Source organism: Serratia nematodiphila DZ0503SBS1, assembly GCF_000738675.1.
GTDB classification, from domain to species: Bacteria; Pseudomonadota; Gammaproteobacteria; order Enterobacterales; family Enterobacteriaceae; genus Serratia; species Serratia nematodiphila.
Map to the genome: position 1 here is coordinate 4,227,300 of NZ_JPUX01000001.1, position 57,231 is coordinate 4,284,530.

Below are 57,231 nucleotides of genomic sequence, written 5' to 3' on the forward strand. Positions count from 1 at the left end.
GCGGCGATTGGCTTCGGCGAATACCGCGACGCTGTGATCGATAAATGCCCGCACCGGCGGCAACAGGCCTTTGCCGCTGGTGAACACCAGGTGAACAATGCTGTTCGGCGCACGCCACTGCGGCAGCAGGCGCAGCAGTTGACCCGTCCGCAATTCGTTGGCACACAAATGGATCGGCAAAAACGCTACGCCGATCCCGGCAATCGCCGCACTATGCAACGTACTGTAATCCCCGCAACACATCCGGGGTACATGTACGAACGTACGTTGATTGCCTGCATTGTCCTCGAATTCCCAGCGATCGCGATCCAGCCATTCTCCCATCGACAACGTCGGCAAACTGGCCAGCTGTTCGAACGACTGCGGCAAGCCGCCGGCTTTCTCCACCAGCTGCGCGCCGGCGACCAAAATGCGTTGCCGCACGCCAAGATCGCGTTTAATCAATGATTGATCCTGGTCGAAATGGCTCGTAATGCGAAACGCCACATCGATCTTTTCATTGATCAGATCCACATGGCGCTCATGGATCAACAGTTGCACGCGCACGTCCGGATAACGCGCCATAAAATCCAACAGCAGATGGGAATTATAATACTGCATCAAACCGGGCGGTGAACTGATGCGCAGGCAGCCGCTCACTTCGGCACGCGCACGGGCGACAATGGCATCGGCCGCCTCCAATCGCTCGATAATCGCCTCACACTGCCGATACACATCGCGGCCAATATCCGTGACGCGGAAACTGCGCGTCGAACGCTCGATTAACCGCGCACCGTAACTCGCCTCCAGACGAGCCACGCGTTTGCTGAGTTTGGATTTGGCCTCGCCGCTCGCCCGCTCCGCGGCGGCGAAACCGCCATGTCTCACCACCAAAGCAAACAGTTGAAGATCGTTCAAATCCTGCATGCCCCCTCCTTATCGTTTCCAGTTTGGAAACGATGCATTACGCTTTCAGGCACTACCGCGCCGGCACCCCGCTGCTTATCCTTTAGCATAACGAAACAAAAAGATTCAACCATAGCAAAGAACAAGCATATTGCGATTGAGGAGAACATCATGAAGAACGTCATGTTTAAAACGATGCTGCTGGGCGCTTTTGTCTTTTCAGGCGCAACAATCGCGGCAACGCAAATCAATAGTCAACAGGCGGACGCCCTGACGCCGCGCCAAGTGATTACCGTTAGCGGTGCCGCGAATCTGAGCGATGCGGAAAAGATGTTGGCAGACAAAACCGACAAGACCGGTGCCCGTTACTACAAAATCATCGCGATCGTAGGCAATAACAAGCTGCACGCCAACGCAATGACTTATCAATAACCCTCTCCGGCAGCGGCAGCTGCCGGTTTTTTTGCCTCCCCATTCATCAGGGATAAATAATGTTCAACGTGGCCGAGTTGTTGAGTTCCCCCTGCGTGACGCCATCGCGCTGATAAGGGTAATAATAAGCGCCCATGCCGATGATGAAATGACTGTTCAGGCTGCCGCCGGCGGCGACATGAAACAGCGAGGTGGCGCTGCCGCGATCGACGTTGGAAGGCGACAATACCACCGGCGAGCTCGGCATGTCGCGCTTGACCAGGCGCAGCCCCACCCCTTGCGCACCACCCGCATTGGCATTGGTCAACACGCTGGCGTCGGAGGCCAGCAGGTTATTGCTGGACAGGAACATCTCAACGGCGCGATCGGCGATGCCTTCCTGCTGCATGTTCTGGCAGCTGATGTTCAGCGAGAACGGCGTGTAGCCGGGTTGATTGTTATTCAGCACCTGCGCCACGCCCATTTTGGGCAACCTGACCGTCAGGCCGGCATTGTCGAAACGACAGGTGGTGGTTTTGGGCGCGTATTTGATGTTCATCGGCTGGCCGTACATATCGCGTTCGTCATAAGGCCAGTTGCCGGTCAGGAGCCAACTGAGTATTTTCCCGACTTGCTGCAACAGCCAAATCGGCAATTCCCATATCTTTATGCCGGTAATGTCCGAGACCATCAGCGCGTCATCCAGCATCAGCGTATCCCCCGGCACCACACGACCATTTTTGGGCTTCGATTCTAACGAGTAGCGCACGGTCATCGGCGTATTTAACTCGGCGGCGGAATGTTCGCCGCGCTTTGACAGTTCACGATCGCCAATCTTATTGACGATTTGCGCGCGTATCCACTGCGTGCCGTTGTTAAAACCAAAAATAGCCGCATTCTTATTATCGGGCGACAGCTTGAGCGTATAGGTAAATTGGCTCGTTGAAGAACCGCAGTCGAAAGTGCCGACATATTGGGTGCTGTATTGCTCCTCCCACACCGGGGTGTTGGCATTCAGCTTATCGGAGAGATCGACATTCAAAGCCGGTGCAAATGAGATCCCTTTGCCAAAACAGGTGGCATAGCTATAGCCGCTGAACAGCCCGGACAGCAGCAGCAAAAAAATCAGCCTGATCATAGGTTCGGTTATCCTGTATTAGCGGCAAACGCCGGGCGACGCATCCAGCGCCAGAGTTGGTTTAGCGATGTGGCAACTGCCGTCGCGCAATTGCACCGTCAACGCCGTTGGCGGCTGTTCGGCGCGCAGGTACAACACGCTGGCCTGGCCGACAAAACCTACCGACCGATCGTTTTCATCCATCACTTCGGCGCCGAACGGCAGCGGCGCACCATCGGCGCGCTGCGCCCGCAGCTGGAATGGCCGACGTTGATCGGTCTCGAATTTCAGGTAGCTGACCGCGCCGTAGTAAGGCACATGGTTGGCGACGTTGCCGCTGATTTCCGCCCCGCTGCTGTGGCCGGTATCCGATAGCGTGACCGAGTTTTGCCGGTACGGCGTGGCATAAGGCACCAGCGCCAAACCCTGCGCATTGGTCACGATGCTTTCGTCGCCGTTGACCATCAGCCCTTCGGCCTGCGGCGCCTCGACCACCGTCATGGTGTTGCCGATCTCGTTCGACGCCAGCAGATGCCAGGGGATCGCCACCAGGCTGCCGCGCGCGCTGAGGCCGCTCTGACGATAATCGTTGCCTTCGCTGTAGGAGACGCCCAGCGTCGAGGCGCGAGCGCGATAGGCCGCATTGACGCTGGCCATATTGTCACCGCCGCTGCGATTGCTGCCGCTCAGCGAGTAGCTCAGGCGGTTGGACTCCAGCGCATTGCCGCTCAGGCTGACCGTGCTTTGCTGATAGTGGGAGTCTGTCGCAGACAGGCCGGTGCTGAGGTAGGCGTTGTTATCGAACACCGACAGCGGCAGGCTGAACGACAGGTAATAGCGCGTCTCTTCCTCATGCTGGCTGTTGCGCACCCGGCTGGCTGAAACGGAGTAGCTGACGCGCCCCAGATTGTTGGAGTACCCCAGCTGGTATTCGTGGCTTTTCGCATTGGCCGTCCAGTAATCACGCTGGGAGCCGGAGAAGAACAGCGTGCCCCACCCTTCGTTAAGACGCTGGTTCAGGTTGAGCGTAAAGGTATTTTTCGGCCGAGCCGAACGCAGCGCATCCCAGGTGTTCATATCCAGTTCGGACACGCCCTCCTCGTCGCGCCAGCGATCAAACTGACGCTCCAGCTGGCGATAGCCGTCATTGGAGTAAATGGCGTCGGTAAAGCTGTAGTAACCGCGGGTGGAGTAGCGATAGGCAGCCAGCGTGAAGTTGGTCGCGGTGACATCGAGAAATTTACTGTAGGCGATACGGAAGCTCTGCCCGCTTTCACGGCGGTTTTTCAGGCGAGTATCGGCATGCGTCAGATCAATGGACACCGCCCCTATCGGCAGGTTCCAGCCGCTGCCGAGCAGCCAGGCCTGATAGTCGTCGCTCAAAATGCTGCCGGCATACCCCGTTACCAGATTGTTGAAACCGTACTGCAGGGTGCCCTGTACAAAGCCGGGTTCATAATCGGTATTGCTTTCGTTTACCTTGCCGGCCAGTACACTGTATTGGCTGACACCCTGTTTCAACATGTTGGGTACGGCTGAAAACGGCACGCTGAACGACTGCTCGCGCCCGTCAGCCTCTTTGACCGTCACCCACAGATCGCCCGCCGAACCGGTCGGCTGAATGCTGTCGAGGGTAAAGGCGCCCGGCGGCACGTTTTCCTGGTAGATCACGTTGCCGTTCTGCACCACTTTCACCAGGGCGTTGGATTGCGCCACGCCACGCACAATCGGTGAAAAACCCTGCTGCGAGTTGGGCCGCATGCTGATATCCGACGCCAGCGCCACCCCGCGAATGCGTACCGAGTCAAACAGCTCCCCCGGCGAATAAAAATCACCGGCGGTCAGGTTGGATTTGATGTCGGCGAACCCGCGCTGCAGATAACGCGTGTTGTTCTGCCACTGGCTCCCCCGCCCGCTGCCGTGGCGAAAGCTGCTGCTGTCGCGAAATTGCCAGCCGGCCAGATTGATCCCGGACTCCAGCCCGGTATAAAAATCGTCATTGTTGCTGCGATTGCCTTCGCCGCGCGCCTCGGCGTGGTAGTAGGTCGCGTTGTAGGCCAGCGTCAACGCGGAGATGCCACGATTCCAGAAAGCCGGATCCACGTACCCTGCTTCCGATCGGTTGACCCGCGCCTGCGGCACCGTCAACCGCAGGCTCAGCGCGCCAACGTCCATATCGAACCGCCCGCCCTGTACCAGCGCGGCGATCGACAGCGTCGTCTGGGGCGCCTGAGGTGTCGGCAATTGACTCAGATCGATGCCCAACCGCTGCGCATCCTGGTAGGCAATTTGAATATCGTCGCGTTCCGTGCCAAACAGCAGCGCGTAGCGCCCTTTCCAGTCATGATTGACATACACATCGATCTCCTGCCGGCCGGCCGGCATGTCATTGTTGAGGTAAAAACGCGAAAGATCGGAATCGCGCGATTCGCCGGCCAACAGCGAAGTATCGAACGTCACCGCCCAGGCCGCATCCGGCAACAAGAATGAAGAGGCGGTCAGCAGCGAGAGGACTTTTTTATTCAGCTTCATTGTTGTTCTTTCAGGTTAGTGTGCGGTGATGGCTTTAGACTTGTAAGCCCCCAGATCGTCGATATACATCAGGTCATAACGCGCGTTTTTACTGACCGATCGTTTGCTGGCGGCAAACTGGGTGGAAAACGGCGCAACCATCAGCGAATCAACCAGCAGATGCTTGTCCTCACCCTGGCCGATATTCGCTACCGTGATGAAATACGGGCTGTTGTTGATGACGTTGAACCCCTTGCCATTGGCTTGCAGCGTCAGTTTTTCCAATGCGTTTTCTACGCCGCGGATTAAAGCCTGCGGGCGGTAGAACAGCTTGATGCGCGATTTGATCGCCAGTTGCAGCGTATTGGTACCCTGCAGGTTTTCCGGCGTCGGCGGGATATCCAGCACGTTGAGATAGAACACCGATTCACGATCCGCCGCCAACGCGGCGCCGACTTTCTGAATGCGCAGCTGCTGCCCGCTGTTGCCGTTCACTTTCACCACCGGTGGCGACAGCAAAAACGGTACGTTGGCGGTTTCCGGGGTGGAATTGATGTCGCCGTCGTCGATCCAGGCCTGAACCAATGAGGGATCGGCACCGTTATTCAGCAGTTGGACAATCACATCCTTGTTGTTTGCCGGGTAGATCACCCGCGTACCGTTAACCACCACATTGGCCTGCGCGCCAACGGCACCGAGCAACAGCGCCGCTATCATCATATATTTTTTCATCGTTCCCCCGGGTAGCCAGGCCCATCAAGGGCCTGGCTTTCAGCGCGATTACAGGTAAGAAATGGTGTAAGTCACGTTGGAGCTCAGAGCGCCCACTTTTGCCGCTTCGGCGTTGGTTTTGTAGTAGTACGCGTCCAGCGTCAGGGTTTCTGAATCCGGTGCCGCTTTATCGCCCATGATGTCGGTGACATAAGGCACGTTCAGCTGGATCGGGGTGGAAGAACCGGTTTTAGCCAGAGAGAAGCCCACGTTCTTCGCAACGGAAGCGTCGTTCTCGTTGACCGAGTTGTTCAGCAAATATTTGCCGTCGGTGGAGATGTTATCCGCGGAGGAGAAGTAGATTTTCAGCGGGGTGCCTGCAGTGCCGGCCGCCGGCGAACAGCCGGAGAAGGTCAGCGAGAAGGACTTCTTGTTCTTGGTGATTGGCCCAACGGCGTTACCCGCGTCGGTCACCGAGATCGGGCTCAGCGCGACGGTGAAATCCGCGCTTTTTCCGCCGTTAATCGTACAGGTGGTGTCGGTAATGGCACCGGTAAAGTTAATGATGCCACCGGCGGCATTGTTTTCAGCAAAAGCCGTAGGCGCAGCGACCGCTGCCGCCATGATTGCAACAGAAAACATCTTCTTCATCATGAGATAAAACTCCATAACAGTTTGGTTTAAAAGAACAAATAAAAATCAGCCGCTGCCGGCGGGATAAAATAATCCCTCCCCGTAATACAGAGGCAAAAGGATGAACACATTCCTGTTTTTATAAAATCAAGCAATAGCGTTATTAATCACCCGAAAATAAAAACGATGAAAATAACGAATCTCTAGAGAACCTCCGAGAAACCGGATGAGATTTCCAGTAAGTTGTGCACCCGATTTTTCAATCCTATTTTGCGTAATGCACTGCATTTCTGCGTACTGACCGTTTTTACGCTTTTATCAAGAATCCTGGAAACCTGAGTCACCGTATAGCCGAAGGAAAGCAAAAGGAGCGTTTCCACTTCACTTTTCGTCACACAACTTTTCGTATGGCGGCCCACGCCTCTCTCAACGCTTCCATTCACTGCAGGGCGCTGCGAGATATTATCCACCAGAAAAGACAGCTCTTTACTGATGCCGGGGACACTGCCTTTTTTATCGAGCACGACGACATCATGCGAGACAGAGCGAAATAACAGACGGCGTTTCTCTTCCGTCGTCAAAAAAATCTTTACGCCATGAATAGCCGACAATAATGCCACAGCCATACTGAAGCGCGACATGCTTTTTACCGCATCATCGACGATCAGAATATCGTGGCAATTTCGCCCCATAGCCAAAGGCAGATCGTCATAGTAGGCAATAACGTGATCTTTATGAAAAACACTTGGCATCAATATTATTCTTTTTATCGCCTCTCTGAAAAAAATGTTTTCAGATACGATACCGATACTGAGCATACTTACTCCATCCATAGCCAAGGACAACGTCGATACTTTGCACTTAATACCTATCTTTTCTTGGAAAGTTCACATTACCGTTCGTGAGCGAACAATAAGCGATTGGCACATAAACAAGCGCCGTAAACACGAAGATAATTCTGCATCAAACCATAAAATACAGAAACATTGTTTTTATTAACCAAATTAATAATTATAATAATCTAAAAAAACAAATTTTTTAAGAATTTAACACCAAAAATAACATAAAAAACGGCAATGGAATGCATTTTAAGTTAGCCGAGAAAGTAAAAAGCCGCCTTCATTGAAGGCGGCTTTGGCTACGCCCCAGAGGAGCGTTCTAAGTTCGGACTCATAGAGCCCTCTCTTCACACTTCATGTAGCGATAACTGTTTATCATCCGCTTCATGCTTTTCTTGATACTTGACGTATTTACGGATCATTTTTGTATTCACACCTACGGTGTCTACGCCGTATCCCTTTGCCCATAAGGTATTTCCTCATAGCCTATGCTTGCGTAAATAGGGAAATTTGCTGAAGGGCCTTATTGCTGTCCTACCCTTCAAGTAACCCATCACCTCTGATACTGGCAACTTCGGCGGTATCTTCACCAAAAGATGCACATGCTCTAACTGAACATTTAATTCAATAATTTGGATCTTCAGTTGCTCACTGAGTATCCATATCTGTCGGTACACTTCTTTCCCAACATTGCCTTTGAAAATTCTGAACGGCACTTAGGCGTCCAGACTATATGATATTGACGATGCCGCAGTACGTGAGAGGCTCTTTGAAACCTGCTCATGTTTAATTTCCTTATAATTTATATGGACAATGGATGGGGATTTTGGCATGAGTAGATTTTTACAGGCAGAGCCAAGACCGAGCCGATAACCACGCCCACAGGACATGGTTTTAAACCAGGAATAAAAAACGCCCTTGATTATTTATTTTTTCGCCCAGAATCTTGACCTATCTGAAGTTTCAATAAATACTAGCAGTGAACTACAGGCCTATATCATTATAAAAACCTGAATACATGAAATATATTATCGATCTCTGCGTGATCTATGACGCAAACGCGTGTAGTCTCCAACTCATTGATAATGATGAGTCATCAATACGGATATCCAACCCGGCTTCGCGCCTGTTAATTGAAATGCTGACTCATCCCAATATCCCATTGAAACGTGAGATGTTGATAAAAAAGGTATGGGAAGAGTATGGTTTTTCAGGCTCATCGATCAGTCTAAATGTGGCCGTCAGTGAAATAAGAAAAGCATTCAAACTTCTGGGTAGAGAAACTTCCCCAATAAAGACCCTGGCGAAAGTCGGGTTTTGTTTCACCGCTATGATTGAAATTTATCCGCCACCGCAGGTAACCGTCAGCGAAACGCCGCCTTCTTATGCTTCAGAGCCGCTTTCGCCCCTGGCTCCTGTTGCCGAACCACACCACGTGCCGCCGCAGAAAAAGGTAAAGGTTAGCGCTGTTGCCACTGTCTGCTGCGTATTTATTCCTCTGTTGATCGTAGCGACGCTTTATCCTATCGAACCTGCTGATCAACCTTGGGAAAATTTAGTTGCGTTAGGAAAAAAAGACAATTGCACCTTATATTCTCTGGATGCAGATAAACATATTGATGACGAACTGGAAAAGCGCATGGTCAACCAGGCATTAGAAGGCAGCGGTGTGGATTGTCTAGCCAGTAAGGTGGATATCTATTTTTCTTCCGAAAAATATACGTTGACTTCTAACACCTTCCTCGGTGTGTGTTATCTCGGCTCGCAAGATCGATATAACCACTGTGTTACCTACAAAATTCTCAATGGAAAATAAATGGCCGCATTGCGCAACCCAAAAATACTGATTATCGGATTTTTGGCAGTGATCCTCTTCATTATCCTGCTTCGTGTTTTAACACCCGCCGCACCTGTATATATCAATTGCCAAGCCGAAACGATCGCAAAAAAACGATTAGCTTCAGGCGATGACCTGGAACTAAAAATGACGGGCAGTTTATTCATCTATGACGAACATCACGCCATGATCGCTCAACGTGGGGACATTACCTTGGAAGGAAAAACCTACAAACTGGATAGAAAAATAAACTTTGATATAAAGAGGTTGGATCACGGGTTTTACATGACCACCCACCGAGAAATCAGCAAAGATCCCGACGATAACGCGCCGCATGAACTGATCAAAGAAATCCCCATGCTCTCTCTCCTCATTAAGAATGGCGTTTTTTCGATGCGTAAAGTGCGACAGGATGCGTACATCGTTCATGGCGTGCTTTTCCCGATCACGATATGCCATAGCAGAATGCTATAGAGAGACAGCGAAGAAGCATAAGGGGGCGCGCTCTTGGCAAACACGCCCCAGATGGCGGTTGGGGAGGCGGGAGGACTATTTTACCGACATATCCGTGCGGACGATGCCATGGTTTTTCATCACCTCTTCCATGGTGAGGTTCTCATCGTACGGCGTATCGTCCACCACGACGTCTTGCGGGCGGACATAAGGTTTGGTCGCGCGTTTGAACATCCACCACCATACGAACACCAGGAAAGCGCCGGACTTCAAAAAGATCATGGTCCATAAGGCGACTTGATACCAGTTCATCTCTGTCTCCATAAGAGCATTAAGCAAAATTGATAAGGCGGCGTTGCTTGTCGCAGCGGTAACGCCTGGCAACAGCAGGCATCCGAGCGGCCGGCCTTGATAGGTGCATAATCTCACCGACGCATGGCCCTTATCAATAGCCGATCGCGTTTCCTGCAGAAGCGCCCCGGTTTATCCGCACGCAAAAGCAAAAAACCCCGTGCTCAGAGAGCACGGGGTCAGAATGTATGGCGGAGGAGCAGAGATTCGAACTCTGGAACGGTTTCCCGTCGACGGTTTTCAAGACCGTTGCCTTCAGCCACTCGGCCACCCCTCCGCAACGACGCGCACTATAAACAGACCTTATTCGCTTGTAAAGCCCGAACGCGTTCAACCGCGCGAAAAATCGCCGCAGGCAAAGCAAGCGGCGATCAAACGAACACCCGCCCCGCTGTTGCCATAATGATAACTAAGGGTAAAGATTGGTAAACAAACTTTAATCAAGCCCTTGCGCTGCCTATCATCGGGATTATTTTGTGATGGCCTGATAAGAGAGAGCATTATGGACCGCATTGTCGTCTCATCTTCTTCGCGCGACTCGCTGCTCAGCACGCATAAAGTCCTGCGCAACACCTATTTCCTGTTATCCCTGACCCTGGCTTTCTCAGCCCTGACCGCGACCGCCAGTACAATGTTGGGTCTGCCTGCGCCAGGCTTGCTGCTGATGCTGGTCGGTTTCTACGGCCTGATGTTCCTGACCCATAAACTGGCCAACAGCCCGGCGGGCATTCTGGCGGCTTTCGCGCTGACCGGTTTCATGGGATACGCCCTCGGCCCGATCCTCAGTTCGTTCCTGAACGCCGGCGCGGGCGATCTGATCATGCTGGCGCTGGGCGGCACCGCTGCGGTGTTCTTCTGCTGCTCGGCGTATGTGCTGACCACCCGTAAAGACATGTCGTTCCTGTCCGGCATGATGATGGCCGGTTTTGTGGTGCTGCTGGTGGCGGTGATCGCCAACCTGTTCCTGCAGATCCCTGCTCTGCACCTGGCTATCAGCGCGCTGTTCATCCTGTTCTCCGCCGGCGCGATCCTGTGGGAAACCAGCAACATCATTCACGGCGGCGAGACCAACTACATTCGCGCCACCGTTAGCCTGTACGTGTCGCTCTACAACATGTTCATCAGCCTGTTGAGCATTCTGGGCTTCGCCCGCAGCAACTGATCGCGCGTTACGCATGCCTTCCAAGCCCCGCTCCGGCGGGGCTTTGTTTTTTGCGGCCGAAAAAATTTGCTAAACTGGCGGCCGTTCCGAATTATCCGTTATCGAGGCAGTATGTTGGAGTTTGAAGGTCAGGTTATCGACACTGACGCGCAGGGCTATCTGAAAAACAGCGCCGACTGGCATGAGGGCCTGGCGCCGCTGCTGGCCGCGCAGGAAGAGATCGTGCTCACCGAAGCACACTGGGAAGTGGTGCGCTTCGTGCGCGACTTCTATCAGGAATTCAATACGTCGCCGGCTATTCGCATGCTGGTCAAAGCCATGGCGCAGAAATACGGCGAAGAAAAAGGCAACAGCCGCTATCTGTATCGCCTGTTCCCGAAAGGGCCGGCCAAACAAGCCACCAAAATCGCCGGCTTGCCGAAACCGGTGAAATGCATCTGACCGTTCTGCCCGCAGCGTCGCTGCAGGCGAGCATTCAATAGCGAATGCCAAACCCGGCGTAATCGGCCACCCCCTGCGGCTCCACCAGCACGCGTTCAACGCGCGCGCTGCGCGGGCCGCCCTGTTTCAACCACTCCACCAGCTTATCCACCTGCGCCTGTGTGCCGCAGGCCACCACCTGAACGCTGCCGTCATCGAGATTGCGCGCATAGCCGGTCACCCCCAACGCCTCGGCCTGCCGCTGAGTGGAATAGCGGAACCCTACCCCCTGCACCACGCCATACACATACGCAGCAATGCAAACTTGTGTCATAATCGCCCCCTTAATTCAGTTTTCATTATGGCATTGCCGTGCCTTTGCACCGCCATGTCACTCTTTCTATCCTAGCTGGCAGCATTATTAATTATGACCGTACGCCTGTTTCTCGCCAAAGGACGTGAAAAGTCCTTACTCCGTCGCCACCCTTGGGTGTTCTCCGGCGCCGTTCAACGTGTTGAGGGTAAAGCCCTCTCCGGTGAAACCATCGATATCCTCGACAGCCAGGGCAAGTGGCTGGCGCGCGGCGCCTATTCGCCCGAGTCGCAGATCCGCGCACGCGTCTGGACTTTCCAGCAGGATGAAGAGATTAACATCGATTTCTTTATTCGCCGCCTGCAGCAAGCGCAAAGCTGGCGCGACTGGGTCGCGCAGCGTGACGGTCTGGACGGATACCGCCTGATCGCCGGCGAGTCCGACGGCCTGCCGGGCATCACTATCGATCGCTTCCAGAATTTCCTGGTGCTGCAGCTGCTGTCCGCCGGTGCCGAATACCAGCGCCCGGCCCTGCTTTCCGCCCTGCAGCATTGCTACCCGGAATGTTCGATTTACGATCGCTCCGACGTTGCGGTGCGTAAAAAAGAAGGCCTGCCGCTGGCGCAGGGCCCGGTGCTGGGCGATCTGCCGCCGGAACTGCTGCCTATTACCGAGCACGGCATGAAGCTGCTGGTGGACATTCAGCAAGGGCACAAGACCGGTTTCTACCTCGACCAACGCGACAGCCGCCTGGCGGCGCGGAACTACTCTGCCGGCCGCCGAGTGCTGAACTGCTTCTCCTACACCGGCGCCTTCGCCGTTTCCGCTCTGATGGGCGGCTGCGCGCAGGTGATCAGCGTGGATACCTCGCAGGCGGCGCTGGACATCGCCAAACAGAACGTCGAACTCAACAAGCTGGATCTGAACAAGGCGGAGTTCGTTCGCGATGACGTGTTCCAGCTGCTGCGCAACTACCGCGCTCAAGGCGAAAAATTCGATCTGATCATCATGGATCCGCCTAAGTTCGTCGAGAACAAGAATCAGCTGGCCAGCGCCTGCCGCGGCTACAAAGACATCAACATGCTGGCGCTGCAGTTGCTGAATCCAGGCGGCATTCTGCTCAGCTTCTCCTGCTCCGGCCTGATGCCGACCGACCTATTCCAGAAAATTTTGGCCGATGCCGCTGTAGATGCCGGACGTGATGTACAATTTATAGAGCAGTTCCGCCAGGCTGCCGATCACCCGGTGATCGCCACGTATCCTGAGGGGCTGTATCTGAAAGGCTTCGCTTGTCGGGTGATGTAACTTGAAATGCGCTGCCTTGCCCCCATATATGAGCAAGGCATTGTTTCTCAGGAGGTCATCATGATTGCCAGCAAATTCGGTATCGGACAACAGGTTAGGCATAAACTGCTGGGGTATTTGGGGGTCGTTATCGATATCGACCCGGAATACTCTTTAGAACAACCCAAAGCTGACGAGATAGCGGCGAACGACGAACTGCGTTCCGCCCCTTGGTACCACGTGGTGATGGAAGACGAGGAAGGCCAACCGGTGCACACCTATCTGGCGGAAGCGCAGCTGGATGGTGAGCCCCAGGAAGCACATCCCGAGCAGCCATCGCTGGATGAACTGGCGGAATCCATCCGTCACCAGTTACAGGCGCCACGTTTGCGCAATTGACCGCGCCAAGACCTGAGAAACCCCGAGAGGGCCCGGCATCGCGCCAGGCCCTTTTTTTATTTAGCGCTCCAGCCCTAAACGCGGGATTTCTATTTTTGGGCAGCGATCCATCACTACGCGCAGCCCAGCCTGTTGCGCCAGCGCTGCCGCCTGATCGTTGATCACCCCTATCTGCAACCACAGCGCCCTGGCGCCGATCGCTATCGCCTCTTGCGCCACGCCGTAAGCCGCCTCCGAATTGCGAAACACATCAACCATATCCACCGGCTGTGGGATAGCGGCCAGCGTAGGGTAAACCTGCTGCCCCAGCAGCGTCTGCCCCGCCAGTTTTGGGCTGACCGGGATCACCTGATACCCTTGTGCCAACAGATATGCCATCACACCATAGCTGGGCCGCGACGGGTTATCGCTGGCGCCGACCAGCGCGATGGTTTTCACCTGCTGCAACAGCTCAACAATCTCTTGATCTTGCATCTTCAACTCCCGTTTATCACTGCGTCACTTTCCATTTCGAGTGTAACCGATCGGCATTCGCTCGGTTAAACGCTAATGCGAAGGAAACTTCACCGCAATCTTATGGTCAGAGGCTGTCGCGGTTCAGCTGCGCACGGTCGTGTCTAATCGCGATAAAATATGTAAAAATGTAAACAAAATACCCGATTGAAAAATTTTGACACAACCTATGCCGTGTTCAACACTTAGAGCTACGTCACTTTATAAGGAGATAATGATGAAATTTGGTCTGGTGGTTGCGGCGTTGCTCAGCATCAGTATGCCTGCCGCGGCTACGACCCTGAAACTCTCCCCGGACATCGACCTGCTGGTGGTCGACGGCAAGAAAATGACAGGTTCGTTGTTAAAAGGTGCCGACAGCCTTGAACTGGATGGCGGGCAGCACCAGTTGCTGTTTAAAGTGACCAAAACCGTACGTTCCGGCCAGCATACACAGGCCTATACCTCCCTGCCGCTGGTTGCCAGCTTCAATACGCAAAAGATCAGCCAAGTGGCGATCGAGCTGCCGCGCATCGAGAACGATCGTGATGCGCAACGCTTTGACAGAACGTTAAATTATCTGGTGGTCGATAAAGACGGCAACGCCTTGCCATTCCGGCATGATGCGCTGCATCCCGACAGCGTCACCTTCAATACCGATTTGGAAAAGGTGATGACCGATTACAACCGCCAGAACCGCCCGGCCTCCGTTCCGGCCTTTGTGCAGGCGAACGCAGGCAATCCCTCAACCCCCGCGTTGGCCGGCGCGCCGCTGAATGCCCCGACGGTGACGTTGAAAGGTGAAAACGTGTCGGAACAGATGTTGCAATACTGGTTCCAACAGGCCGACAAGGAAACACAGAAGCGCTTCCTGCGCTGGGCCAATAAACAACCGATTCGCTGATCCCTCCCGGCGTCTTTCCCCGCAAAGGCGCCTTTTCTTCGCATTTTCAGGCGCAAACGCTAGGCAGTGAAAAACAGTTTCAGTAATCTGTCGCACATCCCCCCGATTAGCGAAGGACACCGAGATGGAATTGACTACCCGCACTATCGCCGCGCGCAAACACATTGCGCTGGTGGCGCACGATCACCGCAAACAGGCCCTGTTGGAGTGGGTAGAAAGCCACAAGGCTATTCTGACGCAGCATCAGCTTTACGCCACCGGTACGACCGGCAACCTGATCCAGCGCGCCAGCGGCATTCCCGTCACCAGCATGCTGAGTGGCCCGATGGGCGGCGATCAGCAGGTTGGCGCACTGATTGCGGAAGGCAAGATAGACATGCTGATCTTCTTCTGGGATCCGTTGAACGCGGTGCCGCACGATCCGGACGTGAAGGCGCTGCTACGGCTGGCGACCGTATGGAATATTCCGGTGGCCACCAACCGCTCGACCGCGGACTTTCTGATCGACTCTCCGCTGTTCAAAAGCGAGGTGGAGATCGCTATTCCCGACTATCAGCGCTACCTGCAAGACCGCCTGCAGTAGTCCTCACGGCCTGGCTGCCGCCAGCCGCCAGGCCCGAGCTCACGGTTTTTTCTGCACCGGTACGCCAAGATCCTGCAGGTGTTCAACGAATACCGAAGGGTGCTCACGATCCTGCAACAGCCATACCTGATGTTTAGCGCGAGTTAACGCGACATACAGCAGACGGCGTTCTTCGGCATCCGGGAAATCCTCCGGCCGCGGCAGTAGCACCTCTTCCAACACCGACTCGCGCGCCACGGCGGGGAAACCGTCACGCCCCTCATGCAAACCGGCAATGATGACGTATTCCGCCTGTTGCCCCTTGCTGGCGTGGATGGTCATAAACTCCAGATTCAGTTTAGGCCAGCGGGTGGCCGCTTTCGCCAACGCTTCCGGTTTCAGATGATGGTAACGCGCCAGCACCAGAATGCGTTCATCCGGCTTGGCGTAGCCGCTCAGCTTGTCCAGTAAGGGTTCCAACTGCTCGTGCGGCAGGATCACCACCGACTTTTTATTGCCCTTGCTCAGGCTGTTGAGCGGTTTTTTCAGCTGGTGCGGATTCTGCTGCACGAACCGGTTGGCCACCTCGCCGATACGTTCGTTGAAGCGATAAGTCGTGTCCAGCGCGCACTGCGCCCCTTCGCCGAAGTGGGTGGCAAAAGCCGTGGTTAACGTCAACTCTGCGCCACTGAAGCGATAAATCGCCTGCCAGTCATCCCCCACCGCAAACAGGCAGGTCTGCTTGTTCTGTCGGCGCAATGCCGCCAGCAATAACGCACGCTGCGGTGAGATATCCTGAAATTCGTCGACCAGAATATGTTTCCACGGGCTGACGAAGCGCCCCTTGTCGAGAATGTTGACTGCCTGATGGATCAGGCCGGAGAAGTCTACCGCCCCTTCCTCTTTCAAGGCGCTTTTCCAGGCTTTCAGCAGCGGCGCCATCAGCCGGATGCGTTTTGAAAACAGATCGCGGATTTCTTCATCCGCCTGCTCAATCATTTCCGCCTGGCTGCCGCCGTGCATGCGCATCAGCCCCAACCAGCGTTCCAACCGGCTTGCCATGCGATCCGCCAGGCGCTTATCCTGCCAGAAGTCGCCTTCCGGCACTTCCCATTCCAGCTCTTCGGTCAACCATTGACGCCACCCCTTGGCCTGGGCTTTCTTCTCCGAGCACTGTTGGCGCCAATGGGTGATCAGCAGCGCTTTGCGCGCGTTGGCATCGGTTTCCAACCGGCTGATGGCCGGCGCTTTGCGGCTGCCTTGTTGAATGATTTGCAGCGCCAAGGCATGGAAGGTCTTGGCCTGAATACCGACATCGCCCAAACGTTCTTTGATGCGGTCGTTCATCTCGCCGGCGGCCTGGCGGCCGAACGCCAACAGCAAGATTTGCCCCGGCTCCGCCTCCTGACGGCGCAGCAGCCAGCCGGCGCGCGCCACCAGCACCGACGTTTTGCCGCTGCCGGCGCCGGCCAACACCAGCACGGAATCCTCGCCATTGACCACCGCCCGGCTCTGGGCGTCGTTGAGCGGCGAGCTCTCGACGGTCTGGAAGAAGTCGTGATGTTGCTCCAGCATGCGATCGGTCCACTGCCGGTTGCGTTGTTCAACGCTGCGTTGCCCCTGCTGCAGCCATTGCAGACACAGATGGTAATCGGCCCGGCAGTTATCGAATTCATCCAGGCGCGCTACCGGCATCGGCAGCGCGGAGAAAGCCTCACGAATTTGCTGCTGCAGCTTGCCCAGCTCAGACTTTTTGAACCATTTATCTTGCTGCTCAATGCGCTGAATCTGCGCCACCTGCTGTTGCAGCACGCCGGCGCTGACCTCACTCATTTCGGCGCTCCAGTGCTGCCACGCCTGCTGCAGATAGTGATAAAAACGCTGCGTTTCCTGCCATTCAGTGCCGTGCAGCCGCACCACTTTTTCGTCCGGCAATTCAAATTCCAGCTCGCCCCAGACGATGCCGCGCTTGCACCTGACCTGAATCAGTTGATTGAAGGGGATCAGGTATTCATGTTTTTCCCCGCTCACCTCAACGCCGGCGTGCAGCAACCGCACGCGGTTATAAGGGTGCTGAGCCAGGTGTTTCCCCAGCGATGTCGCTTTAAGTTCCATATCGTCGCGCCATGACTATGTTGAGAGTAAATAACGGATATCTGCCAGTTTACCTGCGATAAGCAGTGGCACTCTAGCGCTAAAAAAAGGGTAGAATAGATTTTGCGTTTTTATCGTGAATACGCCCGCATCGCGGTTTGGCTATCATTAGAGCAGAATGACGTCTATGCGTACTGTACTGAATATTCTTAATTTTGTGTTGGGCGGTTTCTTCACCACGCTAGGCTGGCTCATTGCTACGGTGTTCAGCGTGCTGCTGGTCATCACGCTGCCGCTCACTCGCTCCTGCTGGGAAATCACCAAGCTGTCGCTGGTGCCGTTCGGCAACGAGGCGATACATGTCGATGAACTGTACCCGGAGAAAAGCAATGCGCTGCTCTCCGCCGGCGGCTCACTGCTCAACATTATCTGGCTGGTGCTGTTCGGCTGGTGGCTGTGCCTGTCACACATCGCCGCCGGTATCGTGCAATGCGTTTCAATCATCGGCATTCCGGTCGGTATCGCCAATTTCAAAATAGCCGCCATCGCGCTATGGCCGGTGGGGCGCCGCGTCGTCTCGGTAGAAATGGCTCAGCAAGCGCGTATTGAGAATGCTCGCCGCCACTATCATCAGCGTTAATTTTTTCTCCGTTTGAGGAGTTTTTTGTGCTCTCTTTTGCACCCGCAGTACGTCGTTATACCTACAACAGCAATCTGCTGTACCACCTGCGCATTCTTATTGCGCTGATCGGCACCACCGCCGTTCCCTGGTGGCTGGGCATTCCCAAGCTGACTATCCCGCTGACGCTGGGCGTGGTGGCGGCGGCACTGACCGATTTGGACGACCGCCTGGCCGGCAGGTTACGCAACCTGCTGATCACGTTGGTGTGCTTCTTTGTCGCCTCCGCTTCAATCGAGCTGCTGTTTCCCTATCCCTGGTTGTTCGCCCTTGGCTTAACCACCTCAACCTGCGGTTTTATCCTGCTGGGCGCCTTAGGGCAACGTTACGCCACCATCGCCTTCGGCGCGCTGCTGATCGCGGTTTACACCATGCTCGGCACCGCCATGTACGATGCCTGGTATCAGCAACCGCTGCTGTTGGTGATCGGCGCGCTGTGGTATAACCTGCTGACGCTGGCGGGCCACCTGCTGTTCCCTATCCGCCCGCTGCAAGAGAACCTGGCGCGCTGCTACGAGCAACTGGCCAACTATCTGGATGCCAAGGCCAACCTGTTCGATCCCGACGCCGAACGCGACGCCGACCTGCCATGGATGGATGTCGCGATGGCCAACAGCGCGTTGGTCGCGTTGCTGAACCAGACCAAAGCCTCGCTGCTGACGCGCCTGAAAGGCGATCGCGGCCAACGCGGCACCCGCCGCACCTTGCACTACTATTTTGTCGCGCAGGATATCCACGAACGCGCCAGCTCTTCCCATGTTCAGTACCACGCGCTCAGCCGGCAATTCCGTCACAGCGATATTTTATTCCGCTTCCAGCGTTTGCTGAGCATGCAGGCGCGCGCCTGCCGCCAGCTGGCACAATCGATCCTGCTGCGGCAAAAATACCAGCACAACCCGCGTTTTGAGCCAGCCTTCAGCCGCATTCAGGAGGCCTTGGCACGCATAACCGAAACCCAGGGCAATTCAGAGCAAACCAAAGCGCTGGCGCACCTGCTGAAAAACCTGCATGCGATCGATGCGCAGCTGGCCAATATCGAGTCAGAGCAGACGCTGGCCAGCGGGCAGGCGGAAGAGAACAGCCTGGCCGACGATCGCTTAACCGGCTGGAGCGACATCCGACTGCGCATCAGCCGCCATTTGACGCCGCAGTCTGCCCTGTTCCGCCATGCGATCCGCATGTCGGTAGTGCTGTGCGTGGGTTACGCCTTCATCCAGTTCACCGGCATGCAACACGGTTACTGGATCCTGTTGACCAGCCTGTTCGTCTGCCAACCGAACTACAACGCGACCCGCCGGCGCCTGGCGCTGCGCATCATCGGCACTCTGGCCGGTATCCTGATCGGCCTGCCAATCCTCTATTTCGTGCCTTCCGTAGAAGGACAACTGGTGTTGATCGTCATCACCGGTGTCCTGTTCTTCGCTTTTCGCACCGTACAGTATGCCCATGCAACGATGTTCATCACGCTGCTTGTGTTGCTGTGCTTTAACCTGTTGGGTGAAGGTTTCGAAGTAGCAGCCCCGCGCGTTTACGATACCTTGTTGGGTTGCGCCATCGCCTGGGCGGCGGTCAGCTTTATCTGGCCGGACTGGAAATTCCGCCAGCTGCCGGCGGTGGTGGATAAAACGCTGAATGCCAACTGTCGCTATCTGGACGCCATTCTGGTGCAATATCATCAGGGTAAGGATAACGGGCTCGCTTACCGCATCGCGCGGCGAGATGCCCACAACAGCGATGCAGAACTGGCTTCGGTCATCTCCAACATGTCCGCCGATCCCAAGGCCGACAAGGAGTTGCAGGAAGCCGCCTTCCGTCTGCTCTGCCTGAACCACACTCTCCTGAGTTATATCTCGGCGTTGGGGGCGCACCGCGAGCGGTTGAATACCCCTGCCACACTCGATCTGCTCAATGATGCCGTGTGTTACGTGGACGGCGCCTTGCATCAGGAAGAACGGAACAGCCAGCGTATTGCGCAAGCGCTGGAACAGCTGGCGGAGCGCATTCGCGCAGCCGTTCCGGAACCTGAAAGCAAAGAACAGTTGGTTTTGCAGCAGGTGGGGCTAATGCTCGAGCTGCTGCCGGAACTCACCGCACTCCATACCCAAATCAATAAGGCAACCTAATTATTCAGGGCCCGCTCGATGGGCCCTGAACTACTGGCTCATGCCCATGGCGGCGCATAGCCATCGTATGATCGAACCAGCGTACCAGTTCGTTGCGCAATTCGGTCGGCAATGCCGCCTGATGATAGCCGGCTAGCGCGCCGCCCAGCGACAGCAGCACGCGCAACCCCAGATTGGTCTGCTGTTGCAGCAGGCGAAGATAGCTACGTTTGGCGCCATGCAGCCGCAGGTCATAGGCATTGCGGATACCCGCTCGCCATAGCAAGCGCTCCATGTTGACATCTATATTTGGCAACGCCTTCAATCTGCCGTGATCGCCGGCCTTGAGCCGCTGCTCTCGGCGCGCTTCCCTGATGGCCTGCCAGGCCAACCCTACCAGCTCGTTGCGTTCCCGCCACAGCGACTCGTCAACCCAGTAATAGCGCAAGGTGATGGGCACACCGCGCTTGGAATAGACCATATTGACCATGCCCCGGGCGCGAAAGGCCGGTTCCATGCTCGCCGTAGCCCGCAAGTACAATTCCCCTTCCGCTACTACCGCAAACATTATCCCTTCAGCCAGCAGCCCATAGCCGCCAAACTGTGATCGTGTTGTGATAGCGCCCAGCGCCGCAAAGCAATTTTTAGCCTGCGCGATCCTTCTCGTCGACATCCTTTTCATAGCGTTCCTCCTTTTTAGGTTCTGGCCGTATTATTTCTCTCATCAATGAAAAAAGTAACGTGAACAACTAATTAGAAAAATACGCACTATCCGCCCGCCTGCCAATCACAAAAACCGCCAGTACAAAAAATGATCGCAATTATGCGAGCCGCTACGAAAATTTGGGTTGATCTTATCCTAAATCAGAGATACTGTATAAACATACAGTAACACGACGGGCGGGAACTTTATGCGTACTCAATCACTCTACCAACCTCATTTCGGCCATGGCTCTTATACAACGCGCAATGTTGCGAAGAACACGGATATCGGCAAAGAGAATGGCTTGATCAGTGAACTTGTTTACAACGAGCGCCAGCCCGCAGTGGCCCAATTACTGTTGCCCCTGCTGCTGCAATTGGGCAAGCAGTCTCGCTGGCTTCTGTGGCTGACGCCGCAGCAAAAATTAAGCAAGCAATGGCTGCAGCAATCCGGCCTGCCTGTAGATAAAATGGTGCAATTGAGCCAGATCAGCCCGGTGAATACGGTCGAGGCTATGGAAAAAGCGCTGCAAACGGGAAATTACAGCGTAGTTCTCGGCTGGTTGCCCGAGCTAACGGAGGAGGATCGTCTAAAATTAAGACGTGCGGCAGAATTGGGTAATGCCTATGGGTTTATCATGCGCCCTCAACGTGACATTAGCCCGACTCCCGGACACTGTTCCACCCTAAAAATTCACTCTTCTTTGTATCATTAAGTAAATTTAGGATTTTTCCCATCATTTTCGCACCCCCTAAGCGGAACCTTTGCGGGGGAAGGCAAAAAGCGAGTCCGGCTGCGGTTTGGCAGGCAAAAACGCTCGATGGATCGCCGCTTTTTTAGGCTAAGAATGTTAGCAAATATGTACGATTCCGCGTTTTTTTTTAGAGCCTTATCACATCACACTTGTAACTTTCGCGCCACGTTGTAGACTTTACATCGCCAAGGTTGCTCTATAACGTCAGAAAAACTGGCGAGTAACAAACGAGGGCTTAAACCTTGGCGAAGGAATTTAACCAAGGGCTTAAACAGCTTTAAAGCTCATTGCCTATTTGGATGATAACGAGGCGCAAAATGAAAAAGACAGCTATCGCATTAGCAGTGGCACTGGCAGGTTTCGCTACCGTAGCGCAAGCCGCTCCAAAAGATAACACCTGGTACACCGGTGCTAAACTGGGCTGGTCCCAGTACCATGACACTGGTTTCTACGGCAACGGTTACCAGAACGGTATCGGCAACGGCCCAACCCATAAAGATCAGCTGGGTGCCGGCGCGTTCCTGGGCTACCAGGCAAACCAATACCTGGGCTTCGAGCTGGGCTATGACTGGCTCGGCCGCATGCCTTACAAAGGCAGCGTGAACAACGGTGCTTTCAAAGCGCAGGGCGTTCAACTGGCCGCTAAACTGAGCTACCCAATTGCTGACGATCTGGACATCTACACTCGTCTGGGTGGTATGGTATGGCGTGCAGACTCCAAAGCTAACTACGGCCGTACTGGTCAGCGTCTGAGCGACCACGACACCGGCGTTTCTCCGCTGGCTGCTGTTGGTGTTGAATACGCACTGACCAAAAACTGGGCTACTCGCCTGGATTACCAGTTCGTAAGCAACATCGGTGACGCAGGTACCGTTGGCGCACGTCCAGACAACACCATGCTGAGCCTGGGCGTTTCTTACCGCTTCGGCCAGGATGACGTAGTTGCTCCAGCACCAGCTCCGGCTCCAGCTCCAGTTGTTGAAACCAAGCGTTTCACTCTGAAGTCTGACGTGCTGTTCAACTTCAACAAATCTACTCTGAAAGCAGAAGGCCAGCAGGCTCTGGATCAGCTGTACACCCAGCTGAGCTCCATGGATCCTAAAGACGGCTCCGTAGTTGTTCTGGGTTACACCGACGCAGTTGGTTCTGACCAGTACAACCAGAAACTGTCTGAACAACGCGCACAGAGCGTTGTTGACTACCTGGTCTCCAAAGGCATCCCGTCAGACAAAATCTCTGCACGTGGTATGGGTGAAGCAGATGCAGTTACAGGCAACACCTGTGGCTACAAATCTGGCCGCGCTACCAAAGCTCAGATCGCTTGCCTGGCACCAGATCGTCGCGTAGAGATCGAAGTTAAAGGTATCAAAGACGTTGTAACTCAGCCTCAGGGCTAAGTTTACTCGCCTAATAAAAAACCCCGCCAATGCGGGGTTTTTTTTCGTCCTCTTGTTGCCAGAACATTCAATGCCTGGCGCCATAGGGGCGTTCTCACGCGCTTACTTGGGATCTTTGCCAAGAATCGCCTTCAAGTCTTCTTTCAACGACGACATCTGGTTCGCATACTTTTCTTTGCGTTCAGCGTCTTCGATAAGCTGCACGACGGTTTCCGACAGCGTAACGCCACGGCGGCGCGCCAGGGCAGCCAATCGTTGCCAAACCAAAAACTCCAGATCGATAGATTTTTTACGCGTATGCTGATGTTCTGCGTTAAAATGACGTTTGCGGCGGGCGCGGATCGTTTGTTTCATCCGGTTATCCAGTTCCGGATTCATATGAGCGGCAATCCATGCAAGTACCTTTACCGGCTCATTTTCCAGCTTCAGCAGCTCGTTAACCGCCTCCTGAGCAGCGCTGTTTTCAATGTAGCGGGTAATGAGTTCCCCTTCCCGATGCTTTTTCACCAGGTACTTCCATTTCCAACCGCTCTCCAGATTTTCCAGTTGCTGATATTTCATCTTGAGCTCTTCAGTGACCGCGTAACTTCAAATAAGCATAACAGCTTTGCGCCGAATTTCCCCGGCAATTAAACCGTCTTTTAGACTGTTTTTTGCACAGTCACCGCGCGATGTCAAACTCCCTGATGCCAACTGGCACTCCGCATGTATCAAGCCGCCGTTATTCTTGTATAATCGCCCTTTCCCTTTTTAACGATTGCATCTAACACTTTGACCAATAACCGACTTGAATGGCAATCTTTATTGCCGGACGTAACGCCTTATCAGGCGATATTTGATACCGCCGCTCAGTTGGCACCCGTGCCCTTTTCCGCCATTCAGCCTCGGCTGGAAAATGCCCTGACGCTATTTTGCCACCCCCAATCGCCACCGCGTTTCATGCTGTTGAAAGCGCAAGAAACGCGTGAGTATCTGGAACTGATCGCTCACGCCGTCAAACCACTGCTGCCGAAAAATACGGCATGCCGCGGCAGCCACTATGTCATTCAGGATGGCAAGGTCAGCGTCGAGCCTGCCAGCCGTGGCGATGAACCTTTTGCCGCCGGCGGCGCTTGTCTGTTCCAGGAGTGGATTGAGCCGGAACAGCTGTTTGGCTGCGTACGGATCCACAATGGCGACATTACCCTGCAACCGGGTCTGGTGCACCAGGCCAACGGCGGCATTCTGATTCTGTCGGCGCGGGCGCTGCTTGCTCAGCCGTTGCTATGGCTGCGGCTGAAGCAAATGATCGGCCAGCGCCAGTTCCACTGGGTTTCGCCTGACGAAACCCGCCCGCTGCCGGTAGCCATTCCACCGATGCCACTGGATCTGCGGCTGATTGTAGTCGGCGACCGTCACGGCCTGGCCGATTTTCACGATATCGAGCCGGAACTGAGTGAACAAGCGATCTACGGTGAATTCGAAGACGATCTGCAGCTGACTGAAGTTGATGATATGGCGCAGTGGTGCGGTTACGTCAACGGCGTGATTGCCGACCAGCAATTGCCGATGCTGGCGAACGACGCCTGGCCGCCGCTGATCGTCCAGGCTGTGCGTTACAGTGGCGATCAGGGCATTCTGCCACTCTCGCCGGTTTGGCTTGGCCAGCAGCTATCCGAAGCCGCACTGTATGCCGAAGAAGATCGCATTACGGCCAAAGCGTTCGAGGCGGCGTTAAATGCCCGAGAATGGCGCGAAAGCTATCTGGCCGAGCGTATGCAGGATGAGATTGAGTTGGGTCAGATCCTGATTGAGACCGAGGGTGAAGTGGTCGGACAGATCAACGGTCTGTCAGTCCTGGATTATCCCGGTCATCCACGCAGCTTTGGCGAACCGTCGCGCATTAGTTGCGTTGTGCATCTCGGCGACGGCGAGTTCACCGACGTCGAGCGCAAAGCCGAACTGGGCGGCAACCTGCACGCTAAAGGCATGATGATCATGCAGGCGTTTCTGATCGCCGAACTGGATCTTGATCAGCAGCTGCCCTTCTCCGCTTCCATCGTCTTTGAGCAATCTTATGGTGAAGTGGATGGTGACAGCGCCTCGCTGGCTGAGCTATGCGCATTGGTCAGCGCCCTGTCACAGCAACCTATCACCCAGCAGATCGCCGTCACCGGCTCCGTCGACCAATTCGGCAACGTACAACCGATAGGTGGCGTTAACGAAAAGATCGAAGGCTTCTTCGAGGTTTGCGTACGACGCGGCCTGACCGGCAAACAGGGTGTCGTATTGCCCGTGACCAACGTGCGCCATCTGTGTCTGCGCCAGGATATCGTCGATGCGGTGCGAGAGGGGCAGTTCCATCTGTGGGCGGTAGAGAGCGCGGCGGAAGCCTTGCCTTTGCTCACAGGTTGCCTCTACTCTGACGAACAACAGCCGAATTTGTTGGCGGCCATTCAGGAACGGATTGCGCAGGTGAGCCTGCAGGAACGCCGTCGTCCGTGGCCGCTGCGCTGGCTCAACTGGTTCAACCACGGCTGATCGGACTTGTTCAGCGTACACGTGTTAGCTAACCTGCGTCCTTCATTAAAATAAGGCTTACTGAGAACATGGTAGATAAACGCGATTCCTATACGAAAGAAGACCTCGAAGCATCCGGCCGTGGCGAGCTGTTCGGCGCCGGTGGCCCACCGTTGCCGGCAGGTAACATGTTGATGATGGACCGCGTGGTCAAGATGACCGAAGACGGCGGGACTCACAACAAAGGTTATGTGGAAGCGGAGCTGGATATTAATCCGGACCTATGGTTCTTCGGTTGCCACTTTATCGGCGATCCGGTCATGCCAGGCTGTCTGGGCCTGGATGCGATGTGGCAGTTGGTCGGTTTCTACCTCGGTTGGCTGGGTGGCGAAGGCAAAGGCCGCGCGCTGGGCGTTGGTGAAGTCAAGTTTACCGGCCAGGTGCTGCCAACCGCGAAAAAAGTGACCTACCGTATTAACTTCAAACGCGTCATCACCCGTAAGCTGATCATGGGCGTCGCCGATGGCGAAGTACTGGTTGACGGCGAAGTGATCTATACCGCCACCGATCTGAAAGTGGGTCTGTTCAAGGATACCACTGCGTTCTAATCACGCAGACGAGAGGGCGGCCATCGTCTTCTTTGCTAATGCTCTTCGCATGCCATCACGCCCAGCGTGATGGCATTTCTTTCTCTTACCGTTTAAAGACTACCCACCTCCTTTAATCGCCCGCTACCGAACCGATTTATCCCTCCTGTCTCTACCCTTTTCCTACCCGAAACGGTCAAAGCCACAGGCCAGTTTGAGCGCACCCTCCCCACAGCCAGCTATCGACACGATAGCGTTTTTTGCATCCGGTTATTTTCTTGCCCCTTAAAATCACCTAGTATAGCCACCCATGTAACTACAATAAATGTACCAACCAAGGGCCGATATGCAAAAAACCCGCTTTAGCGATGCACCTTGCCCCGTCGCACGTTCATTAGATCGTGTCGGAGAATGGTGGAGCATCCTGATCCTGCGTGATGCCTTTCAGGGGTTATCCAAATTCGACGAATTCCAACAAAGTCTGGGGATGTCACCGACTCTCCTGGCTCGGCGACTGAAGGATTTGGTAGCCCACGGCATTCTGCATAAGCAACGTTATCAAACGCGGCCGGTTCGCTATCAGTATCTGCTCACCGAACGCGGCAACGATTTTCTCCCCGTGCTGGCAGCTCTCTCAGAATGGGGCAATCGCCATTTGATCGACGGTGACATCAGCGCCTTGTTAGTCGACGGCCGCACCGATCGGCCGATCCAGGTCCAATTGGTCAATGTCGATACCCAACAGCAGGTGCCGCCGCAGTTTATTACGCTGGCACCAGGGCCTGCGGCAAATGAAGGCATACATCAACGCGCCGCACTGATGCGGCAACGGCGCCTCGCCGATTTATCCGAACTTACCAAGGAGTAGTCATGAGCAATCGTCGTATCGTTATTACCGGCATGGGCGCCGTTTCACCGTTAGGGTGCGGCGTGGAGACCATCTGGCAACGTTTGTTAAAAGGAGAGTCCGGCATTCGGGCTTTGCCTGACGAGATCGTTGCAGATTTACCGATCAAGGTCGGAGGTCAGGTTCCGGCGCTGGCGCAGGATGCTGAAGCGGGCTTCAACCCCGACGCTTCCGTCGCCCCCAAGGACCAAAAGAAAATGGATCGCTTTATCCTGTTTGCCATGGCGGCGGCGGATGAAGCCGTTCGTCAGGCCGGCTGGATAGCCGATACGGAGGAAAAACAAGAGCGCACCGCCACCGTCATCGCCTCGGGCATTGGCGGCTTCCCGGCGATTGCCCAGGCGGTACGCACCACCGACAACCGCGGCGCCAAGCGCCTGTCGCCCTTCACCATCCCCTCTTTTCTGGTCAATCTGGCGGCCGGCCATGTTTCCATCAAGCATCACTTCAAAGGCCCGATTGGCGCACCGGTCACCGCCTGTGCGGCCGGCGTGCAAGCCATTGGCGACGCTGTGCGTCTGATCCGCAATGATGAGGCCGATATCGCGCTGTGCGGCGGTACCGAAGCCGCTATCGACACCGTCAGCCTGGGCGGATTCGCCGCCGCGCGCGCTATGTCCACCGTACCGGCCGAGTTGGCAAGGCAGGCTTCCCGGCCTTTCGACAGTGCGCGGGACGGATTTGTCATGGGGGAAGGTGCCGGCATGCTGGTGATTGAAACGCTGGAACACGCGCGGGCGCGCGGTGCCACACCGCTCGCGGAAATCGTCGGTTATGGCACCAGCGCCGACGCCTACCACATGACCTCCGGTGCCGAAGACGGCAACGGTGCTTATCGGGCGATGAAAATCGCGTTGAAGCAGGCGAACGTCGCCCCAGAAGAGGTTCAGCATTTAAACGCACACGCGACCTCAACGCCCGTGGGCGATCTGGGCGAAATCAATGCCATCAAACACCTGTTTGGCACGACAGGAAGCGTCGCGGTAACCTCGACAAAATCCGCCACCGGGCACCTGCTCGGCGCCGCCGGCGGGCTGGAAACCATCTTTACCGCCTTGGCGCTGCGCGATCAGATCGCCCCCGCGACGCTGAATCTGGACAATCCCGATCCGGCGGCGGCAGGTTTACACCTGGTCGCGAAACGGGCTGAACCGATGAGCATAACCTACGCCTTATCGAACGGCTTCGGCTTTGGCGGCGTGAATGCGAGTATTCTACTGAAACGCTGGCAGGACGAGTAAACGGCACAAACAAAAACCTCCGCCAAGGGCGGAGGTTATTCCTTTTATTTGACAGGGAGCCGCTTAAGCGGTCACAGCCCTGTCTTCCATGGCTTCTCGCCAACCTCCCAGCCATTGAGACCGGGCGTCCACCGATGATTGGTAGGGACAATGTTCCCTGGAACGCCCTAAAATACCTGCCTGATACCCTCTCGAATGCGCCCTTTCCAGACGATCGCGTTTCTGTCTCTTCATGCCTCGTTTCCCTCATTTTGGTCTGGTGGAAAGAAAACAATGGCTGCTTTTTGCGCAGCCACGAGTAATCAATAGCGCTAAAAGAAGAGAAGATCAATGCGCAAAATTCACGCCAATGTCATATTTGTGAGCTACGCCCGAGGAAAGTGCTAAGTGGCTGATCTGCTGGAAAAGGGGTTAACTGTTTGAAATGAAATATAAATCCCTGCCAGCGAGAAAAAACGGATTTTCACGCCGACAGGGATTAGACGATTTTAGACCAAATTATGACTAAATGCCGTCCATCTGTGCTGCGATAGCCTGAGCTTCCTGCTGCCATCCCTGCGCCAGAGTGCGCACCAGGGCATCATAGCCGTCTTCACCCTGTTTCAGCTCCAGGTTGAAAGGCCTTTTGATCAAATGTCCCTGGCGGTTCAGCACCCACTCGCCGCGAATGATCGCCTTGCCGTCAAAACGGCCGTGGAAGCCGCTGATGGTCACGTTCAGCACATCCTGATCGCTGCTCATCGGCTGTGAAGAGACCACCCAGCCCGGCAGCGCGCTGCTCAGGTTGGTGACCAGCGTTTGCTGCAGCTGCTGGTCGAGCGGGCTGGCCCACAGGTTGTTCTGGGCTATCACATACTGTACGTCGTTGGTCTGATACACCACGCCGCTCTGCGCCAGATAATCCGCCACGCTCACGTGTTCCAGCCACAGCTGGCGCGTGGAAGCGCCGCTGCTGCTGGCCGCAGCAGGCGCACCCAGCGCCGGCAACTGATAGTAAGTCTTCTGTGGTGAACTGCTGCAGGCGCTGAGCAACAGCGCCAGGGCTACCGGGATCCATTTCATCATTTCGTGGCCTTCTTCGGCTGAGGGTCAGTGCTGCCGGCGGCTTCAAACACCAGCGCGTTGCTCTTCTCATTCAGGGTGCGCAGCACCGGTTGCAGCTCACGCAATACCTGATCGAGGCGCTGCATGTCGCCCACCATCTTGTTGTAAGCCGGTGAACCAGGCTGGAACCCTTTCATGCTGCGGTTCAGCTCAAGCAGCGTTTTCTGCATGTCCTGCGGCAGCGCCTGCATCTCTTTGCTGGCGATGATGTCGTTCAGCGACTTCATGGTCTGCTGCGTCGACTTCATGGTTTTCTGACTTTCCGCCAGCGTCTTAGTCGCTTCGTTGATCATCGGATTGATCGGCATCGAATTAATCTTATCCAACGTCTGCATCAGTTTCTGCTGGATCTGCGCCAGACCGCCGCTGGTGGTCGGCATCAGCGGATAACCGAACAGCTCGCGCGGCCCTTTCCACGGTTTTTCCTGCGGATAGAAGTCGAGATCGATGTACAGCGAACCGGTCAGCAGGTTGGCGGACTTCATCGAGGCGCGCATGCCGCGAGACTCCGCATCTTTCAGGTGCCCTTCAATATCGAAGTTGCCGCCCAGCTGTTTCTGGAAGCGATCCGGCTCGATGCGGATCAGCACCGGAATGCGGTAATCGTTATCCAGACGCTGCGCCATGCCGTCTTTATAGAACGGCACCTGCGCCACCGTACCCAGACGGATGCCGCGGAACTCGACCGGCGCGCCCGGCTGCAGGCCGCGTACCGAGTCGGAGAAGAACAGCAGGTAATCCTTATGCACGGTATACAGTGAATCCTGCGTGCTGCGCTGGTTGTCGAACAGCTGATATTCCGCCTTCTCTTTCGCCTGATCGCCGCGATCCCAGCCGTCCGGCACGTCAAAACTGACCCCGCCGCTGAACAGCGTGGTCAACGAGCCCATCTCCACCCGCATGCCCTGTGCCGACATATCGAACGCCACGCCGCTGTCTTTCCAGAAGCGCACGTTGGTGGTGACCAACTGATCGTAAGGCGCGGTGATGAACAGCTGATAGCGCATGGCGCGTTCTTTAGGATCGAAGTAGCTGGTTTCCACCGACCCGACGCGATAACCGCGGAACAGCACCGGATCGCCGGCGTTGAGCTGGCCTGATTTCTCGCTGTCCAGCACGATGCGCAACCCTTTGGCATCCGGGGAAGCCAGCGGCGGCGCATCGAGCAGCTGATAGTTGTCTTTGCCGTCTTTGCCTTTGTTGCCCGGCTGCAGTTCGATATAGGCGCCGGAGAGCAGCGTGCCCAGCCCGGAGACGCCTTCACGGCCGATCTGCGGCTTCACCACCCAGAATGCGGAATCCTGGCGCAGCAATTTCTCCATGCCGGAATTGAGACGCGCCTGTACCATCACCTTGCTCAGGTCATCGCTCAGCGTGACGGTTTCCACCACCCCGACGTCAACGCTGCGGCTTTTGATTTTGGTTTTACCCGCTTCCAGCCCTTCCGCCGTCGTGGTCACCAGCGTCACCACCGGCCCCTGATGGCTGAAGTGGTAAAACAGGATCCAGGCGCCGATCAGCGCGGTCACGATGGGAATGATCCACACCGGCGACCAGCGCTTGATCTTCTCGACGTCCGCGACGCTATGATTATTTTCCGTCACCTTGCGGCTCCTTGTTGATTGTTTCACTTGCGCGATCCCAGGTCAGCCGGGGATCAAATGTCATGGCGGCGAACATGGTGAGGATCACCACCAATGCGAACAGCACGGCGCCCGTCGCGGGATAAATGCTCATCAACTGCCCCATTCGCACCAGCGCCGACAGCACGGCGATCACAAAGACGTCGATCATTGACCAACGACCAACGAATTCGACCACTTCATAAATCAGATGCATACGCTCGCTGTCGGCGCGCGGTTTCTTCCTGCCGTTCGCATCCCAGCACAGCCAGCCGATCGCCAACATTTTCAGCGACGGCACCATGATACTGGCGATGAAAATCACCATCGCCACCGGATAAGAGCCGTCCCCCCACAGCAGGATCACCCCCGCCATGATGGTGGAGTTCATCTTGTTGCCCAGCGCCTCGGTCACCATGATCGGCATCAGGTTGGCCGGAATATACAGCATGACAGAGGTCACCAGCAGCGCCAGCGTCCACTGCAGGCTGTGACGACGCCGCACGTAGCCCTTGGTGTGACAGCGCGGACAGCGCACCTGGTCGGCCGGCAGGATCGCCGTGCAGCACGCGCAAGATCGCACGCCCTGGCGCATGCCGGTGCGCCCCACCGTCAGCGGGCGATGCAGTCGCGGCGCCGGTTCGATATCCTGCCACAACCAGCGCCGATCCACGCACTGGAAGGCGCGCACCTGCAGCAGGCAGAACAGGCAGTAAGGCACGAAGCTACTGCCGATGCCGATATCGCCGTAGGCCATCAGCTTGACGAAGCTGACCAGCACCCCGGCGAGGAAAATTTCCACCATGCACCAGGTCTTGAACTGGAACAGCACCCGAGCCATCCACTTTTTGAGCCCCAGCGGCAAGCGCACTCTGGCGCACAGCAGGATAATCGCCACCATGCAAAACGCCGGGATCAGCTGCACGAACACCATAAACAAGGTGGCCATGCTGGCGTAGTCTTCCGCCACCATCACTTCCGGGATTTGGATCAGCCGGATTTCGTTGCCGAGGCCGGCGACGCGCATGTTGATAAACGGGAAAATGTTGGCCAGCACCAGCATGAACAAGGCGCTGAGCGCGTAACCGATCGGCCGCTTGCGCGGCTCGTCCCAGCGGGCGCTGAGCGTGGTTTTGCAGCGCGGGCATACCGCTTTGCTGCCATAGGCCAGCGGCGGCAGCGCCACCAGCATGTCGCACTGCGGACACAGCATCAGGTTATCCTGCTGCGCCGCCGAGGGTGCGGAATGACTATGCTGCTGATGATTGTTGTGGGAACACACCATATTCCTCCTAAATAACGTCGCTCACCGGCACGTCGATGCCGCCCGCAGCAGCGCGCGGGCGGCATCGCAACGGTCAGCCGTTTTTCATCGCTTCCAGCTCTTCCCAACGGGCGAAGGCCTGTTCCAGCGCTTGCTCGGCATCAGCCAGCGCCGTCAGCACTTCTTGCGTTTCGCTGTGCGGCCGCGTGAAGAAGTCGGCGTCGCTCATCTGCGCCTGCAGCGCTTCGATTTCCGCTTCCAGCTGTTCGAGCCGCTGCGGCAACTGTTCCAGCTCACGCAGCAGGTTGTAACTCAGCTTGGCCGCCGTTTTCTTCGGCTGTTCGGCCTTTTTCTCCGCCGCCGGTTTGCTCGCGCTCGGCGCCGCCTGACGAATCGGTTTCGCCGTCGCGCGCTGATGATGCGCATCGTAGTAACCGCCGACGAAGGCATTGATCACGCCGTTGCCTTCGAAGATCCAGCACTCGGTCACCGAGTTGTCAACGAACTGACGATCGTGGCTGACCAGCAGCACGGTACCCTGATAGCCGTCGATCAGCTCTTCCAGCAGCTCCAGCGTTTCGACGTCGAGATCGTTGGTTGGTTCATCGAGGATCAGCAGATTGCTCGGTTTCAGAAACAGCTTAGCCAACAGCAGGCGGTTACGCTCACCGCCCGACAGCGCCTTCACCGGCGTCATCGCGCGTTTCGGGTGGAACAGGAAGTCCTGCAGATAGCCCAATACGTGGCGAGGACGGCCATTGACCATCACTTCCTGCTTGCCTTCCGCCAGGTTGTCCATCACCGTGCGCTCAGGATCGAGATCGGCGCGGTGCTGGTCGAAATAGGCCACTTCCAGCTTGGTGCCGCAGTGCACGCGGCCGCTGTCGGCTTTCAGCTGACCGAGCATCAGTTTCAGCAGCGTGGTTTTACCGCAGCCGTTCGGCCCCACCAGCGCAATCTTGTCGCCGCGCTGCACCTGGGCGGAGAAACCGCGCACCAGCACTTTTTCGCCAACCTGATAATTGACGTCTTCCAGCTCGAACACGATTTTGCCTGAGCGGGTCGCCTCTTCCACCTGCATCTTGGCGGTACCCATCACTTCGCGGCGCTGCGAGCGCTCGACGCGCAGCGCCTTCAGCGCGCGCACGCGGCCCTCGTTGCGGGTGCGGCGCGCCTTGATGCCCTGCCGGATCCAGACCTCTTCCTGCGCCAGCTTGCGGTCGAACTCGGCGTTTTGCAGCTCTTCCACCCGCAGCGCTTCTTCTTTGCTCTGCAGATAGAGATCGTAGTTGCCCGGCCAGGAAACCAGCTTGCCGCGATCCAGATCGACGATGCGCGTCGCCATGTTGCGGATAAACGAACGGTCGTGCGAGATGAAGACGATGCTGCCGTCGAACTCTTTCAGGAAACCTTCGAGCCAGTCGATGGTTTCGATATCCAGGTGGTTGGTCGGTTCGTCGAGCAACAACACGCGCGGTGAGCTCACCAGCGCGCGGCCCAGCGCCGCTTTTCGCAGCCAGCCGCCGGACAGTGAGGAAAGCTCGGCGTCGCCGTTCAGCCCCAGCTGCAGCAGCACTTCGCTGATGCGGCTGTCGAGCTGCCACAGCCCCTGGTGATCGAGGATCTCCATGATTTGCGCCATGCGCGCCAGGTTTTTCTCGCTCGGATCGCTTTCCACCAGGTGGGAGATCGCGTGATAGGCCTTCAGGTGTTCTGCCTGCTCCGCAACGCCTTCCGCCACGAAGTCGAACACGCTGCCGCCGATATTGCGCGGCGGATCCTGTTGCAGACGCGCCACGATCAGATCCTGTTCGTAGATCACCCGGCCGTCGTCCAGCGGGATCTCTTTGCCGAGGATCTTCAGCAGCGTGGATTTGCCGGCGCCGTTGCGCCCGACCAGACACACGCGCTCGTTGTCTTCAATATGAATTTCGGTGTTGTCTAACAGTGGCGCATCGCTGAAAGAGAGCCAGGCGCCGGACATGCTGATTAACGACATAGTAATTATTTTCCTTCGCCAGCGTGAGTCACCAGCCAGCAGTTGTGGATCTGACGGTTACGGGCAAAATCCTGCGACAGCGTCTTGGCGGTGATCTCTTTCGCCTCCAGACCCAACGCGCTCAGCCCTGCCATATCCATTTGGAAACCGCGCTTGTTGTTCGAGAACATGATGGTCCCGTTGCGGCGCAGCAACCGTTTCAAATCTTTCATCAGCGCCAGATGATCGCGCTGCACGTCAAAGGTGTTCTCCATCCGCTTGGAGTTGGAGAACGTCGGCGGATCGATGAAGATCACGTCGAACTGTTCATTGGCGTTGCTCAGCCAAGACAGGCAATCGGCCTGGATCAGCCGATGCTGACGGCCGGTCAGGCCGTTGGCGCGCAGGTTCTTCTCCGCCCATTCCAGGTAGGTGCGCGACATGTCCACCGTGGTGGTGCTGCGCGCGCCGCCCAGCCCGGCGTGCACGCTGGCGGTGCCGGTATAGGCGAACAGGTTGAGGAAGTCCTTGCCGCCGCTCATCTCGCCCAGCATACGGCGCGCGATGCGGTGATCGAGGAACAGGCCGGTATCGAGATAGTCGGTCAGGTTGACCCACAGTTTGGCGTTATACTCTTCCACCAGCAGGAACTCGCCCTTCTGCGCCAGCTTCTCGTACTGGTTTTTGCCCTTCTGCCGCTCGCGGGTTTTCAGGATCAGCTGATTCGACGGCAATTCCAGCACCGCCAGCGTCGCGTTGATCACATCGAACAGGCGCTGACGCGCCTTCTGCGCATCGACGGTTTTCGGCGGCGCATACTCCTGCACCACCACCTTGCTGCCGTAACGGTCCACCGCGACGTTATATTCTGGCAGATCGGCATCGTACAGGCGGTAGCATTCAATGCCCTGCTGCTTCGCCCACTTATCGAGCTTCTTCAAATTCTTGCGCAGACGGTTGGCGAAATCTTCCGCCACCTGCACGCCGCCGGTAGCGGTGCCGGCCGGGCTTGCCGCCAGCTGATAGTTTTTCTGCACGCACTCCAGCGGGCCGTTCTTCGCCTTGAACTGGCGCTCGGCGCGCAGCTGCAGGCAGCTCAACAGCTCCGGCGAGGCGCTGAACAGCGACAGCTGCCAGCCGCCGAAGGCGCTTTTCATCACGCGGCCCAGCATGTTGTGCAGCGCGATCAGCGCCGGTTCGCTTTCCAGACGCTCGCCGTACGGCGGGTTGCTGATCACCGTGCCGTGCGGGCCTTCCGGCAGCGGGTTGGTCAAGCGCGCCACGTCGCCGACGTTGAAGGTAATCAGCTCGGCGACGCCGGCGCGGCGGGCGTTGCCGCGCGCCATCTCAATCACCCGGCGATCGATATCGGAGCCGAAGAAGCGAGAGGCGGTTTCCTGCAGGCCGCGGCGCGCGCGCACCTGCGCCTCGGTGGTGACTTCACGCCACAGGTCGGCGTTGTGGCCATTCCAGGCGCTGAAGCCCCAGTGTTGACGGTGCAGGCCCGGCGCGCGATCGGCGGCGATCATCGCCGCTTCGATCAACAGCGTGCCGGAGCCGCACATCGGATCAAGCATCGGCGTGCCCGGCTGCCAGCCGGAACGCAACACGATGGCGGCCGCCAGGTTTTCCTTCAGCGGCGCCTGGCCGGTGAGATCGCGGTAGCCGCGCTGGTGCAGGCCTTCGCCGCTCAGATCGAGCGCCACGCTGGCCATATCGCGTTGCAGGAAGACGTTAACGCGAATGTCCGGCTGCTGTTTGGCAACCGTCGGGCGTTGGTCGAGCTTACGGGTGAAGCTGTCAACGATGGCGTCTTTCACCTTCAGCGCGCCATATTGGCTGTTGCGGATCTCTTCGTTCACACCGCTGAAATGCACGGCAAAGGTTTTATCCACGCCAAAAATGCTCGGCCAGTCGATCGCCTGCACCCCGAGGTACAGATCCAGATCGCTGTGCACGCGGAATTCGTTCAGCGGCAACAGAATGCGCGAAGCCAGGCGGCTCCACAGCAGGCTTTGGTACAGAACACGATCGTCACCCTGAAAATGTACCCCGCCCTGCACCACTTTGCAGTCGTGAGCGCCAAGCGTTTCCAGCTCGCTTTTTAACAGTTCTTCCAATCCACGCGCCGTGCTGGCAAACAGAGAGTTCATATCGTACTTATCACCAAAAAGAAAATTGTTGCGCATTATAGCTAATCCGCACCGCTTGTCATAAAGTTGCTCCCTTCTATTTAATCATCGCACGGAGATAAGGGTGATCACGCTTTCCAGACTCTACGTCCATCCGGTTAAATCACTGCGCGGCCTGCAGCTTTCCTACGCCCAGGTCGGCAGCAGCGGTCTGGCCTTCGACCGCAACTTTATGATCACCGAACCGGACGGCACCTTTATTACCGCGCGCCAATATCCGCAGATGGTGCTGTTCACGCCGGCGCTGTTGCCGGACGGGCTGTTTCTGACCGCGCCGGACGGCGAAAGCGCCGCCATTCGCTTCAGCGACTTCGCCGCCGCGCCGCAGCCGACTGAGGTGTGGGGCAACCATTTCACCGCGCTGATCGCGCCGGATGAGATCAACCGCTGGCTGAGCGGCTATTTCCAGCGCGACGTGCAGCTGCGCTGGCTGGGGCCGGAGCTGACCCGCCGGGTGAAGAAGCACCCCGAAATCCCGCTGACGTTTGCCGACGGCTATCCTTATCTGCTGATTAACCAGGCTTCGTTTAACGATCTGCAGCAGCGTTGCCCCGGCAGCATCAAGCTGGAGCAGTTCCGCCCCAATCTGGTGGTGAGCGGCGCCACCGCCTGGGCCGAGGACGGCTGGCAGGTGATCCGCGTCGGCGACGTGATGTTCGATCTGGTGAAACCCTGCAGCCGCTGCGTGCTCACCACCGTAAGCACCGAGCGCGGCCGCAAGCACCCGAGCGGCGAGCCGCTCAGCACGCTGCAAAAATTCCGCTCCGCCGACAACGGCGATATCGATTTCGGCCAGAATATGATCGCCCGCAACAGCGGCATCATCCGCGTGGGCGATACGGTGGAAGTGCTGTCGACCAAGCCGCCGCGCCCTTATGGCGCAGGCAAAGTGGTGGAGAGCGTGCAGGCGCCGCAAGACAGCGCGCACAGCGTCACGATCGAATATGAAGGAAAGGTGTTTACCGGCAACAACCAGCAGATCTTGCTCGAACAGTTGGAACAGCAAGGCATCCGCGTACCTTACTCCTGCCGCGCCGGGATTTGCGGCAGTTGCCGCATTACGTTGCTGAGCGGTGAGGTCGCGCCCCTGAAGAAAAGCGCGCTGGGCGACAACGGCACCATCCTGTGCTGCAGCTGCATCCCGAAAAGTGATTTGACCCTGGCGTAATCCGCCTTATACCGCCCTGTCGTAAGCCGGGGCGGCGCTTTCATCCTGCGCGCAGGGTTTCAGCCGATCGTGCATCACCTTGATGGCGTCGCCCAAGACCATGGTACGGCCAGCGACCGTCAGCTGATTTTGCGCCAGCAGGCACAGGCTGGCGTTATCCCCGGCCTCCACCACCAGCAAGCGCGCTTCCGCGCCGCTCTCCATCACTTTCACCGCCGCCAGCTCGCCGTTTTTCGGCTGCAGCGGGTAATGCTGCTGCGAGAAATGCCAGCTCTTCGGCATCAGCGGTTTCAGGAAGCGATAGGCGACCAGCGCATTCAGCACCAGCTCGGCGCGCTGTTCATGGCTAAGCTTGACCTGCTTGCACTGTTCTTCATAGGTGAAATAAAGGGCGGCGTCATCCACGCAAAAAGCACATTCATCAAAGGCGTCCGGCGTTAACATTTTGGCCGGGAAACGTGAACGAAAGATCATACCATTAGCTAAATCCAGCATTAGCCGATCGTGTTCGGCATCAAAATACCAACGCCAATTATCGTCAGGTTTTATCTTCATTTCGTATCCTTCTCGCTGCCTATGCCAACGCCGCACTCACCCTAAAAGGCGATTTTATCACCGATGAAATCGCTTAAACATCGGATAATTCCGCGAACGATATTTAAGCTAACGAACAAAATATAGACGAGCCGGGGCAGAAATAAACCCCCGGAATAAAATGAGAGGAAAAATATTAGATATGGGTAACGATATCTTTAATCAAACGCGGGCCGTGATAGATAAATCCGGAATAAATTTGCAGCAGGCTCGCGCCGGCCTCCATTTTTTCGCGCGCCGCAGTCAGCGAATCGATGCCGCCTACGCCGATAATCGGCAGGCGCCCCTGCAGTTCGGTGGAGAGACGACGAATCACTTCGGTGCTGCGTGATTGCAACGGACGCCCGCTTAACCCGCCCGCTTGTTCGCAGTAATTCAGCCCCTGGATCAATTTTCGATCCAACGTGGTATTGGTGGCGATCACGCCATCGATATTATGTCGCACCAGGCTATCGGCAATTTGGATCAATTCTTCTTCTGAAAGATCCGGCGCGATCTTTACCGCCACCGGCACATATTTGTGATGACGCGCATGTAATTCCTGCTGCTTATTTTTAATCGCAGCCAAAAGATCGTCCAGCGCTTCGCCATACTGTAAGGATCGTAACCCCGGCGTATTCGGTGAAGAGATGTTAATCGCGATATATCCGGCATACGGATAAACTTTATCCATGCAGATCAAATAATCGTCTTTGCCCTGCTCGACCGGCGTGTCTTTATTCTTGCCGATATTGATCCCAAGAATGCCGCCGAAATGGGATTTCTTAACGTTTTCAACCAGATTGTCCACGCCATGGTTATTGAACCCCATGCGGTTAATCAGGCCTTCCGCCTCAACCACGCGGAACAAGCGCGGCTTGTCGTTGCCCGGTTGCGGACGCGGCGTCACGGTGCCGACCTCCACATGGCCGAAGCCCATCGCGCCGAACGCATCGATGCATTCGCCGTTTTTATCCAGACCGGCGGCCAATCCCAGCGGGTTTTTAAACGACAGCCCCATGCAGTTGACCGGTTTGGTCGGCACGGACTGACGGACAAGAAACGCTAATGGGGTGCCGGTAATACGGCTGAGCTGACGAAAGGTCACTTCGTGCGCGCGCTCCGGATCGAGCTGGAACAACGCTTTCCTGATGAGGGGGTAGTACATGGACTCTCCTGATTTCCCGGTTGCAAACCGGGGGCGTATTATCCGGTATCCCCCGCCTAATTGGAATTGATTAAAGGCAAAAAAAGCCGTTTTTACGCAATCGTTTTCCCTCTTCACCGCCAAATCGGCGCTAATCCGCTTTTGCGCATATCCAAATCAAAAAATGAGATTTAAAAAACGCGCCCGGTTGCTGGTAGGTTTAAAACACTTCCTATTGATTTTCTAATTAAACCTAACTTTTAGTTATAAGGAGTGGCAATGCGCGTTATATCACTGGCCGGTAGCCCACGCATCCCATCACGTTCCGCCGCGCTGCTCTCGCTGAGTCAGAACTGGCTGCGGCAGCAAGGGGTGGAAGTGACGGCCTATACCCTGCACGACTTTGACGCCGAAGATCTGCTGTACGCCAACTTCAACAGTCCGGCGATCAAGGCGTTTGCCGAGCAGCTGGCGCAGGCCGACGGCCTGCTGATTTCCACGCCGGTTTATAAAGCGTCGTTCTCCGGCGCGCTGAAAACCCTGCTGGATCTGCTGCCGGAACGCGCTCTGGATCATAAGGTGGTGTTGCCGCTGGCGACCGGTGGTTCGATCGGCCACATGCTGGCGGTGGACTATGCGTTGAAACCGGTACTGGCGGCGCTGAAAGCGCAAGAGGTGCTGCACGGCGTGTTCGCCGACGACAGCCAGATCCAGCTGACCGACGAAGGCGCCACGCTCACCGACGCCGTGGCCGCCCGGCTGGAAGAGGCACTGGCCAGTTTCTATCTGGCGCTTGGCCGCCGCAAACCGCCGGCGCTGCGCGTCGCCTCGCCACTGGCGGCGCGTCAAACCGCCTGAAACGCCTGGAAAAGGAGAGCCTGAATGAAACAACGCATCGCTTTGCGGCGTTGGCTGAGCGCCGCCGCCTTCACCGGCCTGCTGTCGCTGGTTTGGGCCAACGCCGCCGTCGCTCAGGATCCGGCGCAGTTCCGCATCGGCTACCAAAAAGGATCGGTCAGTCTGGTGCTGGCGAAGAGCCACCGGCTGCTGGAGGAACGTTTCCCCGCCACCCGCATCAGTTGGATCGAGTTTCCCGCCGGCCCGCAAATGCTGGAGGCCCTGAACGTCGGCAGCATCGATCTGGGCAGCACCGGCGATATTCCGCCGATCTTCGCGCAGGCCGCCGGGGCCGATCTGCTGTATGTCGGCGTTGAGCCGCCCAAACCGAAGGCGGAAGTGATCCTGGTGCCGGAAAACAGCCCGATCAAAACCGTCGCCGATCTGAAAGGCCATAAGGTCGCGTTCCAGAAAGGATCCAGCTCACATAACCTGCTGCTGCGATCGCTGCAAAAAGCCGGACTGAAATTTACGGATATCCAGCCCGCCTATCTGACGCCCGCCGATGCGCGCGCCGCATTCCAACAGGGCAACGTCGATGCCTGGGCGATCTGGGATCCTTATTATTCCGCCGCGCTGCTGCAGGGCGGCGTGCGGGTGCTCGGCGACGGCACCGATCTGAACCAGACCGGTTCCTTCTATCTGGCGGCGCGCCCTTATGTCGAAGCCAATGGCGCCTTTATCCGCCAGGTCCTGACGGTGCTGACCCAGGCCGATGCGCTCACCCGCAGCGACCGGGCGCAAAGCGTGACCTTGCTGGCCAACGCCATGGGGCTGCCGGAACCGGTGATCGCCAGCTATCTGGATCACCGTCCCCCGACCGCCATCACACCGCTCGATGCGCATACGATCGCCGCGCAGCAGCAAACCGCCGACCTGTTTTACGCCAACCGGCTGGTGCCGGTAAAGGTCGACATCTCGCAACGCATCTGGCGCCCAAGCGCGCAATAAATACGGGAGAGCATTGACGATGAGCCTGAACGTTTTCTGGTTTTTACCCACCCACGGCGACGGCCACTATCTTGGCAGCGCACAGGGCGCTCGCAGCGTCGATCACGGTTACTTGCAACAAATCGCCCAGGCGGCGGACCGGCTGGGATTCGGCGGCGTGCTGATCCCCACCGGTCGCTCTTGCGAAGACTCCTGGCTGGTGGCCGCCTCGCTGATCCCGGTCACCCAGCGGCTGAAATTTTTGGTCGCGCTGCGGCCGGGTATCATCTCCCCTACGCTGGCGGCGCGTCAGGCGGCGACGCTGGATCGCCTGTCCAACGGGCGCGCCCTGTTCAATCTGGTCACCGGCGGCGATCCGGAAGAGCTGGCGGCGGAGGGGTTACATCTCAGTCATGAAGAGCGTTACGAAGCCTCGACCGAGTTCACTCATATCTGGCGCCGGGTGCTGGAAGGTGAAACCGTCGATTTCCACGGCAAGCATATTCAGGTGAAAGGCGCCAAACTGCTGTTCCCGCCGGTGCAGCAACCGCGCCCGCCGCTCTATTTCGGCGGATCCTCCGCCGCCGCGCAGGATCTGGCCGCCGAGCAGGTAGAAATGTACCTCACCTGGGGAGAGCCGCCGGCACAGGTCAAAGAAAAGATCGAAGAGGTGCGCGCCAAAGCGGCGGCGAAGGGCCGGCAGGTACGCTTCGGCATCCGTCTGCACGTCATCGTGCGGGAAACCACCGAAGAAGCCTGGCGCGCCGCCGATCGGCTGATCGCCCACCTCGATGAGGAAACCATCGCCAACGCGCAGCAGGCCTTTGCCCGCTTCGACTCCGTCGGCCAACGGCGCATGGCGGCGCTGCACGGCGGCAAGAAGGATAATCTGGAGATCAGCCCGAACCTGTGGGCCGGCATCGGCCTGGTGCGCGGCGGCGCCGGCACCGCGCTGGTGGGCGATGGCCCGACGGTCGCGGCGCGCATGCAGGAATACGCCGATCTGGGCATCGACACCTTTATTCTCTCCGGCTATCCGCATCTGGAAGAGGCCTACCGCGTCGGCGAACTGCTGTTTCCGCACCTCGATCTGGCGCAGGAGGAAACGCCCGCGCGCCTTCAACCGGTGCGCCCGCAGGGCGAAGTGGTGGCCAACATCTATGTTCCGCAAAAAGTGTCGCAGAGCTGAGGAGCGCCCCGATGGCAAAGAACGCGCAACGCATCCTGTATCGGCTGGCCCCCTGGGCGCTGCCGTTGGCGCTGGTGATCATCTGGCAAATCGCCGTCGAAACCGGCTGGCTGTCCAACCGCATTTTGCCGGCGCCGAGTGCGGTGCTGGCCGCCTTCTGGCGCCTGAGCCAAAGCGGCGAACTGTGGCAGCACCTGAGCATCAGCAGCCAGCGCGCGTTGATCGGCTTTGGCATCGGTGGCAGCATCGGACTGATTCTCGGCTTTATTACCGGGCTGTCACGCTGGGGCGAACGCCTGCTGGACAGTTCAGTGCAAATGATCCGCAACGTGCCGCACCTGGCGCTGATCCCGTTGGTGATCCTGTGGTTCGGCATCGATGAATCCGCCAAGATCTTTCTGGTGGCGCTCGGCACGTTGTTCCCGATTTATCTCAATACCTATCACGGCATCAAAAACATCGATCGCGGCCTGCTGGAGATGGCGCGCAGCTACGGCCTGAGCGGTTTCCGCCTGTTCACGCAGGTGGTGCTGCCGGGCGCGCTGCCGTCGATTATGGTCGGCGTGCGTTTCGCTCTCGGCTTCATGTGGCTGACGCTGATCGTCGCCGAAACCATCTCGGCCAATTCGGGCATCGGCTACCTGGCGATGAACGCGCGTGAATTTCTGCAAACCGACGTGGTGGTGGTGGCGATCGTGCTGTACGCCCTGCTCGGCAAGCTGGCGGACGTGGGCGCGCAACTGCTGGAGCGCGTCTGGCTGCGCTGGCATCCGGCCTATCAACTGAAACAGGGAGAAGCGCTATGACCCTTCCCGCTCGCCTTGCGCAAGGCACGCCGGTGACGCTGGAGTCTATCGGCAAACGTTACGGCAACCGCACTGTGTTGGACAATATTCAGCTGCGCATTTCCGCCGGGCAGTTCGTGGCGGTGGTCGGCCGCAGCGGCTGCGGCAAGAGCACCCTGCTGCGCCTGCTGGCCGGCCTGGAACAGGCCAGCAGCGGCGCGCTGCTCAGCGGCAACGCGCCGCTTACCGCCGCTAAAGAGGATACCCGGTTGATGTTTCAGGATGCGCGCCTGTTGCCGTGGAAAACGGTGATCGACAACGTGGGTCTGGGGCTGCGCGGCCAGTGGCGCGATGCGGCGCTGCAGGCGCTGGAAGCGGTCGGTTTGGCGGATCGCGCCCGCGATTGGCCGGCGGCGCTGTCCGGCGGACAAAAACAGCGGGTCGCCCTGGCGCGCGCGCTGATCCACCGCCCCCGCCTGCTGCTGCTGGACGAACCGCTCGGAGCGCTGGATGCCCTGACGCGCATCGAGATGCAAGGACTGATAGAAACGCTGTGGCTACAACACGGTTTTACCGTACTGCTGGTCACACATGACGTCAGCGAAGCCATCGCGCTGGCGGATCGGGTGATCCTGATCGAAGAGGGGCATATCGGGCTGGATCTGAGCATCGATCTGCCGCGGCCGCGCCGCAAAGGCTCGGCCAGGCTGGCGGAACTGGAGGCCGAAGTGCTGGAACGGGTGTTATCGCCGCCGGCCGCAGCGGCCAGTCCCCGCCGGGCGGTGAACTGAACGGATGAAAAAGGGGACGGCGCAGGCCGTCCCCCTTATCTATTCAGCGCGAAAAGATCAGGCGTCGAGCGCCTTGCTGATCTTCTCGTACAGATCGCCGGACAGGTTTTCCAACCCTTTCAGCTGTTCCAACGCCTTGCGCATCAGCGCCTGACGGCCCGCGTCGTAACGCTTAAGGCGAATCAGCGGTTCAATCAGGCGCGCGGCGATCTGCGGGTTGCGCTGGTTGAGATCGCTGAGGATCTCCGCCAGGAACTGATAGCCGCTGCCGTCCGCGGCATGGAACGCCGCCGGGTTGCCGGAAGCGAAGCCGCCGATCAGCGAGCGGGTGCGGTTCGGGTTGCTCAGGCTGAACGAGCGGTGTTGCAGCAGCGCACGCACCTTGCTCAACACGTCTGCCGCCGGGCTGCTGCCCTGCAGCACGAACCATTTGTCCATCACCAGGCCATCCTGATGCCAGCGTTCGTCGAACGCCGCCAGCAGCGCATCGCGGCACGGCAGCTGGGCCGCGACCGCAGCAGACAGCGCCGCCAGCGAGTCGGTCATGTTGTCCGCCTGGCGATACTGTTCGCTCACCAGCTGATCCGCCAGCGCCACATCTTCGCCGAACGCCAGATAGCCCAGGCACACATTGCGCAAGGCGCGCTTGGCGATCTCGGCATGCTCCACGCGGTAGCCGTCGGTCTTGTTGGCGTGATACACCGCCAGCCACTCATCGGCCAACTCCCGCGCCAGGCAGCGTACGATCGCTTCGTGCACCGCGGCGATCGCTTCCGGATCGATAGTGGCGAACAGCTCGGCGATTTCGTTCTCCGACGGCAGCGTCAGGATCTGCGCCGCCAGCGCCGGATCCAGTTTTTCGTCCAGCAGCACCGCACGGAACGCATCGGCCACGTGCAGCGGCAGCGACAGCGGCTGCTTCTGCTGGTGCCGCGCCACGTTCAGCTTGATATAGGTCGCCAGCAGGCTCTGTGCCGCATCCCAACGCGCAAACTCATTGCGCGCGTGCTGCATCAGGAAGGTCAGTTGCTGATCGCTGTACGGATAGTCCAGTTTCACCGGCGCGGAGAATTCGCGCAGCAGCGACGGCACCGGCTTGTGCGCCACGCCGTCGAACACGAAGGTCTGCTCCGCTTCGGTGACGTTCAGCACGTTGTTGACCGGCAGGCCGCCTTTTTGCAATGGAATGACATTGCCTTCGCTGTCGTACAGTTCGATATCCAGCGGAATATGCAGCGGCAACTTCTCCGGCTGATCGGCGGTCGGCGCGGTTTTCTGGCTGACATGCAGGCGATATTGCTGAGTTTCCGCATCGTACTCGTCGCGCACCGTCAACAGCGGCGTACCGGACTGGCTATACCAACGGCGGAAGCGCGACAGATCGACGTTAGACGCATCCTCCATCGCCTGAACGAAATCGTCGCAGGTAGCGGCGCTGCCGTCGTGGCGTTCGAAATAGAGCTGCATCCCTTTCTGGAAGTTCTCCTCCCCCAACAGGGTATGCATCATGCGGATCACCTCGGAACCCTTTTCATACACCGTGAGGGTGTAGAAGTTGTTCATCTCGATGACTTTGTCCGGGCGGATGGCGTGCGCCATCGGGCTGGCGTCTTCGGCAAACTGCGCGCCGCGCATCACGCGCACATTGTCGATGCGGTTGACCGAACGCGATCCCAGGTCGGAACTGAATTCCTGATCGCGGAACACCGTCAGCCCCTCTTTCAGACTGAGCTGGAACCAGTCGCGGCAGGTCACGCGGTTACCGGTCCAGTTGTGGAAGTATTCGTGGCCGATCACCGCTTCGATGTTCAGGTAATCCTTGTCGGTCGCGGTTTCCGCCTTCGCCAGCACATATTTGGAGTTAAAGATATTTAACCCTTTGTTCTCCATCGCGCCCATATTGAAGAAATCGACCGCCACAATCATATAAATGTCGAGATCATATTCCAGGCCGAAGCGGGTCTCGTCCCACTTCATCGAGTTCTTCAACGAAGTCATTGCCCAATCGGCGCGATCCAGGTTGCCGCGATCGACGAACAGCTCCAGTGCGACCTTACGGCCGGAACGGGTGGTGAAGCTGTCGCGCAGCACGTCGAAATCCCCCGCCACCAGCGCGAACAGGTAGCAAGGTTTCGGGAACGGATCCTGCCATTGCACCCAGTGGCGGCCATCGGCCAATTCGCCCTGGCCGATGCGGTTGCCGTTCGACAGCAGGAACGGATAGCGCGTCTTGTCGGCCACGATGCGGGTGGTAAAGCGCGCCAGCACGTCCGGGCGATCCTGGTAATAGGTAATGTGGTGGAAGCCTTCGGCTTCGCATTGCGTGCACAGCGCATCGCCGGACAGGTACAGCCCTTCCAGCGCGGTGTTCTTCGCCGGGTGAATATCGTTGACAATGGTAAGAGTGAATTGTGCCGGCAACTCTTCGATGATCAGCTGGTTATCCTGCTGACGGTAGGCGCTCCACGGTTGGCCGTCCACCTGAATGCTCACCAGCGTCAAATCTTCGCCATCCAGCACCAGCGGTGCGCCGGCCGCCCCCTGACGTTTGATTTTGCTGACGGCGGTCACGCGCGTGGTTTCCGCGTCCAGACTGAAGTCCAAATCGATATCGGTCGTGGTGTAATCGGGCGCGCGATAATCGTGGCGGTATTTTGCCTGTGGCTGTTGTGTCATAAAAACCCTTAAACGTCTCAGTGAGTTATAGGTGCCAGGCCGCTCTTCTCCTTCGTACCGCAGCCGGTATGTTCCCCTGCGGCGCGCGGTGAGCCTGAATTGTGAATAAACTGTATCACAGCTGGCCGAAAAGCCCAGAGCCACAGGGCGACCAGGAGAGAGAAATCAGAGGCAAATCATAAATCGCCCGGCAGGCGGCAGTGCGGGTGACCAATGGCCAAATAAAAATCAGCATTTAATGCTAAAAAACCGCCATCGCGGCGCGCCGGCATAGTTGAGGCGACACCAGCGGCATGGTGGTATAATTGCCGAATCAGGTTCAGGGATGGCTCGCATTATGAAGATTAAATACGCAATCTATTTTTTCACCCTGTGCCTGATGACTTCCTTCTCTCTGTTCATCGTCGATGAGCTGCTCGAAGCCCATACCGACTACCGCGACAACCAGCTAAACCTGTACAAAATTGATCGCGCCAAAGAAATTTCCGAAGCTTTTCAGGCTGCGTTGCTGGCTCATCGCCTCAAACGATTGAGCCTGATCGATCCGCAAATCACCCGTGCGCAATGTTTGGCCGCCGATCGGGTGGCGCGTGAGAGAATCACCCGGATCCGCGAACATCTGGACGATGAGGTCGCCAAACAGCTCGGGGTGCGGCAAAAAATCGCCGCGCTGTCGATGATCGCTTTGATGGAACAGCTGCTGGATAATGACAACCTGCAGCTTTCGCAGGTCAATAACACCAACGCCAATCTGTTCAACATCAACAGCGCCTATTACATCTCGCAAACCAGCAAGAGTTATTACCGTTACACCTACGATACCCGGATGGTGGATACCGACTCCTTTATGTTTCTCGAGGCCATCCGTCTCAATAACCGGCTAAATATGTCATTGACGGAATTGAGCGATCAGATTATCGACGTCAACGTCAGCCAGCTCGTTCGCAAAGACGCCTATCTGAAGTCCATTCAGCTAACCGGCGTGCTGAACGCGCTGAGCACCCGATTGATCTTCATGAAGATCAACTACGACGATGGACAAATCACCAACATCGTCAATGCGTTGCTCGCCCAGGTGTCCGCTGAACGCCTCCAGCAGATTACCAATGGGCTGTATACCGCTATCGATACCCATAAGCCCTACCCCACAGCGCTTATTTCGCGCTATGTCGACGATGTGAGCGGGCTTTCGCAGGCGCTGTATCAACGCAGTTTCGAATTGGAAACCCTCGCCTCGCGCCACAAGATTTACGACAGCCAGACGACCATTTACGGCATGATCGCACTCGCCGGCCTGGTGGTTTTGCTGTTCATTTTGCCGGCGTTGGTGTTCTGCACCAGCATCAACCGCTGGCTGACCAAGACCCACAACAATATCGTGCGGCTGTCGCGCGGTGAGATGAATATCGATCGCAACGACGCCTTCTACAGCCAGGAATTGATCGCCATCAGCGACGCCATTCAGCAGCTCAGGCAATACCAGCTGGACAAGGTCTCGCTGGAGAGCGAGAAACAACTGCTGATTAAAGAGCTCGAGGCCTCTTCCTTCCTCGATCCGCTCACCAATATCTACAACCGCCGTAAATTCTTCCTTGAATGTCAACTGCTGGGCAACGCCAGCTACCCACAGGCCTTTTGCCTGATCGACATCGATAATTTCAAACAACTCAACGACAGCTACGGCCACGACGTGGGTGACCGGGCGCTGGTGGCCTTCGGCCACCTGCTGCAACGCGCGTTCCGCGCCAGCGACATCTTCTGCCGCTATGGCGGCGAAGAGTTCGCGGTGCTGCTGGGCAACTGTTCGTTGGACAACGCGCGGGACATCATGGAGCAATTGCGCGCCCGTACTCATCGCCTGACGCTAAATCTGGCCAACGGACGGCAAGTGCGTTTCACCACCAGCTGCGGCATTGCGCCAGTCAGCGCGTTCACCGCGCTGCAGGCGGCGATCAAACAGGCGGACGAAGCGCTCTACTTTTGCAAAAAGAACGGCAAGGATCGGGTCAGCGTGCATACCCAGGCCGGCTTTATCTGATTCGCTGTTTAAAATAATTAACATTATAATTTTTATGACTAATTAGGCTAAGTCATTCACCTTACAGGCATATCTGGCTTTTTTTCCTCCCCGCCGCTATCCGGCTGCCATAAAGGCACGTTTAATCCTCGACCCGCTTCGGTGATTTATGGTGTGATGCAGCTTCAATAACAGGATAATCCGGGTATACTCCACCCCCACTTTTATGATTATCCGGATTTGGACACGCGCCTGACGAGGATGCTGTAACGCGCTATGACTCAATACGCTTCCCCGATTTTGACATCACTGCTTGATACCGATGCTTATAAGCTTCATATGCAGCAAGCAGTGTTCCATCGCTATCCCGCGATCAGCGTGGCGGCGGAATTCCGCTGCCGCGGCGACGAACTGCTGGGCGAATATGCCGACGAAATCCGCGCGCAGGTGGCGCTGATGAGCCGGCTGGCGCTAACCGACGCCGAATTCGCTTATCTTTCGGGCCTGCCCTTCTTCCGTCAAGATTACCTGAACTGGCTGCGAACGTTCCGCTACGATCCGCAGCAGGTCACCATCGACAACCGCGACGGCAAGCTGCAAATCCGCATCGCCGGCCCCTGGCGTGAAGTGATCATGTGGGAAGTCCCATTGCTGGCGGTGATCAGCGAAGTGGTGCACCGCCGGCGCTCGCCGCTGGCGACGCCGGAACAGGCGGTGGCGCATCTGCAAACCAAGCTGGCGCAGTTCAAGACGCTGGCGGGCGATCTGGATCTTTCGCGCTTCAAGTTGATGGACTTCGGCACCCGCCGCCGTTTCTCTCAGGGTGTGCAACAGGCCATCGTCAGCACCTTGCAGGCCGAATTCCCGTACCTGTCGGGCACCAGCAATTACGATCTGGCGCACCAGCTGGGTCTGGCGCCGGTCGGCACGCAGGCGCATGAGTGGTTCCAGGCGCATCAGCAGATAAGCCCGGTGCTGGCCAACAGCCAGCGCGCCGCATTGCAGGCCTGGCTGGATGAATATCCGGACCAGCTTGGCATCGCGCTCACCGACTGCATCACCATGGATGCCTTCCTGCGCGACTTCGGCCCGCAGTTCGCCGAGCGTTATCAGGGGCTTCGCCACGATTCGGGCGATCCCGTCGAGTGGGGTGAAAAGGCCATTGCCCACTATCAGAAACTGGGCATCGACCCACTGAGCAAAACGCTGGTGTTCTCGGACAACCTGGATCTGGAAAAAGCGCTGGCGCTCTATCGCCATTTCTATCAGCGCATTAATCTCGGCTTCGGCATCGGCACGCGCCTGACCTGCGATATTCCCGGCGTTAAGCCGTTAAATATCGTGATCAAGCTGGTCGAGTGCAAAGGCAAGCCGGTGGCCAAACTCTCCGACAGCCCCGGCAAGACCATCTGCCAGGACCAGGCGTTCGTCAGGGCCCTGCGCAAGGCCTTCGATCTGCCGCTGGTGAAAAAAGCCAGCTGAGCCTTCTTTATATAAAGAGAGAAAGCCGGCCCGGTTCACGCGCCGGCTTTTTTGTTTTTATCCCGAACGCCCTCTTTTCAGTCAGCCGCGATAAATGTTGCGCCAATCCGATGATTTCTGCTTGTGCTCTGCAACGCGGCAAGTAACATAGCCATTACCCCCATATTCTTGGGTTGTAAGCTATTTCTAAACCAAATTATTAAAGAGAGAAATCTATGAGCGTAGTGCCTGTAGTCGACGTACTGCAAGGTCGTGCTGCGGTTGACAGTGAAGTCACCGTACGCGGCTGGGTACGTACCCGGAGAGATTCAAAAGCTGGTATCTCCTTCCTGGCCGTCTATGACGGTTCCTGCTTTGATCCGTTACAGGCCGTCGTTAATAATTCTCTGCCGAATTATCAAGATGAAGTGCTGCACCTGACCACCGGCTGTTCGGTTGAAGTTACCGGCAAGGTCGTCGCCTCACCGGGCGAAGGCCAGAGCTTCGAGCTGCAGGCCACCGCGATCAAAGTGGTCGGCTGGGTCGACGATCCGGATACTTACCCGATGGCGGCCAAACGTCACAGTATCGAATACCTGCGCGAAGTGGCCCACCTGCGCCCGCGCACCAACCTGATCGGCGCCGTGGCGCGCGTGCGTCATACCCTGGCGCAGGCGATCCACCGCTTCTTCCATGAAAATGGCTATTTCTGGGTATCTACCCCGCTGATCACCGCCTCCGACACCGAAGGCGCCGGCGAGATGTTCCGCGTGTCCACGCTGGATCTGGAAAACCTGCCGCGCACCGACAAGGGCGTCGTCGATTTCAGCCAGGACTTCTTCGGTAAGGAAGCCTTCCTCACCGTTTCCGGCCAGCTGAACGGCGAAACCTACGCCTGTGCGCTGTCCAAGGTATACACCTTCGGCCCAACTTTCCGCGCTGAAAACTCCAACACCAGCCGCCATCTGGCTGAATTCTGGATGATCGAGCCGGAAGTGGCCTTCGCGACGCTGGACGATGTCGCCGGCCTGGCCGAAAGCATGCTGAAGTATGTGTTCCAGGCGGTGCTGGATGAACGTGCAGACGATCTGAAATTCTTCGCCGAGCGCGTGGATAAAGACGCTATCGCGCGTCTGGAGCGCTTCGTCTCTTCCGATTTCGCCCAGGTAGACTACACCGACGCCATTGAGATCCTGCTGGCCTCTGGCCAAACCTTCGAAAACCCGGTCTCTTGGGGTATCGATCTCTCTTCCGAACATGAGCGTTATCTGGCGGAGAAACACTTCCAGGCGCCGGTAGTGGTGAAAAACTACCCGAAAGACATCAAAGCGTTCTATATGCGCATGAACGAAGACGGCAAAACCGTCGCGGCCATGGACGTGCTGGCGCCGGGCATCGGTGAAATCATCGGGGGCTCTCAGCGTGAAGAACGTCTCGACGTGCTCGATCAGCGTCTGGAAGAGATGGGCCTGAATAAGGAAGACTACTGGTGGTATCGCGATCTGCGTCGTTACGGCACCGTGCCGCACTCCGGTTTCGGCCTGGGCTTTGAACGTTTAATCGCCTATGTCACCGGCGTGCAAAACGTGCGCGATGTGATCCCGTTCCCACGCACCCCACGTAACGCAAGCTTCTAATTTATACGATCACACGTTTTTTAAACGATTTCGTTACAAAACAAAGGCCAGCCTCGCTGGCCTTTCGCATTTTTTAATATTGACGCACGTCACAAAGTTCCCGAAAAATTACATTTGGTTACACATACTTTCCTTTTGCAACCTCATTGCGACATTGGTATCATTTTCGTCCTAGATTAACCCGCCTGTGAATGGAACACTGCGTTCAGACACAGGACGACACCAATCTATCAACAATAGTTCCCAAGGAATTATTGGCGGCAGTGGCAAAGGTGTCCGAATAACACCAATGAGGGTAATAATGATGAAGCGCAACATTCTTGCAGTGGTTATCCCGGCTCTGTTGGCTGCTGGTGCAGCAAACGCAGCTGAAATCTACAACAAAGACGGCAACAAGCTGGATCTGTACGGCAAAGTTGACGGTCTGCACTACTTCTCCGACGACAAAGGTAATGACGGCGATCAGACCTATGTTCGTTTCGGCTTCAAAGGTGAAACTCAGATTACTGACCAACTGACCGGTTACGGCCAGTGGGAATACAACGTCCAGGCTAACCACTCCGAATCTCAGGGCACCGAAGGCACCAAAACCCGTCTGGGCTTCGCGGGTCTGAAATTCGCTGACTACGGCTCCTTCGACTACGGCCGTAACTACGGCGTACTGTACGACGTGGAAGGCTGGACCGATATGCTGCCAGAGTTCGGTGGCGATACTTACACCTACACCGACAACTTCATGACCGGCCGTACCAACGGCGTTGCGACCTATCGTAACAACAACTTCTTCGGTCTGGTTGACGGTCTGAACTTCGCCGTTCAGTACCAGGGCAAAAACCAGAACGACGGCCGTAACGTCAAGAAACAAAACGGCGACGGCTGGGGCATCTCCTCTACTTATGACATCGGCGAAGGCGTAAGCTTCGGCGCTGCATACGCATCCTCTAACCGTACCGACGACCAAAAACTGCGTTCCAACGAGCGTGGCGACAAGGCTGACGCATGGACCGTGGGTGCGAAATACGACGCCAACAACGTTTACCTGGCGGCGATGTACGCAGAAACCCGTAACATGACTCCGTTCGGCGGCGGTAACTTCGGTGCAGGCTGTGCAGCTACCGATGACAAGTGCGGCGGCTTCGCGAGCAAAACTCAGAACTTCGAAGTGACTGCTCAGTACCAGTTCGACTTCGGTCTGCGTCCAGAAGTGTCTTACCTGCAATCTAAAGGTAAAAACCTGAACGTCCCAGGCGTGGGTTCTGACCAGGATCTGGTTAAATATGTTTCTGTTGGTACCACCTATTACTTCAACAAGAACATGTCCACCTACGTTGATTACAAAATCAACCTGCTGGATGACAACGAGTTCACCAAAGCAACCGGCACCGCTACCGACGATATCGTAGCTGTTGGTCTGGTATACCAGTTCTAAGTTGTCTCGCTTAACGGCGGTTCACCGTCGGCTAAGTTAAAAAAACAGGGCTTCGGCCCTGTTTTTATTTGTGTCTGCCGGTAACGTTTTATCCTGCAGATTTCCCCTTATCCCTCATTTTTTCTGTCGAATCCTTCCCGTTCACAAGATCGCGGTGTTTTTATCGCAAACGGTTGGCAAAGCCGATAACTGGCGCTACCCTGATGCTTCTGTCTGCTTAACTCCGAGATTTGGAAGCACCTGACATGTTTGAAAAAATCACCGCCGCACCCGCCGACCCGATCCTGGGCCTGACCGACATTTTCCGCGCCGACGCCCGCCCGAATAAAATCAATTTAGGCATTGGCGTTTATAAAGATGAAACCGGCAAAACCCCGGTGCTGACCAGCGTAAAAAAAGCTGAACAGTATCTGCTGGAAAACGAGACCACCAAAAACTATCTCGGCATTGAAGGCATCCCGGCGTTTGCCAGCTGCACGCAAGAGCTGCTGTTCGGTAAAGAGAGCCCGATCGTCACCGATCGTCGCGCGCGCACCGCACAGACGCCAGGCGGCACCGGCGGCCTGCGCGTGGCGGCAGACTTTATCGCCAACCAGACCAGCGCCAAGCGCATCTGGATCAGCAACCCAAGCTGGCCGAACCACAAGAACGTCTTTAGCGCCGTTGGTCTGGAAGTGCTGGAGTACGCCTACTACGACGCTGCCAACCACGCGCTGGATTTTGACGGCCTGCTGAACAGCCTGAAACAGGCTCAGGCCGGTGATGTCGTGCTGTTCCACGGCTGCTGCCATAACCCGACCGGTATCGATCCAACGGCGGAACAGTGGGCACAGCTGGCTGAGCTTTCCGCCGCCAATGGCTGGTTGCCGCTGTTCGACTTCGCCTACCAGGGCTTCGCCAACGGTCTGGAAGAGGATGCGCAGGGTCTGCGTATTTTCGCCGCCAAACATCAAGAGCTGATCGTCGCCAGCTCCTACTCGAAAAACTTCGGCCTGTACAATGAGCGCGTCGGCGCTTGCACCATTGTAGCTGCCGATGCCGAAACCGCCGATCGCGCCTTCAGCCAGGTGAAGGCGGCCATTCGTGCCAACTACTCTAACCCGCCGTCGCACGGCGCGGCCGTTGTCGCCACCATTCTGGGCAACGACGCCCTGCGCGCGATGTGGGAGCAGGAGCTGACCGACATGCGCCAGCGCATTCACCGCATGCGTCAGCTGTTCGTGAACACCCTGCAGGAGAAAGGCGCACAACAGGACTTCAGCTTTATCATCCAGCAGAACGGCATGTTCTCATTCAGCGGCCTGACCAAAGAACAGGTGCTGCGTCTGCGTGAAGAGTTCGGCGTATACGCCGTAAACTCGGGCCGGGTGAACGTGGCCGGCATGACGCCGGACAACATGGCACCGCTGTGTGAAGCCATCGTCGCCGTGCTCTAAAAGCATCGACGCAGGTCATAAATCATAAAAAAAGGGCGCTCTATGCGCCCTTGATTATTTCGGCCGGGAAATAATCGTTACCACACCGCCGGCTCTTCGCGCAGGAACGGATTGGTCTGGCGCTCGTGGCCAAAGGTCGACATCGGGCCGTGGCCGGGAATAAAGCGCATATCGTCGCCCAATGGCAGCAGCTTGGTGCGAATAGAGGCGATCAGCGCCTGATGATCACCGCGCGGGAAGTCGCTGCGTCCCACGCCGCCGTTAAACAGCACGTCACCCACCAGCGCCAAACGCGCCTGCTCATTGATAAAGACGATGTGGCCCGGTGTGTGCCCAGGGCAATGCAACACCTTGAGCGTCATCTCGCCCACCTGCATCTCATCGCCTTCCGACAACCAACGGGTCGGGGTCAGCGGCGCACACTCTTCCAGCCCGAACATCCGGCTCTGCGCCGGCAAACCATCCAGCCAAAAAGCGTCCTCTTTATCCGGGCCGTAAATCGGCACCTGATAATGTTCCGCCAGCTCCGCCGCCGCACCGACGTGATCCAAATGGCCGTGCGTCAGCAAAATCTGCGTGATTGTCACACCCTGTTTCGCCACTTCCGCTTTGATTTTTTCCGCTTCGCCGCCGGGATCGACCAACGCCGCCTGCTGCGTGTTTTCACACCAGATCAGGCTGCAATTCTGGCTAAAGGCGGTAACGGGAATAAGATGGTATTTCATAAGGCTCCAACGACAATAACACCGCCTCCGCAAGGAGCGGCGTTATTCACTGAGGGCACCGCGATTACCAGCTCCGAACCGGGCCGGTATCGATGTGCACGAAGTTGCTACGTGGGTAATATCCTACACCACCAGCGCGCATTTTTAACGCCGCTTTACGGATATTACTCAATTGGATACCTTCAATATGGAAATCCATCGCCTGGCCCTTGGTATGGTAGCTGTGCTTGGCCACACCACGGCTGTGCGCGCGCAATTCGTTATTGGTATCTACGGAACGGTAACCGGAGATCAGCTGCACCGGCTTGCTGGTACCCAGCAGCCCCTGCAGGCGATAGAGGTGATCAAACAAGCTGGGATCGATCGATTTAACCTTGTTGGCGCGATAATCGCGGAACAGATGATTTAGCCGAACCAACTCTTCTTTATTGTAGCCTTTGCCGTCAAAGAACTCGGCTTTAATAGATTCACCGGTATTCAGGTTATTCAGCACTAAAATACGCGGTCGAGCGGTGGAAAGACTGGCAAATGCCTGCCCTGGAAGCAGCGCTATGCCCATAGCGGCGCCACCTAGCGCCAGCCATTTACGGCGATGATGATCAATTTTGTCCATGACTCTGTTAAACCCGGCAAGAATGTCAAAATAAATGCACAAAGCAGCGCACTGTCCGAACCATAACCGCCTGCGTATGCTGAGTCAACCCGCGATACGCCTAGGTTTACAGGCCCCCGCCTACGAGGGCCTGCGGTATAGCCAAACATTCTGACCGTTATTTATTTATAATTACTGCATTTACTGCATTAATTTTTTGGCCTGAGCCAAAATTTGTGCGCCCGATCTCACCGTATTATCATAATTGTAAATATCTGTACGGAATTGCGGTTGGCCATCATCCGAAACCCAGGCGGTTAGATAATACAGTTTTACGGGAATACGCTGGCGAATATTCACATAAGTGGTATTGCCTTCTTTCAGCGTGGAGGAAACGCGGCTATTGTTCCAGCCGGCATCCTGCAGCAGCATATTCGCCAAATCGGAAGCCTTGTTCACCCGCACGCAGCCGGAGCTGAGCGCGCGGATGTCTTTCTGGAACAGGCTGTGGTTCGGGGTATCGTGCAGGTAGATGGCATCCGAGCTCGGCATATTGAACTTGAAACGCCCCAGCGAGTTGGTGGCCCCCGGCGCCTGACGGACGCGATACGGGAAGTTGCGCGCAGAAACCATGCTCCAGTCGATCATCGCCGGGTTGATCACTTCCGCATCGTTGCTCCAGCCTGACAGCACGGTATAGCCGTGTTTCTGGAAATAGTTACCGTCGCGCATCGCCTTCGGCACGATATCCTCACGCACCAGCGTAGTCGGCACGTTCCAAGGCGGGTTGACCACCACGTTGTTTAACGCGCTGCTCATCAACGGCGTCTTGCGGCTCGGCCGCCCGACGATAACGCGGGAGGACAACACTTCGTTGCCGTTCTGATAGTAGGTCAGCGAGTAGTTGGGAATGTTTACCATAATGCCGGTGCCGACATGCCCCGGCAAGATGCGCAAGCGCTGGATATTCAGCGCCAACAGCGCGGCGCGGGTTTTCGGTGACACGTTGAGCCACTCGCGGGTGCGCACGCCGATCACGCCGTCCGCCGTCAACCCCTGCCATTTCTGGAAACGCTTGACGCCCTCCACCAGCTCGTTGGTATAGAGGTTGTCGCTCACCACGCTGCCGATCTGCGGCGGCGTCTGTTCCGCGGTCAACTCCGTCACCGGCGCCGCCGATGGGCTGACCGTCACGCGGCTTTTCTCTTCGTCTACCGTCAGCCCGCCGTCGTCGGGTTCATTGCTCTTCGCCGAAACCACCGCCGGTTCCGGCTCCGCTTCCGGCGCCGAGGCGGCCAGCATGCCGGTGCGCGTCAGGATCTCACGCAGCGCCGGGATATCGTTGCTCATTTGGCCTGGGCGCAGGCTCGG

The 57,231-nt window shown here is 56.9% G+C and carries 52 protein-coding genes, 1 tRNA gene and 1 pseudogene (2 of these 54 running past the window's edge); 28 read left to right on the forward strand and 26 right to left on the reverse strand.

Going from position 1 to position 57,231, the window contains the following annotated elements; translation table 11 throughout:
* Nucleotides 1-906, reverse strand: the 5' portion of a protein-coding gene (locus JL05_RS19625; RefSeq protein WP_033633413.1) for a LysR substrate-binding domain-containing protein. Its footprint begins 24 nt before the window's first position; only the first 906 of its 930 coding nucleotides appear in the window; it begins with the start codon at nucleotides 904-906; the stop codon falls past the left edge of the window.
* Between the two features lie 150 nt (nucleotides 907-1,056).
* Here JL05_RS19625 and JL05_RS25540 point away from each other — a divergent pair, with 150 nt between their 5' ends.
* Nucleotides 1,057-1,317, forward strand: coding sequence for a YdgH/BhsA/McbA family protein (locus JL05_RS25540; RefSeq protein ID WP_033633414.1), 261 nt, complete (start codon nucleotides 1,057-1,059; stop codon nucleotides 1,315-1,317).
* A gap of 46 nt (nucleotides 1,318-1,363) precedes the next feature.
* Here the strand turns inward: JL05_RS25540 and JL05_RS19635 are convergent, their stop codons facing one another.
* The 6 genes and pseudogenes from JL05_RS19635 to tnpA form a co-directional block, all read right to left on the reverse strand.
* Entirely contained in the window at nucleotides 1,364-2,434 is a 1,071-nt protein-coding gene (locus JL05_RS19635) for a fimbrial protein (RefSeq protein ID WP_033633415.1), read from the reverse strand.
* 18 nt (nucleotides 2,435-2,452) lie between these two features.
* Nucleotides 2,453-4,945 (reverse strand): fimbria/pilus outer membrane usher protein, encoded by a 2,493-nt coding sequence (locus tag JL05_RS19640; protein WP_033633416.1) that lies wholly within the window; start codon nucleotides 4,943-4,945, stop codon nucleotides 2,453-2,455.
* A gap of 15 nt (nucleotides 4,946-4,960) precedes the next feature.
* The gene (locus tag JL05_RS19645; RefSeq protein WP_033633417.1) at nucleotides 4,961-5,656 is read right to left on the reverse strand and encodes a fimbrial biogenesis chaperone; all 696 of its coding nucleotides are present in this window, start codon (nucleotides 5,654-5,656) and stop codon (nucleotides 4,961-4,963) included.
* 48 nt (nucleotides 5,657-5,704) lie between these two features.
* Nucleotides 5,705-6,277 (reverse strand): fimbrial protein, encoded by a 573-nt coding sequence (locus JL05_RS19650; protein WP_424840203.1) that lies wholly within the window; start codon nucleotides 6,275-6,277, stop codon nucleotides 5,705-5,707.
* A gap of 194 nt (nucleotides 6,278-6,471) precedes the next feature.
* Nucleotides 6,472-7,086, reverse strand: coding sequence for a LuxR C-terminal-related transcriptional regulator (locus JL05_RS19655; protein ID WP_033633418.1), 615 nt, complete (start codon nucleotides 7,084-7,086; stop codon nucleotides 6,472-6,474).
* Nucleotides 7,087-7,454: 368 nt separating this feature from the next.
* Nucleotides 7,455-7,891, reverse strand: a pseudogene (tnpA, locus tag JL05_RS25010) (IS200/IS605 family transposase).
* A 234-nt stretch (nucleotides 7,892-8,125) separates the two neighbouring features.
* Here tnpA and JL05_RS24385 point away from each other — a divergent pair.
* Together JL05_RS24385 and JL05_RS19665 are read left to right on the forward strand one after the other, a co-directional pair.
* Entirely contained in the window at nucleotides 8,126-8,923 is a 798-nt protein-coding gene (locus JL05_RS24385; protein ID WP_050501263.1) for a winged helix-turn-helix domain-containing protein, read from the forward strand.
* The gene (locus JL05_RS19665) at nucleotides 8,924-9,418 is read left to right on the forward strand and encodes a FidL-like protein (protein ID WP_033633419.1); all 495 of its coding nucleotides are present in this window, start codon (nucleotides 8,924-8,926) and stop codon (nucleotides 9,416-9,418) included.
* A gap of 75 nt (nucleotides 9,419-9,493) precedes the next feature.
* Here the strand turns inward: JL05_RS19665 and JL05_RS19670 are convergent, their stop codons facing one another.
* Together JL05_RS19670 and JL05_RS19675 are read right to left on the reverse strand one after the other, a co-directional pair.
* Nucleotides 9,494-9,709, reverse strand: coding sequence for a hypothetical protein (locus JL05_RS19670; RefSeq protein ID WP_016928277.1), 216 nt, complete (start codon nucleotides 9,707-9,709; stop codon nucleotides 9,494-9,496).
* Between the two features lie 228 nt (nucleotides 9,710-9,937).
* A tRNA-Ser gene (locus tag JL05_RS19675) sits at nucleotides 9,938-10,025 on the reverse strand.
* A gap of 225 nt (nucleotides 10,026-10,250) precedes the next feature.
* Here JL05_RS19675 and yccA point away from each other — a divergent pair.
* Both yccA and tusE read left to right on the forward strand, forming a co-directional pair.
* Nucleotides 10,251-10,910, forward strand: coding sequence for an FtsH protease modulator YccA (gene yccA / locus JL05_RS19680; RefSeq protein WP_004928091.1), 660 nt, complete (start codon nucleotides 10,251-10,253; stop codon nucleotides 10,908-10,910).
* A gap of 111 nt (nucleotides 10,911-11,021) precedes the next feature.
* Nucleotides 11,022-11,351 (forward strand): sulfurtransferase TusE, encoded by a 330-nt coding sequence (gene tusE / locus JL05_RS19685; RefSeq protein ID WP_004928095.1) that lies wholly within the window; start codon nucleotides 11,022-11,024, stop codon nucleotides 11,349-11,351.
* Nucleotides 11,352-11,385: 34 nt separating this feature from the next.
* Here tusE and yccX read toward each other — a convergent pair whose 3' ends face one another.
* Nucleotides 11,386-11,664, reverse strand: a complete 279-nt coding sequence (yccX, locus tag JL05_RS19690; protein ID WP_004928098.1) for an acylphosphatase — start codon at nucleotides 11,662-11,664, stop codon at nucleotides 11,386-11,388.
* A gap of 93 nt (nucleotides 11,665-11,757) precedes the next feature.
* Here yccX and rlmI point away from each other — a divergent pair, with 93 nt between their 5' ends.
* Together rlmI and hspQ are read left to right on the forward strand one after the other, a co-directional pair.
* Complete coding sequence (rlmI, locus tag JL05_RS19695) at nucleotides 11,758-12,948, forward strand: 23S rRNA (cytosine(1962)-C(5))-methyltransferase RlmI (RefSeq protein ID WP_031300125.1); 1,191 nt, start codon at nucleotides 11,758-11,760, stop codon at nucleotides 12,946-12,948.
* A gap of 60 nt (nucleotides 12,949-13,008) precedes the next feature.
* On the forward strand, nucleotides 13,009-13,326 hold the full coding sequence (gene hspQ / locus JL05_RS19700; protein ID WP_004928104.1) for a heat shock protein HspQ: 318 nt from the start codon (nucleotides 13,009-13,011) through the stop codon (nucleotides 13,324-13,326).
* A gap of 60 nt (nucleotides 13,327-13,386) precedes the next feature.
* Here hspQ and JL05_RS19705 read toward each other — a convergent pair whose 3' ends face one another.
* Nucleotides 13,387-13,800, reverse strand: coding sequence for a CoA-binding protein (locus JL05_RS19705; RefSeq protein WP_033633420.1), 414 nt, complete (start codon nucleotides 13,798-13,800; stop codon nucleotides 13,387-13,389).
* Nucleotides 13,801-14,056: 256 nt separating this feature from the next.
* Here JL05_RS19705 and JL05_RS19710 point away from each other — a divergent pair, with 256 nt between their 5' ends.
* Both JL05_RS19710 and JL05_RS19715 read left to right on the forward strand, forming a co-directional pair.
* Nucleotides 14,057-14,722, forward strand: a complete 666-nt coding sequence (locus JL05_RS19710) for a DUF2057 family protein (protein ID WP_033633421.1) — start codon at nucleotides 14,057-14,059, stop codon at nucleotides 14,720-14,722.
* 124 nt (nucleotides 14,723-14,846) lie between these two features.
* Nucleotides 14,847-15,305, forward strand: coding sequence for a methylglyoxal synthase (locus JL05_RS19715; RefSeq protein WP_033633422.1), 459 nt, complete (start codon nucleotides 14,847-14,849; stop codon nucleotides 15,303-15,305).
* Between the two features lie 39 nt (nucleotides 15,306-15,344).
* On the opposite strand, the gene helD is transcribed toward JL05_RS19715, so the two are convergent.
* Nucleotides 15,345-17,399 carry a DNA helicase IV gene (helD, locus tag JL05_RS19720; RefSeq protein WP_033633423.1) on the reverse strand — a complete coding sequence of 685 codons (2,055 nt, stop codon included), beginning with the start codon at nucleotides 17,397-17,399 and terminating at the stop codon, nucleotides 15,345-15,347.
* Nucleotides 17,400-17,565: 166 nt separating this feature from the next.
* Here helD and JL05_RS19725 point away from each other — a divergent pair, with 166 nt between their 5' ends.
* The gene (locus JL05_RS19725; protein WP_004928120.1) at nucleotides 17,566-18,018 is read left to right on the forward strand and encodes a YccF domain-containing protein; all 453 of its coding nucleotides are present in this window, start codon (nucleotides 17,566-17,568) and stop codon (nucleotides 18,016-18,018) included.
* 26 nt (nucleotides 18,019-18,044) lie between these two features.
* Nucleotides 18,045-20,180 carry a YccS family putative transporter gene (yccS, locus tag JL05_RS19730; RefSeq protein ID WP_033633424.1) on the forward strand — a complete coding sequence of 712 codons (2,136 nt, stop codon included), beginning with the start codon at nucleotides 18,045-18,047 and terminating at the stop codon, nucleotides 20,178-20,180.
* Between the two features lie 4 nt (nucleotides 20,181-20,184).
* Here yccS and JL05_RS19735 read toward each other — a convergent pair whose 3' ends face one another.
* The gene (locus tag JL05_RS19735) at nucleotides 20,185-20,841 is read right to left on the reverse strand and encodes a TfoX/Sxy family DNA transformation protein (RefSeq protein ID WP_033633426.1); all 657 of its coding nucleotides are present in this window, start codon (nucleotides 20,839-20,841) and stop codon (nucleotides 20,185-20,187) included.
* Nucleotides 20,842-21,070: 229 nt separating this feature from the next.
* On the opposite strand from JL05_RS19735, the gene sulA reads away from it, so the two are divergent.
* Nucleotides 21,071-21,577, forward strand: coding sequence for an SOS-induced cell division inhibitor SulA (gene sulA / locus JL05_RS19740; RefSeq protein ID WP_033633427.1), 507 nt, complete (start codon nucleotides 21,071-21,073; stop codon nucleotides 21,575-21,577).
* A 356-nt stretch (nucleotides 21,578-21,933) separates the two neighbouring features.
* Nucleotides 21,934-23,013 (forward strand): porin OmpA, encoded by a 1,080-nt coding sequence (gene ompA, locus JL05_RS19745; protein WP_015377358.1) that lies wholly within the window; start codon nucleotides 21,934-21,936, stop codon nucleotides 23,011-23,013.
* Between the two features lie 102 nt (nucleotides 23,014-23,115).
* Here ompA and matP read toward each other — a convergent pair whose 3' ends face one another.
* Nucleotides 23,116-23,574, reverse strand: a complete 459-nt coding sequence (gene matP, locus JL05_RS19750) for a macrodomain Ter protein MatP (protein ID WP_004928138.1) — start codon at nucleotides 23,572-23,574, stop codon at nucleotides 23,116-23,118.
* A gap of 210 nt (nucleotides 23,575-23,784) precedes the next feature.
* Between matP and JL05_RS19755 the strand changes: the two genes are divergently transcribed.
* From JL05_RS19755 to fabF, 4 genes are all read left to right on the forward strand, one after another.
* Nucleotides 23,785-25,533 (forward strand): AAA family ATPase, encoded by a 1,749-nt coding sequence (locus tag JL05_RS19755; RefSeq protein WP_033633428.1) that lies wholly within the window; start codon nucleotides 23,785-23,787, stop codon nucleotides 25,531-25,533.
* 68 nt (nucleotides 25,534-25,601) lie between these two features.
* Nucleotides 25,602-26,120 (forward strand): bifunctional 3-hydroxydecanoyl-ACP dehydratase/trans-2-decenoyl-ACP isomerase, encoded by a 519-nt coding sequence (fabA, locus tag JL05_RS19760; RefSeq protein ID WP_004928144.1) that lies wholly within the window; start codon nucleotides 25,602-25,604, stop codon nucleotides 26,118-26,120.
* Nucleotides 26,121-26,445: 325 nt separating this feature from the next.
* Nucleotides 26,446-26,967, forward strand: a complete 522-nt coding sequence (locus tag JL05_RS19765; protein ID WP_033633685.1) for a winged helix-turn-helix transcriptional regulator — start codon at nucleotides 26,446-26,448, stop codon at nucleotides 26,965-26,967.
* A 2-nt stretch (nucleotides 26,968-26,969) separates the two neighbouring features.
* Entirely contained in the window at nucleotides 26,970-28,247 is a 1,278-nt protein-coding gene (gene fabF, locus JL05_RS19770) for a beta-ketoacyl-ACP synthase II (RefSeq protein ID WP_033633429.1), read from the forward strand.
* A 63-nt stretch (nucleotides 28,248-28,310) separates the two neighbouring features.
* Here fabF and rmf read toward each other — a convergent pair whose 3' ends face one another.
* From rmf to rlmKL, 6 genes are all read right to left on the reverse strand, one after another.
* Nucleotides 28,311-28,481 (reverse strand): ribosome modulation factor, encoded by a 171-nt coding sequence (rmf, locus tag JL05_RS25015; protein WP_004928150.1) that lies wholly within the window; start codon nucleotides 28,479-28,481, stop codon nucleotides 28,311-28,313.
* Between the two features lie 270 nt (nucleotides 28,482-28,751).
* On the reverse strand, nucleotides 28,752-29,312 hold the full coding sequence (pqiC, locus tag JL05_RS19775) for a membrane integrity-associated transporter subunit PqiC (protein ID WP_033633430.1): 561 nt from the start codon (nucleotides 29,310-29,312) through the stop codon (nucleotides 28,752-28,754).
* Complete coding sequence (pqiB, locus tag JL05_RS19780) at nucleotides 29,309-30,955, reverse strand: intermembrane transport protein PqiB (RefSeq protein ID WP_033633431.1); 1,647 nt, start codon at nucleotides 30,953-30,955, stop codon at nucleotides 29,309-29,311. Before pqiB ends, pqiC begins: the two co-directional genes overlap by 4 nt.
* Nucleotides 30,942-32,258, reverse strand: a complete 1,317-nt coding sequence (pqiA, locus tag JL05_RS19785) for a membrane integrity-associated transporter subunit PqiA (RefSeq protein ID WP_072010113.1) — start codon at nucleotides 32,256-32,258, stop codon at nucleotides 30,942-30,944. Before pqiA ends, pqiB begins: the two co-directional genes overlap by 14 nt.
* 73 nt (nucleotides 32,259-32,331) lie before the next feature.
* Nucleotides 32,332-34,236 (reverse strand): ABC transporter ATP-binding protein, encoded by a 1,905-nt coding sequence (locus JL05_RS19790; protein ID WP_015377351.1) that lies wholly within the window; start codon nucleotides 34,234-34,236, stop codon nucleotides 32,332-32,334.
* Nucleotides 34,237-34,241: 5 nt separating this feature from the next.
* Nucleotides 34,242-36,368 (reverse strand): bifunctional 23S rRNA (guanine(2069)-N(7))-methyltransferase RlmK/23S rRNA (guanine(2445)-N(2))-methyltransferase RlmL, encoded by a 2,127-nt coding sequence (gene rlmKL / locus JL05_RS19795; RefSeq protein WP_134942524.1) that lies wholly within the window; start codon nucleotides 36,366-36,368, stop codon nucleotides 34,242-34,244.
* A gap of 103 nt (nucleotides 36,369-36,471) precedes the next feature.
* Between rlmKL and JL05_RS19800 the strand changes: the two genes are divergently transcribed.
* A complete protein-coding gene (locus tag JL05_RS19800) occupies nucleotides 36,472-37,575 on the forward strand; it encodes a YcbX family protein (RefSeq protein WP_004928168.1) in 1,104 nt (367 codons plus the stop codon).
* A 6-nt stretch (nucleotides 37,576-37,581) separates the two neighbouring features.
* Here the strand turns inward: JL05_RS19800 and JL05_RS19805 are convergent, their stop codons facing one another.
* On the reverse strand, nucleotides 37,582-38,130 hold the full coding sequence (locus tag JL05_RS19805; protein ID WP_004928171.1) for a cell division protein ZapC: 549 nt from the start codon (nucleotides 38,128-38,130) through the stop codon (nucleotides 37,582-37,584).
* 175 nt (nucleotides 38,131-38,305) lie between these two features.
* Nucleotides 38,306-39,316, reverse strand: a complete 1,011-nt coding sequence (gene pyrD / locus JL05_RS19810) for a quinone-dependent dihydroorotate dehydrogenase (protein ID WP_015377348.1) — start codon at nucleotides 39,314-39,316, stop codon at nucleotides 38,306-38,308.
* Between the two features lie 258 nt (nucleotides 39,317-39,574).
* Here pyrD and ssuE point away from each other — a divergent pair, with 258 nt between their 5' ends.
* From ssuE to ssuB, 5 genes are read left to right on the forward strand one after another with little or no spacing between them, the layout of a single operon-like run.
* On the forward strand, nucleotides 39,575-40,153 hold the full coding sequence (ssuE, locus tag JL05_RS19815) for an NADPH-dependent FMN reductase (protein ID WP_004928176.1): 579 nt from the start codon (nucleotides 39,575-39,577) through the stop codon (nucleotides 40,151-40,153).
* A gap of 24 nt (nucleotides 40,154-40,177) precedes the next feature.
* Nucleotides 40,178-41,143, forward strand: a complete 966-nt coding sequence (locus JL05_RS19820) for a sulfonate ABC transporter substrate-binding protein (RefSeq protein ID WP_033633433.1) — start codon at nucleotides 40,178-40,180, stop codon at nucleotides 41,141-41,143.
* 19 nt (nucleotides 41,144-41,162) lie between these two features.
* A complete protein-coding gene (gene ssuD, locus JL05_RS19825; protein WP_016928301.1) occupies nucleotides 41,163-42,311 on the forward strand; it encodes an FMNH2-dependent alkanesulfonate monooxygenase in 1,149 nt (382 codons plus the stop codon).
* Between the two features lie 11 nt (nucleotides 42,312-42,322).
* The gene (ssuC, locus tag JL05_RS19830) at nucleotides 42,323-43,117 is read left to right on the forward strand and encodes an aliphatic sulfonate ABC transporter permease SsuC (RefSeq protein WP_033633434.1); all 795 of its coding nucleotides are present in this window, start codon (nucleotides 42,323-42,325) and stop codon (nucleotides 43,115-43,117) included.
* Nucleotides 43,114-43,887: an aliphatic sulfonates ABC transporter ATP-binding protein gene (gene ssuB, locus JL05_RS19835; RefSeq protein WP_033633435.1), complete on the forward strand. Its 774-nt coding sequence runs from the start codon at nucleotides 43,114-43,116 to the stop codon at nucleotides 43,885-43,887. The genes ssuC and ssuB overlap by 4 nt, the downstream gene beginning before the upstream one ends.
* Before the next feature lie 57 nt (nucleotides 43,888-43,944).
* Here ssuB and pepN read toward each other — a convergent pair whose 3' ends face one another.
* On the reverse strand, nucleotides 43,945-46,563 hold the full coding sequence (gene pepN / locus JL05_RS19840) for an aminopeptidase N (RefSeq protein WP_033633436.1): 2,619 nt from the start codon (nucleotides 46,561-46,563) through the stop codon (nucleotides 43,945-43,947).
* A gap of 337 nt (nucleotides 46,564-46,900) precedes the next feature.
* On the opposite strand from pepN, the gene JL05_RS19845 reads away from it, so the two are divergent.
* From JL05_RS19845 to JL05_RS19865, 5 genes are all read left to right on the forward strand, one after another.
* Nucleotides 46,901-48,601 (forward strand): GGDEF domain-containing protein, encoded by a 1,701-nt coding sequence (locus JL05_RS19845; protein ID WP_033633437.1) that lies wholly within the window; start codon nucleotides 46,901-46,903, stop codon nucleotides 48,599-48,601.
* A gap of 255 nt (nucleotides 48,602-48,856) precedes the next feature.
* Nucleotides 48,857-50,062, forward strand: coding sequence for a nicotinate phosphoribosyltransferase (gene pncB, locus JL05_RS19850; protein ID WP_004928202.1), 1,206 nt, complete (start codon nucleotides 48,857-48,859; stop codon nucleotides 50,060-50,062).
* A 215-nt stretch (nucleotides 50,063-50,277) separates the two neighbouring features.
* The gene (asnS, locus tag JL05_RS19855; protein WP_033633438.1) at nucleotides 50,278-51,678 is read left to right on the forward strand and encodes an asparagine--tRNA ligase; all 1,401 of its coding nucleotides are present in this window, start codon (nucleotides 50,278-50,280) and stop codon (nucleotides 51,676-51,678) included.
* A gap of 301 nt (nucleotides 51,679-51,979) precedes the next feature.
* Nucleotides 51,980-53,107, forward strand: coding sequence for a porin OmpC (gene ompC, locus JL05_RS19860; RefSeq protein ID WP_015377340.1), 1,128 nt, complete (start codon nucleotides 51,980-51,982; stop codon nucleotides 53,105-53,107).
* Between the two features lie 245 nt (nucleotides 53,108-53,352).
* Nucleotides 53,353-54,543, forward strand: a complete 1,191-nt coding sequence (locus JL05_RS19865) for an amino acid aminotransferase (RefSeq protein ID WP_004928210.1) — start codon at nucleotides 53,353-53,355, stop codon at nucleotides 54,541-54,543.
* 77 nt (nucleotides 54,544-54,620) lie between these two features.
* Here the strand turns inward: JL05_RS19865 and JL05_RS19870 are convergent, their stop codons facing one another.
* The 3 genes from JL05_RS19870 to ldtD all read right to left on the reverse strand — a co-directional run.
* A complete protein-coding gene (locus JL05_RS19870) occupies nucleotides 54,621-55,268 on the reverse strand; it encodes an MBL fold metallo-hydrolase (RefSeq protein ID WP_015377338.1) in 648 nt (215 codons plus the stop codon).
* Nucleotides 55,269-55,332: 64 nt separating this feature from the next.
* The gene (mepK, locus tag JL05_RS19875; protein ID WP_004928217.1) at nucleotides 55,333-55,881 is read right to left on the reverse strand and encodes a peptidoglycan L,D-endopeptidase MepK; all 549 of its coding nucleotides are present in this window, start codon (nucleotides 55,879-55,881) and stop codon (nucleotides 55,333-55,335) included.
* 180 nt (nucleotides 55,882-56,061) lie between these two features.
* Nucleotides 56,062-57,231, reverse strand: the 3' portion of a protein-coding gene (ldtD, locus tag JL05_RS19880; protein ID WP_072010114.1) for a L,D-transpeptidase. The gene runs 639 nt beyond the window's last position; 1,170 of the gene's 1,809 nt are visible here — the last part of the coding sequence; the start codon falls outside the window, past its right edge — the gene reads right to left on this strand; the stop codon is at nucleotides 56,062-56,064.

Bases quoted from the DNA above. Each gene is read 5' to 3' on its own strand.
- JL05_RS25540 (WP_033633414.1), top strand. From the start codon at position 1,057: ATGAAGAACGTCATGTTTAAAACGATGCTGCTGGGCGCTTTTGTCTTT.
- JL05_RS19635 (WP_033633415.1), bottom strand. From the start codon at position 2,434: ATGATCAGGCTGATTTTTTTGCTGCTGCTGTCCGGGCTGTTCAGCGGC.
- JL05_RS19640 (WP_033633416.1), bottom strand. From the start codon at position 4,945: ATGAAGCTGAATAAAAAAGTCCTCTCGCTGCTGACCGCCTCTTCATTC.
- JL05_RS19645 (WP_033633417.1), bottom strand. From the start codon at position 5,656: ATGAAAAAATATATGATGATAGCGGCGCTGTTGCTCGGTGCCGTTGGC.
- JL05_RS19650 (WP_424840203.1), bottom strand. From the start codon at position 6,277: ATGTTTTCTGTTGCAATCATGGCGGCAGCGGTCGCTGCGCCTACGGCT.
- JL05_RS19655 (WP_033633418.1), bottom strand. From the start codon at position 7,086: ATGCTCAGTATCGGTATCGTATCTGAAAACATTTTTTTCAGAGAGGCG.
- JL05_RS24385 (WP_050501263.1), top strand. From the start codon at position 8,126: ATGAAATATATTATCGATCTCTGCGTGATCTATGACGCAAACGCGTGT.
- JL05_RS19665 (WP_033633419.1), top strand. From the start codon at position 8,924: ATGGCCGCATTGCGCAACCCAAAAATACTGATTATCGGATTTTTGGCA.
- JL05_RS19670 (WP_016928277.1), bottom strand. From the start codon at position 9,709: ATGAACTGGTATCAAGTCGCCTTATGGACCATGATCTTTTTGAAGTCC.
- yccA (WP_004928091.1), top strand. From the start codon at position 10,251: ATGGACCGCATTGTCGTCTCATCTTCTTCGCGCGACTCGCTGCTCAGC.
- tusE (WP_004928095.1), top strand. From the start codon at position 11,022: ATGTTGGAGTTTGAAGGTCAGGTTATCGACACTGACGCGCAGGGCTAT.
- yccX (WP_004928098.1), bottom strand. From the start codon at position 11,664: ATGACACAAGTTTGCATTGCTGCGTATGTGTATGGCGTGGTGCAGGGG.
- rlmI (WP_031300125.1), top strand. From the start codon at position 11,758: ATGACCGTACGCCTGTTTCTCGCCAAAGGACGTGAAAAGTCCTTACTC.
- hspQ (WP_004928104.1), top strand. From the start codon at position 13,009: ATGATTGCCAGCAAATTCGGTATCGGACAACAGGTTAGGCATAAACTG.
- JL05_RS19705 (WP_033633420.1), bottom strand. From the start codon at position 13,800: ATGCAAGATCAAGAGATTGTTGAGCTGTTGCAGCAGGTGAAAACCATC.
- JL05_RS19710 (WP_033633421.1), top strand. From the start codon at position 14,057: ATGAAATTTGGTCTGGTGGTTGCGGCGTTGCTCAGCATCAGTATGCCT.
- JL05_RS19715 (WP_033633422.1), top strand. From the start codon at position 14,847: ATGGAATTGACTACCCGCACTATCGCCGCGCGCAAACACATTGCGCTG.
- helD (WP_033633423.1), bottom strand. From the start codon at position 17,399: ATGGAACTTAAAGCGACATCGCTGGGGAAACACCTGGCTCAGCACCCT.
- JL05_RS19725 (WP_004928120.1), top strand. From the start codon at position 17,566: ATGCGTACTGTACTGAATATTCTTAATTTTGTGTTGGGCGGTTTCTTC.
- JL05_RS19735 (WP_033633426.1), bottom strand. From the start codon at position 20,841: ATGAAAAGGATGTCGACGAGAAGGATCGCGCAGGCTAAAAATTGCTTT.
- sulA (WP_033633427.1), top strand. From the start codon at position 21,071: ATGCGTACTCAATCACTCTACCAACCTCATTTCGGCCATGGCTCTTAT.
- ompA (WP_015377358.1), top strand. From the start codon at position 21,934: ATGAAAAAGACAGCTATCGCATTAGCAGTGGCACTGGCAGGTTTCGCT.
- matP (WP_004928138.1), bottom strand. From the start codon at position 23,574: ATGAAATATCAGCAACTGGAAAATCTGGAGAGCGGTTGGAAATGGAAG.
- fabA (WP_004928144.1), top strand. From the start codon at position 25,602: ATGGTAGATAAACGCGATTCCTATACGAAAGAAGACCTCGAAGCATCC.
- JL05_RS19765 (WP_033633685.1), top strand. From the start codon at position 26,446: ATGCAAAAAACCCGCTTTAGCGATGCACCTTGCCCCGTCGCACGTTCA.
- fabF (WP_033633429.1), top strand. From the start codon at position 26,970: ATGAGCAATCGTCGTATCGTTATTACCGGCATGGGCGCCGTTTCACCG.
- rmf (WP_004928150.1), bottom strand. From the start codon at position 28,481: ATGAAGAGACAGAAACGCGATCGTCTGGAAAGGGCGCATTCGAGAGGG.
- pqiC (WP_033633430.1), bottom strand. From the start codon at position 29,312: ATGATGAAATGGATCCCGGTAGCCCTGGCGCTGTTGCTCAGCGCCTGC.
- pqiA (WP_072010113.1), bottom strand. From the start codon at position 32,258: ATGGTGTGTTCCCACAACAATCATCAGCAGCATAGTCATTCCGCACCC.
- JL05_RS19790 (WP_015377351.1), bottom strand. From the start codon at position 34,236: ATGTCGTTAATCAGCATGTCCGGCGCCTGGCTCTCTTTCAGCGATGCG.
- rlmKL (WP_134942524.1), bottom strand. From the start codon at position 36,368: ATGAACTCTCTGTTTGCCAGCACGGCGCGTGGATTGGAAGAACTGTTA.
- JL05_RS19805 (WP_004928171.1), bottom strand. From the start codon at position 38,130: ATGAAGATAAAACCTGACGATAATTGGCGTTGGTATTTTGATGCCGAA.
- pyrD (WP_015377348.1), bottom strand. From the start codon at position 39,316: ATGTACTACCCCCTCATCAGGAAAGCGTTGTTCCAGCTCGATCCGGAG.
- ssuE (WP_004928176.1), top strand. From the start codon at position 39,575: ATGCGCGTTATATCACTGGCCGGTAGCCCACGCATCCCATCACGTTCC.
- JL05_RS19820 (WP_033633433.1), top strand. From the start codon at position 40,178: ATGAAACAACGCATCGCTTTGCGGCGTTGGCTGAGCGCCGCCGCCTTC.
- ssuD (WP_016928301.1), top strand. From the start codon at position 41,163: ATGAGCCTGAACGTTTTCTGGTTTTTACCCACCCACGGCGACGGCCAC.
- ssuC (WP_033633434.1), top strand. From the start codon at position 42,323: ATGGCAAAGAACGCGCAACGCATCCTGTATCGGCTGGCCCCCTGGGCG.
- ssuB (WP_033633435.1), top strand. From the start codon at position 43,114: ATGACCCTTCCCGCTCGCCTTGCGCAAGGCACGCCGGTGACGCTGGAG.
- pepN (WP_033633436.1), bottom strand. From the start codon at position 46,563: ATGACACAACAGCCACAGGCAAAATACCGCCACGATTATCGCGCGCCC.
- JL05_RS19845 (WP_033633437.1), top strand. From the start codon at position 46,901: ATGAAGATTAAATACGCAATCTATTTTTTCACCCTGTGCCTGATGACT.
- pncB (WP_004928202.1), top strand. From the start codon at position 48,857: ATGACTCAATACGCTTCCCCGATTTTGACATCACTGCTTGATACCGAT.
- asnS (WP_033633438.1), top strand. From the start codon at position 50,278: ATGAGCGTAGTGCCTGTAGTCGACGTACTGCAAGGTCGTGCTGCGGTT.
- ompC (WP_015377340.1), top strand. From the start codon at position 51,980: ATGATGAAGCGCAACATTCTTGCAGTGGTTATCCCGGCTCTGTTGGCT.
- JL05_RS19865 (WP_004928210.1), top strand. From the start codon at position 53,353: ATGTTTGAAAAAATCACCGCCGCACCCGCCGACCCGATCCTGGGCCTG.
- JL05_RS19870 (WP_015377338.1), bottom strand. From the start codon at position 55,268: ATGAAATACCATCTTATTCCCGTTACCGCCTTTAGCCAGAATTGCAGC.
- mepK (WP_004928217.1), bottom strand. From the start codon at position 55,881: ATGGACAAAATTGATCATCATCGCCGTAAATGGCTGGCGCTAGGTGGC.